Annotated in this window: 46 protein-coding genes (1 of these 46 only partly in view); 27 read left to right on the top strand and 19 right to left on the bottom strand. The window is 43.1% G+C overall.

What is annotated here, in order from left to right; genetic code table 11:
* On the top strand, positions 1–1,059 hold the 3' portion of the coding sequence (gene focA, locus R7R24_RS02365) for a formate transporter FocA (RefSeq protein WP_005376371.1). The gene continues 393 nt to the left of window position 1, outside the view; 1,059 of the gene's 1,452 nt are visible here — the last part of the coding sequence; the start codon falls outside the window, past its left edge; it ends in the stop codon at positions 1,057–1,059.
* Positions 1,060–1,196: 137 nt separating this feature from the next.
* Here the strand turns inward: focA and R7R24_RS02360 are convergent, their stop codons facing one another.
* The 3 genes from R7R24_RS02360 to R7R24_RS02350 form a co-directional block, all read right to left on the bottom strand.
* Entirely contained in the window at positions 1,197–1,766 is a 570-nt protein-coding gene (locus R7R24_RS02360) for a YceI family protein (protein ID WP_017634178.1), read from the bottom strand.
* The gene (locus R7R24_RS02355; RefSeq protein ID WP_005390157.1) at positions 1,763–2,302 is read right to left on the bottom strand and encodes a cytochrome b; all 540 of its coding nucleotides are present in this window, start codon (positions 2,300–2,302) and stop codon (positions 1,763–1,765) included. Before R7R24_RS02355 ends, R7R24_RS02360 begins: the two co-directional genes overlap by 4 nt.
* Positions 2,303–2,476: 174 nt before the next feature.
* A complete protein-coding gene (locus tag R7R24_RS02350; RefSeq protein WP_005390155.1) occupies positions 2,477–2,719 on the bottom strand; it encodes a DUF2164 domain-containing protein in 243 nt (80 codons plus the stop codon).
* A 183-nt stretch (positions 2,720–2,902) separates the two neighbouring features.
* On the opposite strand from R7R24_RS02350, the gene R7R24_RS02345 reads away from it, so the two are divergent.
* Positions 2,903–3,535: a hypothetical protein gene (locus R7R24_RS02345; RefSeq protein WP_033906545.1), complete on the top strand. Its 633-nt coding sequence runs from the start codon at positions 2,903–2,905 to the stop codon at positions 3,533–3,535.
* Positions 3,536–3,722: 187 nt separating this feature from the next.
* Positions 3,723–4,511 carry an EAL domain-containing protein gene (locus tag R7R24_RS02340; protein ID WP_213883438.1) on the top strand — a complete coding sequence of 263 codons (789 nt, stop codon included), beginning with the start codon at positions 3,723–3,725 and terminating at the stop codon, positions 4,509–4,511.
* Positions 4,512–4,538: 27 nt separating this feature from the next.
* On the opposite strand, the gene R7R24_RS02335 is transcribed toward R7R24_RS02340, so the two are convergent.
* The 3 genes from R7R24_RS02335 to R7R24_RS02325 all read right to left on the bottom strand — a co-directional run bounded on the left by R7R24_RS02335 (position 4,539) and on the right by R7R24_RS02325 (position 6,723).
* Positions 4,539–5,798, bottom strand: a complete 1,260-nt coding sequence (locus R7R24_RS02335; protein WP_213883436.1) for a DEAD/DEAH box helicase — start codon at positions 5,796–5,798, stop codon at positions 4,539–4,541.
* 67 nt (positions 5,799–5,865) lie between these two features.
* Positions 5,866–6,468: an ACP phosphodiesterase gene (locus R7R24_RS02330; RefSeq protein ID WP_005376382.1), complete on the bottom strand. Its 603-nt coding sequence runs from the start codon at positions 6,466–6,468 to the stop codon at positions 5,866–5,868.
* Positions 6,469–6,549: 81 nt separating this feature from the next.
* Entirely contained in the window at positions 6,550–6,723 is a 174-nt protein-coding gene (locus tag R7R24_RS02325) for a hypothetical protein (protein ID WP_005376381.1), read from the bottom strand.
* Between the two features lie 314 nt (positions 6,724–7,037).
* On the opposite strand from R7R24_RS02325, the gene R7R24_RS02320 reads away from it, so the two are divergent.
* Entirely contained in the window at positions 7,038–8,468 is a 1,431-nt protein-coding gene (locus tag R7R24_RS02320; RefSeq protein ID WP_191116217.1) for a methyl-accepting chemotaxis protein, read from the top strand.
* A gap of 430 nt (positions 8,469–8,898) precedes the next feature.
* Here R7R24_RS02320 and R7R24_RS02315 read toward each other — a convergent pair whose 3' ends face one another.
* Both R7R24_RS02315 and R7R24_RS02310 read right to left on the bottom strand, forming a co-directional pair.
* Positions 8,899–9,567, bottom strand: coding sequence for an HAD-IA family hydrolase (locus R7R24_RS02315; protein ID WP_047103569.1), 669 nt, complete (start codon positions 9,565–9,567; stop codon positions 8,899–8,901).
* A gap of 195 nt (positions 9,568–9,762) precedes the next feature.
* The gene (locus tag R7R24_RS02310; protein ID WP_017634184.1) at positions 9,763–10,272 is read right to left on the bottom strand and encodes a hypothetical protein; all 510 of its coding nucleotides are present in this window, start codon (positions 10,270–10,272) and stop codon (positions 9,763–9,765) included.
* Positions 10,273–10,417: 145 nt separating this feature from the next.
* Between R7R24_RS02310 and R7R24_RS02305 the strand changes: the two genes are divergently transcribed.
* The 4 genes from R7R24_RS02305 (at position 10,418) to glgC (ending at position 16,167) form a co-directional block, all read left to right on the top strand.
* Entirely contained in the window at positions 10,418–10,888 is a 471-nt protein-coding gene (locus tag R7R24_RS02305; protein WP_005397614.1) for a CreA family protein, read from the top strand.
* Positions 10,889–11,121: 233 nt separating this feature from the next.
* Entirely contained in the window at positions 11,122–12,426 is a 1,305-nt protein-coding gene (locus R7R24_RS02300) for an inosine/guanosine kinase (RefSeq protein ID WP_005376376.1), read from the top strand.
* A 236-nt stretch (positions 12,427–12,662) separates the two neighbouring features.
* Positions 12,663–14,411, top strand: a complete 1,749-nt coding sequence (locus tag R7R24_RS02295) for a formate--tetrahydrofolate ligase (RefSeq protein ID WP_025767796.1) — start codon at positions 12,663–12,665, stop codon at positions 14,409–14,411.
* Between the two features lie 538 nt (positions 14,412–14,949).
* Positions 14,950–16,167 (top strand): glucose-1-phosphate adenylyltransferase, encoded by a 1,218-nt coding sequence (gene glgC, locus R7R24_RS02290; RefSeq protein ID WP_025767797.1) that lies wholly within the window; start codon positions 14,950–14,952, stop codon positions 16,165–16,167.
* Between the two features lie 97 nt (positions 16,168–16,264).
* Here glgC and R7R24_RS02285 read toward each other — a convergent pair whose 3' ends face one another.
* Positions 16,265–19,426 (bottom strand): chitinase C-terminal domain-containing protein, encoded by a 3,162-nt coding sequence (locus R7R24_RS02285; protein WP_025767798.1) that lies wholly within the window; start codon positions 19,424–19,426, stop codon positions 16,265–16,267.
* 277 nt (positions 19,427–19,703) lie between these two features.
* On the bottom strand, positions 19,704–20,585 hold the full coding sequence (locus R7R24_RS02280) for an AraC family transcriptional regulator (protein ID WP_005376392.1): 882 nt from the start codon (positions 20,583–20,585) through the stop codon (positions 19,704–19,706).
* A 206-nt stretch (positions 20,586–20,791) separates the two neighbouring features.
* Between R7R24_RS02280 and R7R24_RS02275 the strand changes: the two genes are divergently transcribed.
* The 7 genes from R7R24_RS02275 to R7R24_RS02245 all read left to right on the top strand — a co-directional run bounded on the left by R7R24_RS02275 (position 20,792) and on the right by R7R24_RS02245 (position 27,333).
* The gene (locus R7R24_RS02275) at positions 20,792–21,940 is read left to right on the top strand and encodes an iron-containing alcohol dehydrogenase (RefSeq protein ID WP_005376393.1); all 1,149 of its coding nucleotides are present in this window, start codon (positions 20,792–20,794) and stop codon (positions 21,938–21,940) included.
* A gap of 294 nt (positions 21,941–22,234) precedes the next feature.
* Complete coding sequence (locus R7R24_RS02270; RefSeq protein WP_005376394.1) at positions 22,235–22,891, top strand: lysoplasmalogenase; 657 nt, start codon at positions 22,235–22,237, stop codon at positions 22,889–22,891.
* A gap of 169 nt (positions 22,892–23,060) precedes the next feature.
* Positions 23,061–23,795 (top strand): amino acid ABC transporter ATP-binding protein, encoded by a 735-nt coding sequence (locus R7R24_RS02265; protein WP_005376395.1) that lies wholly within the window; start codon positions 23,061–23,063, stop codon positions 23,793–23,795.
* Positions 23,795–24,592, top strand: coding sequence for an amino acid ABC transporter permease (locus R7R24_RS02260; protein WP_005376396.1), 798 nt, complete (start codon positions 23,795–23,797; stop codon positions 24,590–24,592). The genes R7R24_RS02265 and R7R24_RS02260 overlap by 1 nt, the downstream gene beginning before the upstream one ends.
* Before the next feature lie 9 nt (positions 24,593–24,601).
* Entirely contained in the window at positions 24,602–25,420 is an 819-nt protein-coding gene (locus tag R7R24_RS02255; protein WP_005386070.1) for a transporter substrate-binding domain-containing protein, read from the top strand.
* 81 nt (positions 25,421–25,501) lie between these two features.
* On the top strand, positions 25,502–26,422 hold the full coding sequence (locus tag R7R24_RS02250; RefSeq protein WP_005376398.1) for an amino acid ABC transporter permease: 921 nt from the start codon (positions 25,502–25,504) through the stop codon (positions 26,420–26,422).
* 92 nt (positions 26,423–26,514) lie between these two features.
* Complete coding sequence (locus tag R7R24_RS02245) at positions 26,515–27,333, top strand: EAL domain-containing protein (protein ID WP_005376399.1); 819 nt, start codon at positions 26,515–26,517, stop codon at positions 27,331–27,333.
* A gap of 106 nt (positions 27,334–27,439) precedes the next feature.
* Here the strand turns inward: R7R24_RS02245 and R7R24_RS02240 are convergent, their stop codons facing one another.
* Positions 27,440–27,973, bottom strand: a complete 534-nt coding sequence (locus R7R24_RS02240) for an RNA-binding S4 domain-containing protein (RefSeq protein WP_005376400.1) — start codon at positions 27,971–27,973, stop codon at positions 27,440–27,442.
* Between the two features lie 226 nt (positions 27,974–28,199).
* Between R7R24_RS02240 and R7R24_RS02235 the strand changes: the two genes are divergently transcribed.
* Positions 28,200–29,153, top strand: coding sequence for an endonuclease/exonuclease/phosphatase family protein (locus R7R24_RS02235; protein ID WP_005376401.1), 954 nt, complete (start codon positions 28,200–28,202; stop codon positions 29,151–29,153).
* A gap of 17 nt (positions 29,154–29,170) precedes the next feature.
* Here R7R24_RS02235 and cra read toward each other — a convergent pair whose 3' ends face one another.
* Positions 29,171–30,151 carry a catabolite repressor/activator gene (cra, locus tag R7R24_RS02230; protein ID WP_053349129.1) on the bottom strand — a complete coding sequence of 327 codons (981 nt, stop codon included), beginning with the start codon at positions 30,149–30,151 and terminating at the stop codon, positions 29,171–29,173.
* A gap of 373 nt (positions 30,152–30,524) precedes the next feature.
* Between cra and fruB the strand changes: the two genes are divergently transcribed.
* The 3 genes from fruB to fruA are packed head-to-tail and all read left to right on the top strand — an operon-like array spanning position 30,525 to position 34,397.
* Complete coding sequence (gene fruB, locus R7R24_RS02225) at positions 30,525–31,658, top strand: fused PTS fructose transporter subunit IIA/HPr protein (RefSeq protein WP_054577869.1); 1,134 nt, start codon at positions 30,525–30,527, stop codon at positions 31,656–31,658.
* A gap of 9 nt (positions 31,659–31,667) precedes the next feature.
* The gene (gene pfkB / locus R7R24_RS02220) at positions 31,668–32,639 is read left to right on the top strand and encodes a 1-phosphofructokinase (RefSeq protein ID WP_017634191.1); all 972 of its coding nucleotides are present in this window, start codon (positions 31,668–31,670) and stop codon (positions 32,637–32,639) included.
* Between the two features lie 18 nt (positions 32,640–32,657).
* Positions 32,658–34,397, top strand: coding sequence for a PTS fructose transporter subunit IIBC (gene fruA / locus R7R24_RS02215; RefSeq protein ID WP_054577868.1), 1,740 nt, complete (start codon positions 32,658–32,660; stop codon positions 34,395–34,397).
* Positions 34,398–34,479: 82 nt separating this feature from the next.
* Here fruA and R7R24_RS02210 read toward each other — a convergent pair whose 3' ends face one another.
* The 4 genes from R7R24_RS02210 to R7R24_RS02195 all read right to left on the bottom strand — a co-directional run bounded on the left by R7R24_RS02210 (position 34,480) and on the right by R7R24_RS02195 (position 40,559).
* On the bottom strand, positions 34,480–35,190 hold the full coding sequence (locus tag R7R24_RS02210) for a hypothetical protein (protein ID WP_054577867.1): 711 nt from the start codon (positions 35,188–35,190) through the stop codon (positions 34,480–34,482).
* 175 nt (positions 35,191–35,365) lie between these two features.
* Positions 35,366–38,425: an efflux RND transporter permease subunit gene (locus R7R24_RS02205; protein WP_213883434.1), complete on the bottom strand. Its 3,060-nt coding sequence runs from the start codon at positions 38,423–38,425 to the stop codon at positions 35,366–35,368.
* Positions 38,425–39,486, bottom strand: coding sequence for an efflux RND transporter periplasmic adaptor subunit (locus R7R24_RS02200; protein WP_025767806.1), 1,062 nt, complete (start codon positions 39,484–39,486; stop codon positions 38,425–38,427). Before R7R24_RS02200 ends, R7R24_RS02205 begins: the two co-directional genes overlap by 1 nt.
* Positions 39,486–40,559: an efflux RND transporter periplasmic adaptor subunit gene (locus tag R7R24_RS02195; protein WP_017820965.1), complete on the bottom strand. Its 1,074-nt coding sequence runs from the start codon at positions 40,557–40,559 to the stop codon at positions 39,486–39,488. The genes R7R24_RS02200 and R7R24_RS02195 overlap by 1 nt, the downstream gene beginning before the upstream one ends.
* A gap of 160 nt (positions 40,560–40,719) precedes the next feature.
* On the opposite strand from R7R24_RS02195, the gene vdeR reads away from it, so the two are divergent.
* The gene (vdeR, locus tag R7R24_RS02190; protein ID WP_005376423.1) at positions 40,720–41,448 is read left to right on the top strand and encodes an efflux transporter transcriptional repressor VdeR; all 729 of its coding nucleotides are present in this window, start codon (positions 40,720–40,722) and stop codon (positions 41,446–41,448) included.
* Between the two features lie 71 nt (positions 41,449–41,519).
* Here vdeR and gcvT read toward each other — a convergent pair whose 3' ends face one another.
* Complete coding sequence (gene gcvT / locus R7R24_RS02185; RefSeq protein ID WP_054577865.1) at positions 41,520–42,638, bottom strand: glycine cleavage system aminomethyltransferase GcvT; 1,119 nt, start codon at positions 42,636–42,638, stop codon at positions 41,520–41,522.
* Between the two features lie 260 nt (positions 42,639–42,898).
* Positions 42,899–43,522, bottom strand: coding sequence for a helix-turn-helix domain-containing protein (locus tag R7R24_RS02180; protein WP_005376429.1), 624 nt, complete (start codon positions 43,520–43,522; stop codon positions 42,899–42,901).
* Between the two features lie 379 nt (positions 43,523–43,901).
* On the opposite strand from R7R24_RS02180, the gene R7R24_RS02175 reads away from it, so the two are divergent.
* The 7 genes from R7R24_RS02175 to R7R24_RS02145 all read left to right on the top strand — a co-directional run bounded on the left by R7R24_RS02175 (position 43,902) and on the right by R7R24_RS02145 (position 54,591).
* Positions 43,902–45,197, top strand: coding sequence for a serine hydroxymethyltransferase (locus R7R24_RS02175; RefSeq protein WP_054577864.1), 1,296 nt, complete (start codon positions 43,902–43,904; stop codon positions 45,195–45,197).
* A 53-nt stretch (positions 45,198–45,250) separates the two neighbouring features.
* Positions 45,251–45,631: a glycine cleavage system protein GcvH gene (gene gcvH / locus R7R24_RS02170; RefSeq protein ID WP_005376432.1), complete on the top strand. Its 381-nt coding sequence runs from the start codon at positions 45,251–45,253 to the stop codon at positions 45,629–45,631.
* A gap of 126 nt (positions 45,632–45,757) precedes the next feature.
* Complete coding sequence (gene gcvP, locus R7R24_RS02165) at positions 45,758–48,622, top strand: aminomethyl-transferring glycine dehydrogenase (RefSeq protein ID WP_053349136.1); 2,865 nt, start codon at positions 45,758–45,760, stop codon at positions 48,620–48,622.
* Positions 48,623–49,378: 756 nt separating this feature from the next.
* A complete protein-coding gene (locus R7R24_RS02160; RefSeq protein WP_054577863.1) occupies positions 49,379–50,488 on the top strand; it encodes a ComEC/Rec2 family competence protein in 1,110 nt (369 codons plus the stop codon).
* The gene (locus R7R24_RS02155) at positions 50,478–52,043 is read left to right on the top strand and encodes a Hachiman antiphage defense system protein HamA (RefSeq protein ID WP_054577862.1); all 1,566 of its coding nucleotides are present in this window, start codon (positions 50,478–50,480) and stop codon (positions 52,041–52,043) included. Before R7R24_RS02160 ends, R7R24_RS02155 begins: the two co-directional genes overlap by 11 nt.
* Positions 52,040–52,474 (top strand): hypothetical protein, encoded by a 435-nt coding sequence (locus R7R24_RS02150; protein ID WP_318119412.1) that lies wholly within the window; start codon positions 52,040–52,042, stop codon positions 52,472–52,474. The genes R7R24_RS02155 and R7R24_RS02150 overlap by 4 nt, the downstream gene beginning before the upstream one ends.
* Positions 52,471–54,591: a DEAD/DEAH box helicase gene (locus R7R24_RS02145; protein ID WP_318119411.1), complete on the top strand. Its 2,121-nt coding sequence runs from the start codon at positions 52,471–52,473 to the stop codon at positions 54,589–54,591. The genes R7R24_RS02150 and R7R24_RS02145 overlap by 4 nt, the downstream gene beginning before the upstream one ends.
* A 110-nt stretch (positions 54,592–54,701) precedes the next feature.
* On the opposite strand, the gene R7R24_RS02140 is transcribed toward R7R24_RS02145, so the two are convergent.
* On the bottom strand, positions 54,702–57,446 hold the full coding sequence (locus R7R24_RS02140) for a hypothetical protein (protein ID WP_318119410.1): 2,745 nt from the start codon (positions 57,444–57,446) through the stop codon (positions 54,702–54,704).
* Positions 57,447–57,671 lie beyond the last annotated feature (225 nt).

The raw sequence follows: 57,671 nt of genomic DNA, 5'->3' as shown, positions 1-57,671 counted from the left end.
GCGCTGGTTACTGCTGCTGGTCTTTATCAGATGGATGGCGGTCAATGGGGATTAAATGCGCTTAACATCGCACAACACAAACTTCACCACACTCTCATTCAAGCGTTTGCACTCGGTATTCTCTGTAACCTGTTGGTCTGCCTAGCGATTTGGCTGACATTTAGTTCTGCAAATGCAATGACAAAAGCAGCAATGACAATTTTGCCTGTGGCAATGTTTGTCAGCAGCGGTTTTGAGCACTGTGTTGCGAACATGTTTATGGTTCCACTTGGTATTGTTATCGCGAATTTTGCACCTGAATCTTTTTGGGCATCTGTCGGTGTGCCCGCGTCACAATACACAGACCTAAACATTAGCCACTTTATTACCGCTAACTTAATTCCTGTCACGCTTGGCAACATCGTCGGCGGAGCGGTATTAGTTGGCCTTTCAAACTGGTGTATTTTTCGCCGACCAGAACTAAAAGCAGCGAATATTTCTTCTATCACTACAACTACAACACTGTCGTCAGTTAAGGATTTCACCATGAAAAATGCCTCTTTTGTTAAAGACATTATGAACCCAAAACCAATCACCATTCGTGCAGAAACGCCAATTGCAGCCGCGCTGGATGTGTTACTTGATAACAACGTAACTAGCGCACCTGTTGTAGACGTACAAAATCGATTAGTTGGCTTCTTCTCTGCTCACGATGTGATGGTAGAACTATGGTGTGAGGACTACATTCCGGTGAAAGACCAAAAAGTCGTCGACATCATGAGCAGAGATGTGGTCGCAATTGACGCTGATGATCGCCTCGTTGATGTTGTGGAATTCCTATGTATCGATAAAGAGCAGTTGTACCCAGCGAGCAGTATGGGTATCGCCACTCGCTTGACGTCTTTGTCTCTCGAAGAACGCGCTAAAAGTATCAAAGTAAGTAAGCCACAAGTGCTTCCTGTGCTTGAAAATGGGCAGATGGTCGGGGTGGTTACTCGTACTGAAGTATTAAAAGCACTACGCCCGATTTTTGGTGAGCGTTTAAACCTAGTGGAAAAAAGCGAGTTAGAAACAGCGTAATTCGCTAAACATTTACAACGTTTATTGGCTTTCAATCGCTATCACTGACGGGTTTATCGATGTTAGTGATGTGATTAAGATAATAAAAAAGCGCTCTTCAAGTGAAGAGCGCTTTTAGTGTATCTAAAAGGAACTAATTACTTCTTAATACCTTCGATATGAAGTTCCATATCGACGTAGCTTGAAGCACCCATTACTGGGATGTCAAAGTCAGCAAGCTCTAGGCGAGTGTTGCCAACAAAGCCAGCGCGCTCGCCGCCCCATGGGTCACTGCCAGCACCAACGAATTCAGCCTCAATAGTAATAGGCTTAGTAACACCGTGTAGCGTTAGATCACCAGTTACATCTAGTTTGCCATTACCTTTATCAACCACTTTTGTGCTCGTAAAGGTTGCTTCACTGTATTTACCAGCATCGATGAAGTCACCACTACGAATGTGTTTGTCACGTTCAGCATGGTTTGAATCTAGGCTGGTTGTATCAACAACAACATTTACTTTTGAGTCAGCAATGTTGTTTTCATCAAAAGAAAAGTCACCAGAAAATGTATTGAAACGACCTTTGATGAAACTGTAACCCAAGTGGCTAACTTTAAAGTTGATTGAAGCGTGAGCACCTTTGGTATCGATGACATAATCTGCAGCTTGCGCACCAAATGGCAGTGCCATAGCGATAGCTAATCCTGTAGCGAAAAGTGACTTTTTCATTTTGAAGCTCCTAACATTTTTCTTAATGTGTTGTCTTTATCGATAAAGTGGTGTTTTAGTGCAGCAATAGCATGTAAACCTGCAATCAGGATGACTGCCCAAGCTGCATAGAAGTGAATCTCACCTGCAATATCTGATTGGCCTGGGAATAACTCTCCCGCTCCTGGCACGGTGAACCAATTAAACACTTCGATGCCGCGTCCATCAGACGTTGAAATGAGGTAACCTGAAACAAAGATGGTGACCAATAGTAGGTACATGACACCATGCGCTGCTTTAGCAGCAAGCACTTCGTAACGTTTGCCTTCTACCTTTGGTGACGCCGTCACATGTTTCCATACGATGCGTGCCAAAGTTAAAATAGCGAGTAAAATACCGACAGAGCGATGGTAATGCGGCGCAGTTCGATACCATTCGCTGTAATAGCTAAGGTCGACCATCCACAAACCCACTGCAAATAGACCAATAATGCACAGCGCTGATAACCAATGCATCACGCGTGCAGTAAGGTTGTAATTCTTTACCAGTGTATCCATCTCAAGTTCCTAGATATATTCCTAAGTTAATGCTGAGCAAGAAACACTACATTAACCTATTTACGTCATATGAAACAGATTATTTACCATCATTTACATCCAGCCAATGGTACCGTATCTATCAAGTTGTTCGAATTTTTTGAAGGAACTTTAAATCGTTTGTAAAACTGAAACTTACAGCTTAACTTCTTGTTCTATCTCATACAGCTCTTCGGAAACTTCTAACATTCTGCGTTCAACCAGTAACTTAGCATCTTCAACACCCTTGTTATAGTAAATTGGCCCTAGTTTTTCTGTAATAAAATCAATTAGAAACTCACTATCGAACTGGCCAATTTCAACATCTAGCTCGTCTTGCATGTAATCTTGAATAGCGGTGGCCAGCGCCTCTTTTTGTGCGCGTTCTAGCTTTATCATTTTTTCCCTTTCAAATTTTTGTTCAACTTCTGCTTCTTTCGTGTTGTTCTATGAAAGATTAGACACGGTCATTTGTGAGAAATTTGGTGTTTAGATCAAGAAGTTGCCGAAGTAAATTAGTCTATTCTCAAAAGACTATGCTAACCTTTTGCAGTTCGTTTTGTAATTATTAAGGGATATTCTTTGCTACTCGACCTAGTTATTCAAAGTGTTAATGATTTTCAAGACGACTGTCTTAAGCTGTGTGAAAAGCATTACCCTGCGGTGCATAACCAAGGCATGAGTGAGCATCATCTTGGTCTCGCGTTTTCAAGAAGGATGGAACATACTTTTCGTCACTTTGGATACAACTGCGTGATAAAGCCAATCGAAGTGTTGGAGTCTCCAGACCTTCCCCATCACTATCGAATTTCATCCGACATCGGCACTGTCTGGGTTCTGAGTCACCATATGGTCAGTGCCGGAAAATCTTGCCGGGAAAACTTACTCTCATCAATTACGGAATGGCAGAGTGAATATGGCTATGCCTTACAGCCTAATGACCTACTCTTTTTGGTTTGCGATCATTGGATAAGTCGCAGCAAAACGAGCCGAGAATTGCTTCATTGGTGGATGGGTGAACTACCCGATCAGATCAACGAATACACAGAACAAGGAATCACACTGTACACCAGCGAGTCGCAACTCACGCAATCTTTGGACACTCGATTCGGTATTAGCCCTTGTTACATTAAGTTTGGGCATCCTTTACGGCGTTCGAACAAACAGCAGTTAGTCAGAAAATATTTGCAGTTGTATGCCGTACTGCAATGGTAGCATCAAATTGAAGTGCTGAGATTATCAATTATTTCATCAATTTGTTTGATATCACTCGACAAAACTACCCATCCATTACCATCGTTCTTGCTTGAGTTAATGAGCACACTTAGATTCATTGCCAATGAAATAGAAAAATTAGCGCGATAACGCTGATGTTGAGACATTGATTTAGGTTGTGGTAACAATGATGAACATCTCGCAACTACTTAGTTGCATCCGGAAAGAAGCCAACGGGCAGTATATTGCGAAATACGCGAACTTCACTCTCCGCAGTGTCTTTCAACCCATATATAAGAACGATATTTCCATCGTTGGCCTTGAAGCACTGGTAAGAATTAGCAATGCCAATGGCACCATGGTTAGGCCAGATCAGTTTTTCCAATCCAAAGCGACTCCCACTCAAGATTTGCTCAATGTTGAACGCTTAAGTCGCCTAATCCATATCAAAAATTTCTCTCAGTCTCGCTTTCACACAAAACAATTGTTTCTCAATGTATTACCGGTAGCTGCAGAGATACTAGTCAAAGACATCACTTATAACCGACTGCTAAAACAAACCATTTATGAATCGCATTTGATGAATGAACAAATCGTCATGGAGTTACTTGAATTGAAGGTGGAGGATGAACTCTCTTTGTCTCAAGCTGCTCGGGAGTTAAGTCTTGAAGGATTTAAATTAGCGATTGACGATTATGGCGTCAATGCATCGACAACTGAGCGAGTGAGAAGCGTTTGCCCAGATATAATCAAGATGGATCGCTCTTTATTGCTAAGGTATGAAAACGGTGATTTTAAAGCGCTTAACGATGCATTATCACTCGCAAAAGCGTTATGCTCTAAAACCGTAATCGAAGGAATTGAAACCGAGCATCAACTTCGCTTAATGAAAAAGCTCGGTTTCGATATGTATCAAGGGTACCTACTTGCTATCCCCCAAACGTTAGACGTCTATGAAGAGGCAAAAACAGCCTGATTATGTAAGAACAAAAATTTGCGCGGTTTAGCGAGAGCTACGTGATTTACCACGATTCTTATGAATCGCCAATTTTGCTTTTAGCTTACGCTTCTCTGATGAACGACTACGACGACGCCCACCCCCATTTTGTTCAGGCTCAATTTCTTCTACAAGACTTGGTTCGAAACCTGCCAGCCATTCTTGGGGTAAGCGTTGATCAAGCAGGTTCTCGATAGCTTGCAACAAGTACTCCTCATCTCTACTCATCAGAGAAACCGCCAAACCTGACTTTCCTGCTCTTCCAGTGCGGCCAATTCGATGGACATAATCTTCTGCTTTGAATGGCATATCAAAGTTCACGACTTGTTCTAGCTCTTGAATGTCTAACCCTCGTGCTGCCACATCGGTTGCAATCAAAGCACGTACCTTACCTTGTTTAAATTCATCCAAAGCTCTTTGGCGGGCACCTTGTGATTTATCGCCGTTGATAGAAACCGCTTTGATGCCATCTAACTTGAGCTCTTTCGCTAACTCATCACTGCCTTGCTTCGTTTTTGTAAATACAAGCACTTGCTGCCAATTCCGCGAGCCAATTAAGTACGCTAGCAATTCACGTTTCCGTTTTTTATCCACTGGATAAACCATTTGTGTTATCGTTTCAGCAGTCGTATTTGCTGGTGAAACTTCGACTTCAACTGGCGATTCCATGAGTTTATACGCAATAGTTTTGATTCGCTTCTCAAATGTCGCAGAGAACAATAGGATCTGTTTCTCAGCAGGCAAACGTCGGAAGATGCGCTGCAAGTCAGGCCAAAATCCCATATCTAACATACGGTCGGCTTCGTCTAACACGAGCATACCGGTTTTAGAGATGTTTACGTTACCATTAAACAGGTGATCCAAAAGGCGGCCTGGCGTGGCAATCAAAATATCAGCGCCCTCTTCTAACTTTCTCTTTTGTACGCCAATGCTTGTACCACCATAAACACACACAATGCGAAGTTCTGTTTCTGCCGAGTACTGATTCAAATTATCAAATACCTGCTGTGCAAGCTCGCGTGTTGGAACCAAAATCAATGCTTGAGGTGTGCCGTTAAGTTTCTTTTGCTGAACGGTTTGTATGATAGGTAAACCAAACGCAGCCGTTTTTCCCGTACCAGTTTGTGCAGCAGCAAGTAAGTTTTTTCCTGCAAGGACGTGTGGAATTGACTTTTCTTGCACTGGTGTTGGCGTCACGATATTTAGATTGCCTAGCGTCTCGATTAGCTTTTGTTCGGTGCCTAAATCAGCAAAATTAACAGACATGTGTAACCTCATTATTTTTGGAGCGCAGAGTTTACCAGAGCCCCTAAAGCCATACTACTTTTCTGTCTCATTGAGTTGAGTCATTAAGCTGTTGCTGAAAATCATACGACTGGCGCAAAACATCTCGATAAAGTGACGAGAACTTCTCTTCTAATTCGGTGTAATCACTTTCAATCACTTTAAATGTTGTGGTTAAGTCTGCCATCCTAGGACTTCTTTGCGACATCCGATGTAGTGCAAATTCTATATTGTCTAGATCTTGATAGGATTGAAGCCATCGGCCATGCCACATTCTGCTGTGGAGCACCAAAAAACGTGGCGGCAAATGTTCATGAACCTCTCGGTTTACTCTCTCGTATGCCGTTTGGACAAAGTGTTCGAGAGGCTCGGAATGAAAGTCGTTCCAGTGTTTTGCGAGGCAATGATCCCAAAACATATCCAAAGCGATAGGTGCAAAACGTCGCGCAACACCAGTGAAATGAGGCTTACATTCGTTGACGATTGGATGATGATCAGTAATACGGTCAACAAATCTATGTAATCTGATGCCGTTTGAGATATCGCGCTCATACAGCTTGCTTGGATCTCCTTTTACGAAGTCTCCAAGCAAGTTTCCCAATAAATGGCTGTTACTGTGATCTGCGATATGCAGGTGGGCTAGAAAGTTCATTCGACGCCAGTTTTGGCCTCTAGGGCTTGGTGTGACATGAACCTAGTATAACGTCAATTACGACGAGATGAGAGTGTTCCGCTATTCGGCTTCGTTGTCTGAGCCAACGTATTCCGACAAGATAATGCCAATTTCAAGCGCATCTAGCAGCTCTAGGCTCTCATCGTTTTGGTATTGGTCGCTCATTGTGACCTCCTTTATTTTAAGCTCTCTTGCTTTTACTTGCTGACGGCCTGACTCTTGCCATATCCACATCAGCAACTCCTTTTTATAGTCTTTATATGACACATTCATGACAGCGAGAAGTAAAGATTTAAAAACCTATGAGCATAATCAAAAGTAAACGATTGCAATTAGGTTTCATATCCGCTTAACACTTTAGAGAAATGACTCTTTTATCAACATTCATGTCAATTTAAAGATATAACATACTGTTATAGGCGTCCTTAGATCTCATTTCTTAAACTAAATTTAGTATTCGTTACATATTTTGCTGATTAACTTCGCATATTTTGTTTCGATATAGCAATAGATTTGGTCAATATCTTTTATCTCTAATGGAGCTTTAAATGAGAGAAGTTGAGTTTAGAACGATAGACAGGCTGTTTATCAAGATGTCTATCAACGACAAAATGTGGGTTATATTCCTACTGTTTTTAGTAGCCCTCACTTCAGTGGCTGGAAGCCGCTACTTCAATGAAATACAACAATTTGAGCAGCAAGCCATCTCGGCGAGCGAAGCGAAGCTTTCTGGTATCGTTGATGCTCAATCAAACCGCGCTACAGAAATTGACGGCGTATCGAAATCGAACCGCGTAAGCGAGAGTTCTTTTGTCGATGGGTCTGTGACCGCTTATGCCAAGTTGCATTCTGGAGAAGTGATTAAGCTGACTCAAAATGTGTCCACACAATACGAATCGTTAAAATCATCAGCTCTATCGTCACTATTACTCAGCTTCTTATGGGTTATTCCTTTTGCCCTATTCTCTTACTGGGTGGCAACGTTTATCGGAGGAGCTCTGTGGGTTTTATATACAACAACCGAAAAAATTGGTGACGGTGACTTAACCTCTCGTCTTGGTTTCCATCCAGGTCGAGATGAATTCGGTACCATCGGCTGTGCGCTAGACAAGTCTATGGATACCTTAAGTGAACTGGTTAATAATGTTAAAAATAATGCAACGATGTTGAGCGAGACATCTTCTGCATTCGAAAAAGATATGCAGTTGAGTGAAACCCAGATATCTCATCAATATCAAACGCTTGATTCAGTCGCGACGGCAATGGAAGAAATGACAGCCTCTGCAAAGGAGGTATCAAGTATTTCTCAACAAGCAACGACGCAGTCAGATCAAGATGCCCAGAAGATCGAACTAAGCAGAAGCCGTGTACAAAACGTGATTGGCGAGATAGAGACGTTATCTAGCTATATTGAACAAGCCTCTACGTCAGTAACCAATTTAAACGAGAATACGACGCAGATTAATGACGTGATCACAACGATTAACGCCATTTCAGAACAAACTAATCTGTTGGCACTAAACGCAGCAATCGAAGCAGCCCGTGCTGGTGAACAAGGTCGTGGATTTGCAGTGGTTGCCGATGAAGTACGTACATTAGCAAGCAGAACTCAACAGGCAACAGTAGAGATCCAAGCCATGATTGAGAAGCTTCAAATTGAGAGCCAGAACATTGCTTCAATCACCAACCGAACCGTTCAGCAAGCTCAAACCAGCAGCCAGCTTATTGATGAAATCGGCCATGATGTTACCTCTATTGCCGAGTCAGCACGCTCATTAATGGACATGAGCATTCAGATTTCCACATCTGCTGAAGAACAAAGCGCAGTTGCTAACGATATTGCATCGGAACTTTCAGAAATTCGTAGTCAATCAAGCACAATCAGAGAAGTGGCGGAGCAATCTACCGCTGGCGTCGCTAATCTCACGCAGGCCTCCGTTTCTCTTGGTGAGATATTACAACGCTACCGCACCGCATAACATTGTGGAACTTATGATCAACAAGGGCTCCTTAAGGAGCCCTTTTCTTTAAACCGTGTTCAACTATTACCTTCGGTATTTTCTACGACATCCAAGTGGATATTTGAAGTGAATCTCAAGTTCTCGCTGTACCGGATGAAATAATGTTCTTAAACAAAGCGTTCCGCTATGCTTGATCTTGCCAATTCCAATTTGCTGCTGGAAAACAATATGAATAATTACAAAGACACAAAAGACATAGAGAACCTGAATTGCCCACTCTGCCAAGGAGATGAATATCTCATTTCATCGGATGGCGAGAAATTCACATGCGCTGCTTGCGGATTTCATACAAAAAACTTCTCATCTATCCAATGTCTACATCAAACGCCTTACCTACAGTCTAAACTTAAGCACATCCACAGCTTAAGTCCGGTTTGCCATTAATAGGTCAAACAGAGCAGCCACACAGCTGCTCTTTTAATTCATCTAAATGATGGATGCGAATTACACGCTCGTCATCAACACGATTGATAGCTTCACCATTAAATAACTGCACCGTTTTGATACCGGCGTTTAGTCCCGCCTCAACTCCTTTAGGCGTGTCATCAATATAAAGACAGTCACTTGGTAAAAAGCCCATGCTCATAGCACTGTACATGATTAAATCGGGCTCAGGCTTCCAACTATTCGCATCGAATGCCGAGAACACTTTCCCTCGGAAAGCATCGAGTAAACCGGTTAACTCCAAAGCGTATTCAATTTTATCTTTAGGTCCATTAGACGCCACACAATATTCGATATTATGCGAATCCAAAAACTGAATTAATCGTTTTGCGCCATCCATTGGCTGTAAGTGACGCACAAAAAGAGACTGGACTTCTTCTCGGTATTGCGGCTCTAAAACATCAATTGGAACTTTGATATCTTTCAATTCTTTAGTATCTAAAAGGATGTCAGCGAGCTTTCCTCCTTTAAAGTGAGAAACGCACTCTTCCATCGTTAACTCAGCCCCATGTTGGTTAAATACATTGACGAGCGCTTGGCAACACAGTCTTTCGCTGTCGACCAACGTACCATCACAGTCAAATATCACGCACTTAATATTGGTAATTGCCATAGCCATCTCCAGACGTCTTAAAGGCTCAAGCCCAAGCTGATTTTAAGAATGTTTGGATTAATCTTATTTGAGTTTGGGATTGTTGAAACGACGAGCTTGGCATTTCATGGAAATAGAAGGGAGCAATTACAGTTTTTCTAAGCAAGATCACCCAACGTCATCTTGCTTTACTTTTTATGCACATTGATGTGTAAGTTAGTCTTCGATAACCACTGAGTCTAACAGTTTTTGCTCGGTGCTTAGTCTTTTAGCCAGATCAGCCACAAACGAGCTTTTGTATTTTGATTCAGAAACAGCAACATCAGAGATGAGTGTATTTCCTTCGAGATGGCTAACAATAGCAGCACCAATTGGGACTCCTGATTTAAAACCAACATATAATTCAAAATCTGGCGTGAGGATAATCTGTGTCAGATATTCAATGATCATATCTTTATCATGCTGCTGTTCCCAGCGCTGAGATTGCAAGATAGAGAACATAATGGTCAGTCGATGAAAATCGACCAGAAAAATGTCGTCGGGGTTAAATTCAGAGTCACTTTCCAGTAGTGTGTCTTTGTCGACTACTTGATACGTTGCTTTTTCTAGCGTTTTGAAATAGACATCGCGCCCTTTCAAACTCTCTGGTGTCGGAAATTCAACTTCGACCAGATCATACAGCCATGTATTTTTACGCTCGATACTGGCTAACTGTTGTTCATTCATCTTGATACCTTCGTTTAGAGCAGTACATTAGCATGAAGCCCGCAACAAACCTAGCGCACATAGACCTTTCCGTGGCTAAATTTTGTTTTAGGTGCAAACCTCTGATAGATTTCATCAATATCTTTCCTAGTTAAGGACAAAAATAATGAAAAAGATGCTGTTAAGTGCATTGCTTGCTACTACTCTAGTTGGTTGTTCAGATAACGATGTTGCTGACGTGGGGCTCGGTTGGTTTACTTTGAAAGACATCAAAGTCGGTGAGTTGAAAGACGAGGTGGTAACAGGTGTCACATGTCACATCGCCTCTATCGAAGCGGATTTCAGCTTAGCAGATCCAAGTGATAGCTCAATATCATGTCGTCAGACTGGCGAAATCACACCGGAAATGATTGCAAAAATAGATAAGAGTAAGTCCGGTGAAATTGTATTTAAGAAGTCAAAAAGCATTTTCTTCAAAACAATGAAGGTTCGCCGTATTTATGATGCCGATAACCAAACCTTACTCTACTTGTCTTATACAACAAAAGAGACCGATGGTAGTTTTAAACATAGCCTTTCGACAGTCCCACTTTGGGGTACCAAGGCTTACGTTGAGCCAACTGAAGTGAAAAAGTAACGCGGGTAAATTTAGTTAGCGCGGAGCAGGCTCTTTCCGGGCGCTGCTGAGCAACAAGTTTAAAAAACAACCCATTGCAATACGACAAGCGTCATAAATTGCAGCTGCTTTGGTTGCTATTTACTCAGCTCGCTGATTTTTTCAGCGAGCAGACTTCTTTGTAATAAATCGCCACGATTTTCATTTTTTTGTGATACAATCCCGCCTCTTTTTTTTCTCACTCAAGAACAAGCATGAAGTTTCCTGGTCAGCGTAAATCTAAACACTACTTCCCAACTCACGCTCGAGATCCATTAGTAAACCAAATCCGACAGGCACCTAAGCTATATCGCCCAACTATTGTTGGTGTCGGTCAAACCATTGTAGATATCGAAGCACGTGTAGATGACGCGTTTTTAGAGAAATACAACCTGAGTAAAGGACATTCGCTCGTTCTTGAAGAAAGCAAAGCAGATGCTCTTTACGAAGAACTGGTTGAGCAAGGCCTGATCACACACCAATACCCAGGTGACACGATTGGCAATACTCTTCACAACTACTCAGTTTTAGCCGATAGCAAATCCGTTTTGCTCGGTGTGATGTCTAAGAACATTCAAGTCGGTTCTTTTGCTTACCGCTACCTTTGCCGTACGTCTTCACGCATGAACCTTAACCATTTACAAACGGTAGATGGCCCTATTGGTCGCTGCTACACCCTAATTTCTCAAGACGGTGAGCGTACATTTGCTATCAACGAAGGTCATATGAATCAACTACTTCCGGAAAGCATTCCTGAAGAGATCTTTGAGAAAGCATCAGCCCTGGTTGTTTCTTCTTACCTAATGCGTGGTAAAGAAGAAGATCCAATGCCTAAAGCGGTACAAAGAGCGATCGACTTTGCTAAGAAGCACGATGTCCCTGTTGTACTTACGTTAGGGACGAAGTACGTTATCGAAGGCAACGCACAGTGGTGGCAAGAATACATTCGCGAAAACATTTCTGTTGTCGCTATGAATGAAGAAGAAGGTGCGGCGCTAACAGGTGAAACAGAGCCGCTAGCTGCTGCTGATAAAGCACTTGAATGGGTTGATCTCGTACTGTGTACGGCAGGACCAAATGGTCTGTACATGGCTGGTTACACCGACGAGAAAGTAAAACGAGAAACCACACACGACATCCTTGAAAGCTCCCTCGAAGCCTTTAACCAGTACGAGTTTAGTCGTGCGATGCGTAAAGAAGACTGTCAAAACCCAATGAAGGTCTACTCTCACATCGGCCCTTACCTTGGTGGACCACTAGAGATTAAGAACACTAACGGTGCAGGTGATGCAGCCCTTTCAGCCTTACTGCATGACATGGCAGCAAACTCTTTCCACCAAAAAGAAGTGCCTAACTCAGAAAAGCACGAAGTACGATGCTTAACCTACTCCTCGCTTTCTCAGATCTGTAAATACGCAAACCGAGTAAGCTATGAAGTGTTGACGCAGCACTCTCCTCGCCTATCGCGAGCGCTTCCTGAACGAGAAGATAGCTTAGAAGAGACTTATTGGGATCGTTAAAACGACAGCTTTAAAGCTAAAAATATATCAAGGTCACCATTTGGTGGCCTTTTTGTTTTTGTCTAGCACTGTAACGAGTAGATTTTGTTAGTATGTCGCACAATACGAAGCAGTAAACTCTTTACAAGCCTAACCGAAACAGTACCATCACCAAGCAGACCTTTGCCTCACAATAATACTCGTTATAACTCAGGTAGTTTTTCAACGCTACCTGAGTACCACTTTGGGGATTATCCATGCAGTCAGATATCGAAATTTGCCGAAAAACACCACTTTCTTCTATTGATGTTATCGCGGAAAAAGTAGGACTATCACCCGAAGAGTATGACACTCACGGGAAGCACAAAGCCAAAGTCCACCCAAAATGTTTGGAACGACTCAAAGCAAATGATGACGGTAAACTTGTACTCGTCACTGCGATCACGCCGACTCCTCTTGGCGAAGGAAAAACCGTTACGACGATAGGCCTGGCGCAAGGTTTAGCAAAGCTTAATCAATCTGTTATTGCATGTATAAGGCAACCTTCGATGGGACCCGTCTTCGGTATTAAAGGTGGCGCAGCGGGCGGCGGTTATTCTCAAGTAGCTCCAATGGAAGAGTTAAACTTACACCTTACTGGTGACATTCACGCAGTGACAGCGGCGCACAACCTTGCTTCAGCCGCTCTTGACGCTCGCTTGTTCCATGAGCAACGCGAGGGTTATGATGCCTTTGAATCACGCACCGGGTTAAGAGCACTTAAAATCGACACGGCAAGTATTACTTGGAAACGAGTGATGGACCATAATGATCGTGCACTACGTAAAGTCAAAATTGGCCTCAATGATGCAGGAAAAACCATCAATGGTTTCGAGCGTGACGAAGGGTTCGATATTTCAGCTGCTTCCGAGTTAATGGCTATAATTGCACTAGCCAAAGATTTAAAAGATTTACGTCAACGTATCGGGAAAATTGTCGTAGCGTACGATTTGAACGGAACCCCCGTCACTACGGAAGATCTACAAGTTGCAGGAGCAATGGCAGTAACACTAAAAGAGGCGATTGCACCAACACTGATGCAAACTCTAGAAGGTGTTCCTACGTTGATCCATGCAGGTCCATTTGCAAACATCGCCCATGGAAATTCATCCATTATCGCGGACGATATTGCGCTAAAACTGTCAGGTTACACGGTAACTGAAGCCGGTTTTGGTTCGGATATGGGATTTGAGAAAGCGTGTAACATTAAAGCTGCTGCCGCCAACAAAGCCCCGGACTGTGTAGTGATCGTAGCAACATTACGCGGCCTCAAAGCGAATTCCGGACACTACGATTTACGGCCAGGTATGGCTATTCCAGATTCCATTTTTAATCCGGACCAAGCAGCATTGGAGGCTGGGTTTGAAAATTTAAAATGGCACATAAATAACGTTCATAAATACGGTTTACCTGCTGTCGTTGCCATTAACCAGTTTCCACAAGATTGTGTGAAAGAGCTTAAAGCTCTTGAAGAGCTGATTCACCAATTTAATCCCGAAGTTAAAGTAGCCATCAGCACCGCTTTTTCGCAAGGCGGACAAGGCGCAACGGAACTAGCTCAACATGTTATTGATGCGTGTACCACGCCTGTAGAGTTTTGTCCGTTATACAACAAAGAGCAATCATTACTCGAAAAGCTCATGGCAGTATGTGAAGCGGGCTATGGAGCAACCAATATAGAAATGACTCCTATCGCGACTGAACAGCTCAAACATTTTGAGCAATTAGGCTTTAACAACTTAGCGGTTTGCATCGCGAAGACACCACTATCTATAACCACGGACTCCGCAGTCAAAGGCGCACCAACTGGTTTTACCGTCCCAATCCGCGAGCTGCGCTTGTGTGCGGGCGCAGGATTCATTTATGCATTATCTGGAACCGTGATGACGATGCCAGGCTTACCTGATAAACCCGCATTTATGAATTTAGATCTTGATGATGAAGGAAATATCGTCGGTCTCTCTTAGTGCAGTGATAACGTATCGCTATCAGTGATAGTGAACATATTCATTGAGTGAGTGGTCTACTTACCTATCCACTCACTCTCAACAACTGTGAAAAGAGTTGTCTCAGGCCTTCTACTCTTGAATTGTTGATACAAAGCTCTCTTGCCTTACATCAACGCGCCTGTTTTAGACCTTTAGAGTTAAGACGCTAACCCTAAGCCTTGTTTAGCCATAGTTATTAAGCTAGAAAACCCTATTTATCTTCTTGTTTTGTAGCCACTTTACATTGTAAATCCATACTTGTTGACCTCTCCTTTCTACAATTTTGCGCCAATTTGATGCACGGGCTATTTAGCGCCTCACTAATATGGTGCAGTTGTCTTACAGTGAAATTTTAACCTCCTTGATTTTTAAGGAGATATTCTATGGCTCGATTCTTGTAGTAGACTTTTCACTAATAAGCACATTAGCACATGCTTTTCAAAACCTCTGCGTTGCATACCACCTCCTTCAGGTTAGCACCGTTTTGATGCATGTCAGAAAAGGGAAAGGGAATACTATGGAAGACGCACTCGCCGTAATTTTAGCAGGAGGGATGGGGTCTAGACTCAGCCCACTCACCGATGACAGAACCAAGCCAGCCGTACCTTTTGGCGGAAAATATAGAATTATAGATTTCACACTAACCAATTGTTTACATTCGGGTTTACGCAAGATCCTTGTTTTAACCCAATATAAATCTCATTCACTTCAAAAACACTTACGAGACGGCTGGTCGATATTCAATCCAGAGCTAGGCGAGTACATTACTGCTGTTCCACCACAAATGCGCAAAGGTGGTGCATGGTATGAAGGAACCGCCGATGCGATTTATCACAACATGTGGTTGCTATCGCGAAATGATGCAAAGTATGTGGTTGTGTTATCCGGCGATCATATCTATCGAATGGACTACGCCGCAATGCTTGAAGAGCATAAAGAGAAAGGTGCTAAGCTCACCGTTGCCTGTATGGATGTTCCCGTAGAGGATGCTTCAGCATTCGGTGTAATGGGCACCACAGAAAACGGGCTCGTTACTTCGTTTATAGAGAAACCTGAAACCCCACCTACTCTTCCTGGAAGCGCGACCAGAAGCCTTGTTTCTATGGGAATATATATCTTTGATATGGATGTTTTGAAAGAAGCGCTTGAAGAAGACTCAAAACTCGATTCATCAAGCCATGACTTCGGAAAAGACATCATACCTAAGCTAATTGATACCGAATCCGTTTACGCTTATCAATTCTGTGGCAGTAAAGGGCGCGTCGATAAAGATTGCTATTGGCGCGACGTGGGTACCATTGATTCCTTCTATGAAGCGAATATGGATCTACTAGAACCTGTGCCGCCAATGAACCTTTATCAGTCTAATTGGGCGATTCGTACTTACGAGCCGCAGTTTCCACCAGCTCGTACTGTATCGTCGGCCACGGGTAATGAAGGCATTTTTATTAACTCCATCATTGCTACCGGTGTCATCAATTCCGGAGGCTCGGTACAGCACTCCATTATTTCCTCTAATGTACGCATTCAAGATAGTGCAACGGTAGTCGATTCCATCATTTTTGATGACGTAGAAGTCGGTGAAGGAAGTCAGTTGGTCAACTGCATAGTTGATAAACATGTTCGTATTCCGCCACATACTCAAATTGGCATCAACAAACTTGAAGATGCGAAGCGATTTAAAATCTCAGACAAAGGTATTGTCGTCATACCTGAAAGTTACCAATTCGATTAAACGACAAACTATCACAACAAAAAAGCGCACGATAATCATCGTGCGCTTTTGTTTAAGTGCCTGTAAACATTAGGCTATAACAAATAATCCATAATAATTAGATGTTACATACCGTTGACCAGCTACCATCTGTACCCGGTTCAGCCGCTGTCCACCAGTTCGCTTGGTAAACCACACCGTTGTGGATGATCTTATCACCTTGGTTAGCGTGGCTTGGATTACCTGCCCAATCCGTTTGTGGCAGAGCTGGGTATGTCACTAAACCTGTCGTATCACACGTACCTGGTTCAGTGGTACCACCACCCGTGCCCGCATTGAGATCACCAATTGGTAGATCTGGCTGTTCAAACTTAAACGCAAACTCTTTACCACCAGAAATCACTGAGTAGTTAGCCGGACCAGAGATTGGTAGATAGTAAACCATATCAAGCTCGTAAGTGCCGCCCGCTGGCAAGTCTTTCCATGCTGGTAGAGAGAACGACACACGGTGCATTACGCCATCTAAGCCACCAATGTTGTTTGCTCGAGTATGTCCAGAAGCAATCACTTTCAAACCACCACCTGATTGGTCTTTCGCATTGTCCGGCGCAGATACTGGGATATCGAATTGGAATTCAGTACCGCCAGGGATCGCTTGACCAGTGTTGTTCGTAAACGTGATTTTCGGGTTAATTGGGTAGTTTTGGTCGCCAACTTTGAAGCCGCCAACACTAACAGTAATGTCTACTGCTTCAGTTGGTGTTGGACCAGTCGCTACTTTGTTACCGTAAGGCGTCGCAGACTTAAACTTGTCGTAGATAGCTTTGGTCATAGTGTTACCCATGTGGTATTCACCATTACCCGCCGCACAAGCTTGTTCAGTTGCATCTACTGCCGTACGATTACCATTTGCATCCAGTACGTAACAGTTGTAGTCACCGGCTAGTTCCCAGAACATGATACCGCCGATCTCTTTATCGATAACGTAATCGGCTTTCACCTCGATAGAAGCTTTATCTTCCGTAGATAGGAATACGCTCTTCTCTGCGTTCCACAACCAAGGTGCCACAGCAACGCTATCGTAATGACGAGTATAAGTACCAACAAACTTATCTGAAGGATCGTTGACAGGGTCAAGACCGTAAGCAGCTGCGTAAGAGCCCCAAATACCGTTTTCTAGGTTCTTAGCATGCCACATTGGGTTAGAACCAGCGCCCATTTCGTTTCCTTTAGGGTCGGTATCATGCCACATGTTGTCGATACCAATAGCGCCGTGACCACAGTTGTTCTTCTCACCTTCACCTGTGCCCGGTTGGCACTCTGCTTGGTTTGGTAGTGCCGCTCGGCCCCAAAGGCCATTGTCGCCACCAGTAACACCTTGCCAACCACGGGTGTAGTAAGGAACACCAATGTTGATACGACCTGCTGGCATAGAGCCACGGAAGTAATGGTAAGCCCAGTCTGTGTTCAAGTAACCGATACCACCGTATGCAGCAGTGCCGTATACGTTCCACTGCGCTAGCTCAGAGTCTTTACCTGTATCGAATAAAGCCGCGTTATGACCAACGTGATCATTCCAAGCCCCATGCAAGTCGTAAGACATGATGTTTACGTAGTCTAGATACTTAGTTACATCGAAGGTTTCCATCCCACGTAGCAAGTAACCTGAAGATGGTGCTGCGATAGTCAGCATATAATGAATACCATCTTGCGCGGATGCCGCATCAAGTTTCTCACGCAATACTTTCATCAGCTCTTGGTAAGACGCCCATAAATACTGACGACGTGGTTCCATGAAGTCTTTGTCGTAAGGGTTACCAGCACCAGCCATTGACGTCGGGTATTCATAGTCAATATCTAGGCCATCGAACTTGTACTGACGCATCATTTCAACGGCAGAAGTTGCAAACTTCTCAATACCAGCATGATTAATAGAACCGTCCGCATTCGTCGTCATGGTGTAGAAGCCACCATCAGCTACACGATCGCCGTTCGTATCGAAGTGACCGCCCGTTTCAGCCCAACCACCAATCGAGATTAGCGTTTTAACATCATGTTTTTGCTTGTAAGTTGCTAGTGCACCAAAATGACCTTTAAAACCAAGAGCAGGATCTACCTCAACGCCTGGCCAAGTTTTACCTGTAGCAGGGTTGTTAGGATCATTTACGTCGCCAACGTTTACTTTGCCGTCAGAACCAATGCTCACAAACGCGTAGTTAATGTGAGTAAGTTGTTCCCAAGGAATGTCTTTAACAAGGTAAGTCGATTGTGGGTCGTCACCTGATCGCCAACTGGTGAAGTAGCCGATTACACGACGTGGGTGATCAGCCCCCATTTTCTCACGGCCTTCTTCGTCATAAATAGAACAGTAAGGAACATCTACACCCGTTGTTTGATAAAGACCATCAGGACGACAATTAGATGTCACTGCGCCGCCGTTTACTGTTAACGTCGCAATTGCAGAATCTGCTGTTGCTCCAGCATCATCGGTTGCTCTCGCATAAACACTTAATGAGCCAGCTTGTGAAGGGGTTACATCCAGCGTGTATGGCGCTGTTGTAGCAGTGCCAGCAAGCACACCTGCAACATAAAAATCAACTTTAGCAACGGTACCATCCGCATCCGTAGCATTTGCAGTCAGTGTTACGGAACCACCCAGGTCAATAGAGCTCGCAGAAAGCGCGACATCCACTGTCGGCGCTTCGTTACCAGGTTGCGCTGATGCCACAGTTAACGTCACAACACTTGCCGTACTAACGGCACCTGCATCGTCATAGGCCTTGGTAGAGAACTCGTGCTGTCCTTCAGTTGCTGTCCACGATGCAGCATACGGCGCAGACGTTGCCTGACCAACTAATACACCATCAACAAAGAACTCTACTTTGCTAACAGTCCCATCAGTATCTGCCGCATCTGCAGCTAGGTTAACAACATCACCCGCAGTCACAGAAGCCGACGCAGAAGGCGATGTCAGAGTAACCGTCGGGACTTCATTCTGAGGTGGTTCAACCGGTCCAGTGCCATCACAAGCGCCAAGTGTTTCCCACTCGCCCCACTCACCAGATTGCGCTGGATTGTTGTTTTGCGTCCAGTAACGCGCTTTATAAGCATTACCTTCATGCTGAACTTGGTCGCCACCGTTATAAACTTTTGATGATTGCCAAGTTTCTAGAGGGGCACAGTCAACTGCTGCGTAGCTATTGAAGGCCATAAGACAAGAAGCGGTGAGTGTGCTTAGTGTGAACACGTTTTTCACTGCGTTGCCGTTTTTAAGGTGCATAATCGCTCTTCCTTAAGTTATTGTTAAAACAATACTAAATGCGCTAAACGAAGCGCATCTATACTTTTATTTCGACGTAAAATAACTTAAGTACAAGTTGGTGATTTCACACTATCTATTTACGAGTTTTCCACACCGCCTCGCAACAATCCACTAAATGATTGCAACAACGTACCTATTATTTGGCACCAGTAACTAATTTTATAACTCAAATAAATATGTCACTCGCAAATTAATAAAAAAGGTAAAAAAAGTCGCCATTTTGAAATAAAGATCACTAAGCCTTTGTTGACCTTGGCGTTTCATTAAAATGCCGCTTGTACTCGCGACTAAACTGTGATGGGCTCGTGTACCCGACCATTCTCGCTGCATCATTAACACGTCTCCCCTCTAACTGGATCAATTCGCGCGCTTTGTTAAGTCGAACTTTCTTAATATATTGCAACGGAGATTCAAGCGTGACATTGCGAAATGCTTGATGGAAAGCAGACACACTCATGTTGGCTTCTTCAGCCAATGCTTGTACGTTCAACTGTTCATGATACGCTTGATGTACACGATTTAGTGCTTTAGCTACCCTCGCGTAAGAACCTTCTTGATGTGCTAGGTCAAATAAAACATACCCCTCTTTGCTCACCAAAGTACGATACACAATTTCCTCAAGAAGCAACTCGCCAAGCATGATGACATCAAGCTCGTTACACATTGCTTTCATTAACCGTTTGCACGCATCCAACATACCTTCATTCATACGTACCGACTTAAGGCCGCAACGGGTAGCATCCAGACACTTATTACTGAATTTTTCAGCCTCTAATTTTTTAACGAGTTTATGAAGAAGCGTTGGCGAAATATCTATCGAAATGCCAAGTAAAGGCTCATTGTTTGTCGCAAACGCTTCGCACTCTAGTGGCATGGGAACCCCGACAACAAGGTAATCATCGGGCCCATATTGCACTGGTGTATCACCAATATGAATGTTCTTATGCCCTTGACCCAATACGATGATGCCGGACTGATAGACAAACGGCTGGCGATGATTCCCTTTGCTACTGCGATAAAACCATACGCCATCTATCGCTGTTTTCTTCATACCTTCTAGGTCATGCAGCCCCTGCTTTTCAACATATTGCTGCATGATATTTGCGAGAGTGTGCATTAGAGCGCTCCATCAATGACCAACGAGTTTGGTCTCTATTATCGTTTCGAGCACTATACTTCCTCTCGACTTTAACTTTCTAGCTCAAGAGCATTAATTTTGTAGAAATAGGCATATTATTTGCAGAAATCGACCTGTTAACCATCATTAATCAGGACTAATATGCATGTATTCAATCTCCTTCACTGGAAGCAAGAGGGCTAATAATGAACTTTTCTTATGTAAACCCAACCAAGATTTTCTTTGGTCAAAAACAAATCGCAGCAATCAAAGAAGCTATCCCATCCGACCAAAAAGTTTTAGTGGTATACGGTGGTGGCTCCATCAAAAAAAATGGCGTGTACGACCAAGTAGCAGAAGCTCTTGAGGGACATGAATGGCTAGAGTTTTCAGGTGTTGAACCAAACCCAACCAAAGAAACACTCGATAAAGCAGTCGCAATGGTAAAAGAGCATGGTGTTGATTTTATTCTAGCGGTAGGTGGTGGTTCAGTCATCGATGGTTCCAAATACGTAGCAGCGGCATCAATGTATGATGGTGATGGTTGGGATATCATGATTGGTAAGCACCAAGTCACTGAAGCGACGCCTCTAGCTGCAATTTTGACATTGCCAGCAACAGGCTCAGAGTCAAACATGGGCGCAGTTATCACTAAAAAAGAAACTCAAGACAAACTTCCGTTCATGTCTCCAGCAGTGCAGCCAAAATTTGCCGTGTTAGACCCAGATGTAATGAAAACACTGCCAGAACGCCAGCTTATCAACGGCATTGTTGACGCATGGGTGCACGTATGTGAGCAATACTTGACGCTTCCTACCGGTGCAATGGTTCAAGATGGTTACGCAGAAACACTGCTGAAAACTTTAAAAACACTCGGAGAACAGTTTGCGGAACGAGACGACGATATGTGGCGCGCAAACTTAATGTGGTCTGCTAACCAAGCATTGAATGGGTTAATTGGTAGTGGCGTTCCACAAGACTGGGCGACACATATGATCGGCCATGAATTAACCGCTCTATGGGGCGTTGATCATGCGCGTTCTCTTGCAATTGTCCAACCATCGTTACTTCGTAACCAAATGCAGTTTAAGCGCCCTAAGTTAGAACAAATGGGTCGCAACGTATTTGCTCTTGAAGCAGGTGAGGATTTAGCAGAGCGCACAATCGAAGCTATCGAAGCGTTTTATCATCAACTTGATGTCGCAACTAAGCTCGAAAACTATGGTGAGAGCCGTGAACAAGCTATCGATGCCATCATTGATCAACTAAACAAACACGGCATGACTGTTTTAGGTGAAAACCAGGCGATCACACTTGAACGTAGCCGAGAAATCTTAGAGTTAGCTGTCTCATAACTGCAACAATTCTTCACTGCCCTTCCTAGGGTTTAACGGTATTGTGACTTAACAGTCACAATACCGTTTTTTTATGCTATTTTGTAAGCCACATCACGTTCAAAACGAGGAGGCTTCTAAAAACAACGATTCCCTCCAGACAAAAAATCGGCCGTGTTGGTTAGTAAAGAGACAACTGTCCAGCTTTACACAAATAAAAATAATTGAGATCAAAGAACGAGTTAACTCGTTAATTAAGTTTTGATTTGTTGTAGTGATGTACTACATAATTTTGTCTGTTCGAGAAAACACTTTATGTGGCTAGTTGTTGTCGTATTAGCATTCATACATATCATCAGTATCCGTAAAGGCTCTAAATGGCTCTTTTACGTTTCTAAACCATTACCAGTGCTCTGTATGCTTGGTATTTTAATTCAGTCCCCGGCTTACCCAATGCCATATGCGCATTGGATTTTGATTGGCTTATCGCTCTCGTTGCTTGGTGACGTGTTATTAATGCTCCCTAGAGACAAGTTCATTACAGGATTAGTGCTCTTTTGCTCTGCCCATCTCTCCTATAGTTATGGTTTTGCCATCATGTCAGCGTGGCATTTTACACCTTGGCTCCCAATTGCCTTGTTCGGACTCGGTATATGCGTCTACTGGTTGTTCCGACCGGATCTCGGTAAAGAAAAACGGCCAGTTGCTAGTTATATATTGGTACTGATGACTATGTGCTGGGCTTCGATCGAGTATTATTTGAGTGGGAAAACACAATCCTCCTCTTTTGCAGTGCTCGGAAGCTTTATCTTTATTATCTCTGGCATCGTATTGGCTTTCGAACGCTTTGGAGGACGGTCAATATTTTCACGACAAGTTGTCATGGTGACCTACTATTCTGCACAGACACTAATGGTTATGTCTGTTGTTGCGATTGTTGTTCGTTATCCGTATCTCGTTGAACTGAGTTAGTCATACTCTAGACTCTAGACTGCACCAACATTAAAGAAACATGGATGTATCTTGTAAGCGATCTGAATAGAGTCTTAAAATCATCGCCTAAACATTAGCTTATTCTTAATGAAATTACGCGCACAACTTGCTATTGTAAAAGGATATTTTTCCGTTATAGCGTGCCCCTTTGAAAGAGAATACTCCCGTCGTTGAGTTTAGCGACGTAAATAAGTGGTATGGCGATTACCACGCTCTAAAAGACATCAACTTCTCCGTGCATTCTGGCGAGATCGTCGTGGTGTGTGGCCCTTCAGGTTCCGGAAAATCAACGCTCATTCGTTGCATCAACCATCTTGAATCGATTCAAGAAGGCCAGCTTCATGTGTTCGACCAGCCTTCTCACGCAAAATCTCTCAAGCCCGGTAAAATCGGCATGGTGTTCCAACACTTTCACCTTTTTCCTCACTTGACTGTACTGGAAAACCTCACCTTAGCGCCGATTCGCACACTCAAATTATCAAAACAAGAAGCTGAAAAACGCGCAAAACATTACCTAAAGCGAGTCAATATTGAAGAGCAAGCGAGTAAGTATCCTATCCAGCTTTCTGGCGGTCAGCAGCAACGCGTCGCGATTGCCCGCTCCTTGTGTATGGAACCGGATTTACTCCTGTTTGACGAGCCAACTTCAGCGCTTGATCCGGAAATGATCAACGAAGTGTTGGATGTCATGGTTGAGCTGGCTCAAAGCGGAATGACGATGATTTGCGTCACGCATGAAATGGGATTTGCCAAAAAAGTAGCGAACCGCGTGGTATTTATGGATGAAGGCCAAATCTTGGAAATGAACTCTCCAGTCGCCTTATTTGAGACACCACAGCATCCACGCACCCAAGCATTTTTGAACCAAATTTTAAGTTACTGATGATAGTTCGCGTAATCAAACCTGTCCTTCAAGCTTTACTGCAAATGACGCTCCTCTTCATAGCGATTGTGTGGGTGTTGGACTCTGGTGCCGACGCTATGGGCTATCAATGGCAATGGGAGCGCGTACCTGATTACATCGCTTTTTATGAAGATGGCGAATGGTGGCCGGCAGAACTTATTGATGGGCTATTGGTCACGCTTAACATCTCGGCTATTAGTCTATTTTTTACCTTAGTGTTGGGGTTGGTCACCGCGTTACTAAGGCTTAGCGATTCGAAAGTCGGCAATGTTATTGGTACCACTTATGTCGAAGTAATACGTAACACGCCGTTGTTGGTGCAAATCTATTTACTCTACTTCGTGTTTGGCCCCGTGATTGGTTTGGACCGATTCAGCACCGCCGTTTTGGCATTATCCCTTTTCCAAGGTGCCTACACCGCGGAAATATTCCGTGCAGGTTTAAACAGTATTCCTAAAGGGCAATTCGAAGCAGCACAAACTCTCGGACTATCACCGTTTTACACCTACAAAGACGTAATTTTGCCTCAGGTTTTACAGCGCACATTACCGCCATTAACCAATGAAGTGGTTTCTTTGATCAAAAACTCTTCCATTGTAAGCGTGATGGCGATTTTTGATCTAACAACACAGGCACGCAACATCGTCTCAGAGACGGCGATGCCGTTTGAAATTTGGTTTACCGTGGCAGCAATTTATCTTGCTCTCACTCTGTCACTTTCTGGGTTGTCTGCATGGCTAGAACACAAACTCGGAGCCAGTTGGCGCAAATTATAAGGAGATAACATGAAGTTATTCAAAGCGACCATTACTGCATTATTAGGGCTAGCCATCGCTATGCCTACAATCGCGAAAGAAGATGTCGCCACAACCAATGTAGATCAAATCAAAGAACGAGGCACTTTGCGCGTTGGTATGTCAACATTTGTACCTTGGGCAATGCGTAACAAGCAAGGTGAGTTAATCGGTTTTGAAATCGATGTTGCCAAACGCTTAGCACAAGATTCAGGTTTGAAAGTGGAATTCGTACCGACTGCGTGGGATGGCATTATTCCCGCACTACTGGCGAAAAAGTTCGACGTGATCATCGGTGGCATGTCGGTTACGCCTGAACGTTCCAAAAGCGTGTTGTTTACTGAGGCCTACTCGCACTCAGGCGTTCAAGTAGCAGCAAACAAAGAACTCGCCTCTGGTTTTAGCGAATTTTCGGATTTTGACTCACGACGCGTAAAAATTGCGGCTCGTCGCGGCGCATTCACCGTTCAAGTAGCCAGAGAAACCTTCCCGAAAGCGAAGATCCTGCAATTTGATGACGACGTGCAAGCGTTCCAAGAGGTGCTGAATGGTAACGCCCACGCGGTCATTGCTTCTAGCCCAAAACCAGAACATGAGACAGTGAAACACAGCGACAAACTATTCCTTCCATTCTCTGAGCGACTATCACAAGGCAACGAAGCCTTTGCAGTTCGCTTGGGGGAAGAAGATAAAAAGGCCTTTTTCAATAAATGGATTGAAGCAAGAACCCAAGATGGATGGTTAAAACAACGTTATGAATACTGGTTCTCGACATTAGATTGGCAAGATCAAGTCGCGCAAGGCCAGTAATCTAAATGGCTCGTGGACGCCGCGAGCCTATACTCTCCAATCATCCATTTTACTTTTCCATAACTTATCGGAGTCAAATTTTTGGGCGAACACACTACCACTCGCACAGCACCCGCGAAATCCAGCACAGGCTACCTTTTACCGCAATTAAACACACTAGACTGGGTACTACTTGTTATGTGCGGTATCGGTGGTGTTTGGCTGTACCATCGGTCCGCTGTTGGTGTGCATTATTTGTGGCAGTGGAAAGAGGCGCTTGAATTACTTTTCACGCCTAGAGCAGGTGGTGGTTTGCCCTACTTCTTCCAAGGTTTGATTTCGACGTTAAGGCTCAGTATTTGGGGCATCAGCTTCGCATTAGTGTTTGGCACTTTGTTAGGCTTAGCACGCTTCTCTCGTTCCGTTTGGTTGCGCACACCTGCCAATGCGTTTATCCAGTTAGTGAGAAACATCCCTCCGTTGGTGTTTGTTTTTATTTTCTACTTTTTCATTTCTAACCAATTGATCCCGTTACTCGGTTTGGAAGATCTTCTACGAAACTACAACGGCGAACCAAATGCACTACAGCGCTTTCTGTTTGGGCCTTCAAACCTTTGGGAAAACCTTGCCTCTGGCGTATTATGCGTCGGCTTACTCTCTTCTGCCTACATTGCAGAAGTTGTGCGCGGTGGTTTACAAAGTATCGACCAAGGTCAGTGGGAAGCGGCTGACTCATTGGGCTTGTCTCGATGGGTGAAATACCGATTTGTTATCGCGCCACAGGTGCTTAAATCAATAACACCTGCACTTGCCGGTCAAACAATCTCTTTGGTGAAAGACACCTCTATTGTTTCACTGATTTCGATACAAGAAATGACGTTTGTTGGGACAGAGATGGCAAATTCATCAGGGTATATATTTGAAATCTGGTTGATTGTCGGCCTTGCTTACTTCTTAATCTGTTTTGGTCTGTCACTTATTTTCCGCCATATTGAAGCAAAATCGGAAGCCATTTCAAATTAACTCAACCGCATATGTAATTAGGCACATTTGATTCTTCAAATCAGAATTGCACCCTGTTACATTGGCAAGATGCTAAATTTTCGGCGTTTTTCATGGAGTTAAAGAATCAATCCGACTACGAGCGATACATAAAACAAGATAATCTTGGTGAATATTACGTAGTTCTCAATCAATTCACTTTTCACAGTGTTTATCAGCCAATTTTTGATAGACGCCAACGTATTATTGGTATGGAAGCCTTACTGCGTATTCGTGGCATTGATGGTTCCCTAATTCGTCCTGACGTGTTTCTGGCCAATAATGCTCTTGATCCCTACTTTCGCTTATGTGTAGAGTTTTTATCCAGAGCAATGCACATTCGAAATTTTGCACGCTATTTCGCAGGGACACCGATCAAACTGTTTCTTAACGTCATGCCTCAAACGCTACTCACGCTAACCAAAGACATGGGCTTTAAAGATAACGGCCTGCTTTACAAACGCCTTTCCGAACTTGGTATGAGCCCATCAGACGTAGTTTTTGAAGTAGTCGAAGAGTCATGCGGAAATACGGATTTATTAATCAAAGCCGTACAGTTAATGAAAGCGAATGGTTTTATCTTTGCTATCGATGATTTTGGCGCCCAACATTCTGATATCGCACGTGTTCAGCAGCTCTGCCCTGACATCATCAAAATCGATCGTTCCTATTTGCTAGACTACTGCGCCGGAGAAACCTTTTCCATACATAGCGCCGTTGATCTAGCGGATCATATGGGAGCAAAAGTCATTATAGAAGGGGTTGAAGAAGACGTGCAACTACAAGCTATGTATCAACTTAATTTGGATTATTACCAAGGCTTTTACTTAGGAAAGCCTTGTGCCATTCATCACTGGACAGATAGCCTAAACATCGAGACGACAGTGCATTAACACTACCCACTTACAGCACAGTGAAACCAAAAAAGCGCCGATATAATATGCTCGGCGCTTTTTAGTTTTACTCAGATGTCACTTATTTAGTTAAGCGTTCATTTCCCTAGAAAAAATCAATAGAATTACGTCCGCTCTTCGGATCACGAGTGGCTTGCGGTTTGTCTTCTTTTTTGCCTTTCTTAGCAGACTGAGACAACGCTTCTTTCTGCGCTTTACGCTCTTTATGTGCCGCTTTACGGCCTGTTGATTTAGGACCAGAGGCTTTGGGTGACTTACTTTGACGAGACTTATCTTTACGAGAAGACTGTGCTTCTTTTTTCGCTTTCTTTTCTGCTTTTTGCTCTGCCGTTTCAGGTTCGGTTACTGGCGCATCGCAAACCACAACATAATATTCCTGGTTAAACTCAAAAAAGTCACCATCATACATCTTGCGGCGCTTACGTGTTTCTAGTTCACCATTCACCGCGACATAGCCTTCCTCGATGATATGTTTTGCTTCGCCGCCACCGCTGACCAAGTTTGCGATTTTAAAAAGCTTGTATAGTTCGATTGGATGCGCATCAACATCGATGCCAATCGCTTCGATCTCAATCTCTTCGCCTTCTAAATACTCTTCGTGGTCGTAATCTTGGGTCATGTTACTTACTCTTACTATTTGATGCCCTGAAGTTTAAACGCAATGCTTAAAAATAGAAACCTCTGCCGATGTTCAATCACCGATTCGCCTTGGCATTTGAGCACCTCTTAACCCATTTAACTTGTCGCTCGTTAGCTTGTATACCGATGCGTAGCTCAAACGAAGCTGCAATTACGCAACCTGAAGGTATATACTCTCTAAGTTATTGTTGAAAAGAGTGAATACTTTGTCTCAACCAAGTAGAATTACCTTTGTCACTGCGAACTTGTTTAATTTTGTCGCACCGCCTAACGCCTACTATGATTTCGAGAACATATACTCGTTAGAGCAATGGCGAGACAAACTTTCGTGGACGCAACGTCAAGTTGAAAAACTGGAAGGCGACGTGATTGGCTTACAAGAAGTGTTCAGTATCGAGAAGACCCAGGCATTCTTTTCAACCATCGGCTACCCCTACTTTGCGACCGTTGACACCCCACATGTTGAGGATGAGTACATTTACTCAAGCCCTGTTGTGGCAATCGCCTCTCGGTTTCCAATAGAAAAAGTACAAGCGGTAGAGTTTGACTTAGCAACGCTTGAGCCTTTTGGAGTAAGTGTTGCTCCAGAGTTCAGTCGCAAACCTATCTATGCCCAAGTAATACATCCTGTACTTGGTCATATCGCCGTTTACGTAACGCACCTGAAATCTCAACGCCCGGCCGACTCAGAACAACCAGAAACGTCTAGCACGATTATTGGGCGCTGGTTATCCACCCAGCAAAGAGGCTGGGAAGCAGCGATGTTAAGAGACGCGATGCAAAAGAGGTATCGAAAAGAACCAATGCCGACAGTGTTAATGGGCGATATGAATCAACCTATCACTCCTATCAGCGTTAACAGCGCATTGGTATCCAATACTGGTGACAGCGTCACTGAATTACAACTCAAAGATGGTTGGTTATTGCAAAGTGCCCCCCTGAAGGATGAACGCCCAGCCACGCACTATCATTTTTCCACTGGGAATGTACTCGACTATATCTTGCTCTCACAAGAGTTTGACACCTTATCAGATATATCGGTTGCCGAGGTTGTTGACTATCAGGTGTCTAACCAACATCTGATCAACCCGATTTATGACAGAGATAAAAACGCCAGCGACCACGCATTTGTGGCGCTGACGGCTGAAGTAAAGCTTTGAGCAACCTATTTAGTTACTTAGTGACGTTTCACAATTTTACGCGGGATAAGTTCTACGCCAGGCTTGTAACGCTTAGCGGAAGCATTGAGTGCTAACTCCATTGCGCTGTCCGCGATCAACTCAAACTGTTGAGGCAAAGAGTTGATTTTCACAGGCAAGAAGTCCAGCAGTCGATTATCACCAAATGTCGCTAAACGCACCTTTCCCATCAGTTCTGGTTTTTCTAGCATTACATCCAACACACCTTCTAACAGTGTGTATGACGTTGTAACAATGGCATCTGGCAATGCGTTCTCTGTTAACCATCTCTCTAAGACTTTCTTGCCTTCTTCCCGGGAGAAGTGTTGTCCATAACCCACTGTTGCCGTTTTACCACCTTGTTGAGAAGCAGATAGAAAACCAAGCTCACGCTCTTTTGAGATTTGAAGATCTTGCAATGCACCGATTAAGCCAATGGACTTTATATCCTCTGACAGTACTGACTGAGTGAGTTCAAGTGCGGCATCAAAATCTTCGCTGATGACACAACAAAAGTGCTCATCATCCATTGGACGGTCTAGCGCGATAACTGGCGTACCAGAATTTTGCAACTTAAGATAATACTCGTTTGCAGTGGGCATACCACTTGCCACAAACAACGCATCAATACGACGACTGACTAATGCTTCCGCCACCTTTTGCTCTGTATCAGGATCATCATCAGAGCAGCCAATCAAAATTTGGTACCCCGCTTTCCGAGAGTTCTGCTCTATCAACTTTGCAAGACGCGCATAACTGGTGTTCTCTAAGTCTGGGATGATAAGCCCAAATGAGCGTGAATTACCTGCCCGCAAGGAAGACGCCGCATGATCTGGCTTATAATTGTACTCATCTACAACGGCCATCACCTTTTTCTGAGTCTTCTCGCTGATGCGGTATTTCTGCGCTTTTCCGTTAATCACATAGCTAGCAGTTGTCTTAGAAACACCCGCTAATTTGGCTATTTCATCCAGTGTCATATTCTAAACCTTATTCTGTGCGCGCGATCATATTAATACATCAACGATCTTTCGATAAGTTGAATTATAAGCTGAACCGATTCAGTATAAAAGCTGAAAGGATTCAGCAAAACTTAAAAATTGACGTAAATCACCTGAATACACAACAAACCAATTTGTAGGCTAGGCTATAGGACAGCGGCAAAGGCTCGTTTGTTAACGTCAGTTTTTAAAACAGTTTTTCTGAGTCTTTTAAAAAATTTACCAACAAGCTGAATCGATTTAGCTTGAAAGATAAAAGGTTTGAGGAGTGATAAGCGCTCAGAAGAAGCGGCGTTCAACTTCTCACACAGAATACATTTTTAAATTGATACCTTAAGGCTGGAGAAGCACCATGCTTAAGCTAAATAAGAACGACATTACCCTCTCGCAATCAGCGACAGATAAGTTTGAAGCAATAAAGAGTATTGCTCATAGCCTGACTGATAAAGGCCTAGTTGAACGCGGTTACGTTGAAGGCATGCTAAACCGTGAAAACCAAAACTCTACGTTTTTGGGGAACGGTATTGCCATACCGCACGGTACAACCGACACTCGTGCAATGGTGAAAACAACGGGTGTTGCTGTGCACCACTTCCCACAAGGTGTCGACTGGGGTGATGGCAATACTGTGTTCGTCGCTATCGGTATCGCAGCTAAATCTGATGAGCACCTTGGCATTCTTAAACAGCTCACCAAAGTGCTAGGCGCAGATGGCGTAGAAGAACGTCTGCGTAATGCAAAAAATGAAGACGAAATCATCGCCCTACTGCACGGTGATGTTCAGCTTGAAGCAGACTTTGACGCTTCTTTAATTCAACTGATGTTCCCTGCGAGCGACATGCTACAGATGAGTGCTGTTGCTGGTGGTCTGTTGAAAAATACGGGATGTGCTGATAACGAATTCGTTGCAGATCTCGTTACCAAACAACCAACTCACTTAGGTAATGGCCTGTGGTTAATTGGCAGTGACAAACATGTCACTCGCACAGGTGTGTCATTTGTCTCGACGGCAAACGACTGCGAATATGAAGGTCAAAAAGTGCGTGCACTTGTCGCGTTCGCGGCATGTAACAATGCTCACCAACCTATCCTAAAAACGCTTTCTAATATTGTGTTTAACAATGAACACGGCAAGCTTTTAGATGCATCAATAGAACAGATTCTTGCTTTGTTCAAAGGTGAAGAAGTCACAGCTGCATCTTCAGAAGAAGGCAATACCGCTGTATTTAAAATCAAAAACTCTCACGGCCTACATGCTCGTCCGGGGGCAATGTTAGTCGCAGAAGCGAAAAAGTTTGAATCCACTATACGTGTTTCCAACCTAGACGGAGATGGAAAAGCAGTAAACGCGAAGAGCCTAATGAAAGTCATCGCGCTGGGCGTTAAGCACGGTCACCAACTTCAATTTACAGCAGAAGGCCCTGATGCGCCGCAAGCCTTGGAGTCTATCGGAAATGCAATCGCTTCTGGCCTTGGTGAAGGTTAAGGATCCGATATGACAAACAAAACAAATAAGGTTGTCACTATTACGCTCAACCCAGCATTGGATTTAACAGGTTCAGTAAATGAACTAAACGTTGGTTCCGTGAGCTTAGTACAGCAAAGCAATCTCCACGCTGCTGGTAAAGGTGTCAACGTAGCAAAAGTATTGAGCGATTTAGGCGCAGACGTCACGGTTACCGGCTTTCTCGGTAAAGATAACCCTGAGCTATTTCATCAGCTTTTCAATGACATCAACGTTAAGAATGAATTTGTGGAAGTAAAGGGTGCCACTCGTATCAACGTTAAGCTGGTTGAGGCCAATGGCAACGTCAGTGATATCAACTTCCCTGGCGTTCAAGTAGCGGCCGACGAAATTACTCGCTTTGAGGAGACACTATTTCGTCTAGCGGAGACGCATGATTACTTTGTACTTGCAGGTAGCTTACCTGGAGGCGTAACCGCCGAACAATGCGCTGCATGGATAGAAGCACTGCATCAACAAGGCAAAAAGGTGTTGTTCGACAGTAGCAAAGCCGCATTGAAGTCAGGTATTGAGGCTCACCCATGGTTGATTAAGCCCAACGATGAAGAACTTGGTGATTTTGTTGGCGAACATCTAGCAACACCTGAACAATGCCAAGCTGCAGCGCAAACACTGAGCGACAAAGGCATAGAAAACATCGTGGTTTCTATGGGACCTGACGGTGTTATGTGGCTCAACCAAGGCGAATGGCTTAGTGCAAAACCGCCTCGAATGCATGTCGTGAGCACCGTTGGCGCAGGCGATACGCTGGTCGCTGGCTTGTGTTGGGGCCACATGCAACTGATGCCTAAAAACGATTTATTGCGCTTCGCTACGGCACTTTCTGCTTTGGCAGTTAGTCAAGTTGGCGTAGGGCTAACCAGTCAGGAAGAACTGGAAAATATCAAGCGACAAACTGAAGTTAGCGCGCTTTACCCTATTACAAACTTAGAACAAAACTAAGGAACAGAAGGTTATCGTATGAATATTGCCATTATTACTGCCTGTCCGAGCGGTGTAGCAAATAGCATCCTTGCGGCAGGATTACTAGAACAAGCCGCCGCAAAATTAAACTGGAATGCCAAAATAGAATGTCAATCAAGTGTGGTGGAACCAACACTATTGACGGAAGCTGACGTTGAACAAGCCGAAGTCATTGTCATTGCGGCAAATACTAGCGTCGACACTTCCCGTTTTGTAGGAAAAAAGATTTACCAAGCGGAAATTAGCGAAGTAGCAAAAGACGCAACTGCGTTTCTCCAGCAAGCGGTTGAAAACGCCACCTTACTTGAAAAAGCAACCACACTTGCAGCCCCTATCACTGCAGATACAACATCAGCAGCGAAGAAAATTGTTGCAATCACCGCTTGCCCTACTGGCGTTGCGCATACCTTTATGGCGGCAGAAGCTTTAGAAGAAGAAGGCAAGCGTCGTGGTCATCAAATCAAGGTGGAAACTCGTGGTTCAGTTGGCGCTAAAAACCAACTGACTGAGCAAGAAATTGCAGACGCCGATCTGGTGATCATTGCTGCGGATATTGAAGTGCCACTTGATCGCTTTAACGGAAAAAAGATGTACCGCACGAAAACAGGCCCAGCTCTGAAAAAAACAGCCGAAGAGATGGACAAAGCATTCGAGCAAGCCACGATTTACCAACATTCAGGTTCTGCAAATTCTGCTTCGGCAGCAGACGAGAAGAAAGGCGCTTACAAACACTTGATGACAGGGGTATCGCACATGCTGCCTGTGGTTGTCGCTGGTGGTTTGATCATCGCCCTATCGTTCGTGTTTGGTATTGAAGCATTTAAAGAAGAAGGCACACTAGCAGCAGCCTTGATGAACATTGGTGGTGGCTCTGCATTCGCATTGATGATTCCTGTACTTGCTGGCTATATTGCGTTTTCAATCGCTGACCGTCCTGGTCTGGCTCCTGGTCTTGTTGGTGGTATGCTAGCAAGTTCAACGGGTGCTGGTTTCCTAGGTGGTATCGCAGCTGGCTTCATTGCCGGTTACGCAGCGAAACTCCTCGCAGATAAGGTGAAACTGCCACAATCGATGGAGGCGCTTAAACCGATTCTGATCATTCCATTTGTAGCAACATTGTTCACTGGTCTTGTCATGATCTACATCGTAGGCGGCCCAGTTTCAGGCATCATGAACGGCCTGACTGACTTCCTAAACAACATGGGATCTGACAGTGCAGTACTACTGGGTATTATCCTTGGCGCAATGATGTGTTTCGACCTAGGAGGCCCGGTAAACAAAGCCGCTTACGCATTTGGTGTTGGCCTTTTGGCTTCACAAACTTACGCACCAATGGCGGCAATCATGGCCGCAGGTATGGTTCCTGCGCTAGGTATGGGTTTAGCGACCTTCATTGCGAAGAACAAATTTGAACAAAATGAACGTGAGGCTGGTAAAGCATCATTTGTCTTGGGCCTGTGTTTCATCTCTGAAGGCGCAATTCCATTTGCTGCGAAAGATCCAATGCGCGTGATTCCATCTTGTATGGCAGGTGGCGCGCTTACTGGTGCCCTATCGATGCTATTCGGTGCGAAATTAATGGCACCACACGGCGGTCTATTCGTGCTGCTAATTCCTAACGCAATTTCACCAGTATTAATGTATTTAGTGGCTATTGCAGCGGGTACAGCGGTAACTGGCTTTACTTACGCATTCTTAAAAAGCAAAGCAGAAGCGAAGCAAGAAGTCGCAGCTTAATTAGAGCGACTCCGGTTAACAATGCCACCCTCGAATTTGGCATTTAGCACCTCCCTTTAATTCCGGTTAAGGGAGGTGTTTTTTATTCCGCAGCCGGAACGGCTACAATGTCTACTTCCCCACTGCTCATATCCACCGTTGCTTGATAAGCGCTATGCGGGTCACCGTAGTGCTTGAAGGTAAAGTGGTAAACGTTAGCTGGCGTCCACAAGGTTTTTGACTCTGCGGGCAGAATGTCATAGCCGTCTTGCTGATAAAGCTCTGTCGCCATTACATTTGCGATTGCCGCCTGCTGGTTAGCGTCTCGATCCACCTTTTGCTCTAGTGACGGGTTACTTGGATAAGACTCACCGTTGTAACTCATGAGTCGATATGAGCCATTACTCCAAACGATAAAGTCCTGCCAACCATTACTGTAACTGTCGGCTAGTACAATAGGCGTGCGAGTTACCGACATTCGATTAATAACGTTTCCCTCATTATCAAACATATATGCAGAGCAGCCACCACTACCACAGAAATAGCGATCTTGAAGCAACACTATGTGTTCTGCCTTGCCGTCGCTGTTTAGGTCGGCGCTACCCGATAGATAACGTAGATTGTCTTGCTCGAGCGACAGCCCTTCAGGGGCTAAAACCTTACTATCAATCCAACTGGAAATGACTTCGGCACTAACACTGTTAATTTTAGGGGCAGGTTGTTTGGTTTCTGTCGGCATGCTATCCGTCGCGGTGCAGCCAACCAAGGTGAAAGAACCAACGAAGAAGAGTCCGTTTAATATGCGCTTATTCATGTAATCTCAATCTTTGATGTGTCGTTACATCAGTATACGCATGATTTGCATTGTAATCGTAAGAAAATCATTAAAATCAAGCAAATGAATGGTTTGGTATATATTAGTAAGATCAAAAAAGCCCCGAAGAAAACCTTCAGGGCTAGGCAGGAAGCTGGCAAATAGCCAGGAGTCCCTATGCAGTGGTCGGTTTTACCCTAAACAGAATTGCAAACATCACTGGCACCACTATCAGTGTCAGTACAGTAGCAAAACCAAGACCTGCCATAATCGTTATTGCCATCGAGCCAAAGAAGGCGTCGAAGACCAGTGGAATCATCCCCAAGATAGTTGTTAGCGCAGCCATACTTACCGGACGAACGCGGCTTATCGCACTATCAACAATCGCGAGGTAAGGATCTTTACCTGACTCCAACTCAAGGTTAATTTGGTCAAGCAACACAATACCGTTTTTCAAAATCATGCCACTTAGGCTTAACAAACCAAGGAATGCTGTAAAACTGAACGGCATGTTCGTGGTAAGCAAACCAAAAGCAACGCCAATGATCGCTAACGGAACGGTGAACCAAATGACCAACGGCTTTTTGATTGAGTTAAACAATAAAATAGTAATGATGAACATCAACAAGTAACCCATCGGCAATGAACCGAATAGGCCTTCTTGTGCATCTTTGGATGATTCGTACTCACCACCCCATGTGATTTCGTATCCTTCTGGAACATGCAATGCCATCACTTTAGGCTGTACACGAGCAAATAAGCTTGCTGCCGTGTCGTCACTCAACACATCATGGTCCGCGAGAACGGTTAACGTACGCTTACGGTCACGACGCTGAATTAGCGGCTCACTCCAATCCAGTTGAACGCCATCAATCACTTGATCAACCGGAATATACGTTTGCAACGAAGGACTCCAAATGGTCACGTTTTGTAGTGATTCAAAATCTACGCGTTCTTCTTCAGGAAGACGTGTCATAATTGGCAACGTATGTGTACCATCACGCAAGTAACCTAAGGTGCTACCACCAAACGCCATTTGCAGTGTGCTTGAAAGATCTTCTTTCGAAATACCTAAGCGACGAGCTTTAGACTCATTGAAAGCGGGTACAAGTTCCTTGGTGCGCTCTCGCCAATCGTGACGAATGTTTCGGGCACCAGGATCGGTATGAAGGATGTCTTCAACTTGCACCGCCAAGTCACGTAAAACTTGTGGATCAGGGCCAGTAATACGCGCTTCGATCTTAGACGCTGGTGATGGACCAAATTCCATCAATTTAAACTGGAACGTAGGCGCATCAAATGTTTTCGCCAGATTCTCATCTAACTTATGCAGTAAACCAAACATTTTCTCACGATCAGTCGCGCGAACTTGGAACTGAGCGTACGCTTCGTAACTTTTTTCTGGTTGATAGGTTAAAGCAAAACGCTGTAGGCCCTGCCCAATCGAAGCAGAAACAAAGTCAATATCATCTTGCTGACGAATGTAGCTTTCGACCTCTTCAGCTTTTTTGATCGTTTCACGGATGTCAGTACCCTCTGGCATCCACATATCCACGTAGAACATCGGCGTATTCGATGGTGGGAAGAACTGCTGTTTTACATTACCAAATGCCACGACAGCACCCACTAATAGCGCCACCATGCCAGCAACGGTAAGCCAGCGGAATCGCAATGCAAATTTCAGCGATGCCCCAAATACGACAAACAACCAGCCTTTATAAGGATCATCTTCGCTAGTACCTTGCTCTTTGTTTTCCTCTTTCAACAAAAGATCGGCAAGGAAAGGCGTCAGTGTAATAGCGGTAATCCAGCTTAAAAATAGTGAGAAACACAGCACCCAGAATAGAGAGCCCATGAACTCACCTGTCGCATCTTGCGACAAGCCGATAGGTGCAAAAGCCGTAATTGCAATAACAGTCGCGCCCAGCAAAGGCCATTGTGTTTGCTTTACAATATCGACAGCCGCTTGAACTTTGGTACGCCCTTTCTTTAGGCCAACCAATATGCCTTCCACGACAACAATCGCGTTATCAACCAGCATACCTAAGGCAATAATTAACGCGCCAAGAGAAATACGATGCAGTTCGATGTTGTTGTAATTCATCAAAATGAAGGTACCAAATACCGTCAATAACAACACAACTCCAATGATGACACCACTGCGTAAACCCATAGTAAACAGCAACACAATGATTACGATCGCCACTGCCTCCGCTAGACTAATTACAAACGCTTTAACAGATTCATCCACCTCATTGGCTTGGTTGTAAAAGTAGTTCATATCGATGCCAGCAGGCTTGATAGACTCAAGGCTCGCGAGCTCCGCATCCAAACGTTCACCAACCTCAACCACGTTCACACCCGATGCAAACGAGATACCGATATTAATCGCTTTTTGACCGTTAAAGAGTACGACGTTGCTTGGCTTCTCTTGAATACCGCGAGAAATCGTTGCTACGTCTTTTAGACGAATTAGATTTCCTGTGTCACGGCCATGAATGATCAGATTTTCTAGTGCTTCTACAGTGTTTAAGGTGCCGCTTGGGCGAATAACAAGGCTTTCGCCATTGACCATCACTTCACCTGCTGAAACCACATTGTTTTGCTGGTTCAACAAGCTCGAAACCACATTCATGTCTAAGTTCAGTGCAGCAAGGCGATCAAGTGAGATCTCAACGAATAGCATTTCTTGCTGATCGCCCGTGATGTCTACCTTACCAACACCATCAACAAGCTCGATTTCACGGGTCAGGTAATCCGCATAACGTTTCAGCTCTACATAGTCGTAATCGTCACCAGTGAGCATTAACATCACGCCATAAACGTCACCGAAATCATCAATGATCTGTAAAGACTGAACACCTTGAGGCAATGATGGTCGTAAATCATTAATTTTACGGCGCATTTCATCCCAAATTTGCGGCAGTTCATCAGGACCATAGTCCATTTCCATGCTCACCGTTATTTGAGACATACCATTAGAAGACGTAGAGGTAATTTTGTCGATATAAGGGAGTTTTCGAATCTCTTTTTCTAGAGGATACGTCAGCTCTTCTTCAACTTCTTTTGACGTCGCGCCAGGGTATGTTGAGATGATCATGGCATCTTTGATCGTAAATGCCGGGTCTTCTAATCGTCCAAGCTCCAAAAATGACGTTAAACCACCAACAGCAAGGATAATAATGAACAACCAGCTGATGACTTTGTTTTTTATTGAATACTCAGCAATGTTCATTATTGGTTATTCTCCACAACATCCACATGTTTACCTTCGCGTAATTTACGCAGATTTGAATTAATCAGAATATCGCCCTGGCTAACACCTGACGACACAATGGCTCCATTGCCATTCACTTGAGAAATCATGACAGGCACTCGTGTGACAATGTCACCTTCTTTTTTCCACACAAAGAACTCATTCCCTTCACTGCCTGCTTGAAGCGCCGTGACAGGAACACTGTAACCATCGATAGAGGTAATGCCCGCCTTCACCATATCGACCAAAACGCTTACGCTGGTTCCCGGCAATATCTCTGTTTTTGGCTGTGGCATCGTCAAGTACATTTCGTAGGTTTGAGTTTCAGCGTTGGGTTCACTTGTGTGCTCTAAATAGTCCAAAGCAAATCTGCCATCGATGCCGGAGAAGGTTGCTCTAGGCTTGTAGCTCATGCTGTCTGAGTTTGGGTCTACCATCGCTAAAACATTGTCGGAAAGCTCAATACGCACGTAAACCAAATCGTTTTGGTATAGGTTTAACACGGGTTCACCAATTGCCACACGCTCAAAACGTTCTTTGAAAACATCGGATACTTTACCGGCGAACGGGGCGAATAAACGGGTGTAATTCAATTGATTGGTCGCGTTATAGAAAGTAGCCTCAGCTAGCTCTTTATTGGCGGTTAGCTCATCAAGTTCCGCTTTTGAAATCATTTGACGTGCATGCAAGTCTTCACCGCGTTTAAGCTGACGAATTGCGAGTGTGTATTGTGCTTCTGCGTCATTCACGGCTTGCTTCTCTTTGCTATCATCTAGCTTTGCGATCATTTGCCCCTGCTTCACAACGTCACCCGCTTTAACCAATACGTGCTGAACTTCCCCAGCGCGGCGAAATGCCATTGGCGTTTGCTCTGCAGGCACTACTATGCCTTTGAACGCGCGATGTTGACTTTGTACTGGTGCATCCACCGAGATAGTCGACACAAAAAGTGGCTGCTTGACGATAGCTTGGTTTTCATTTTTGCACCCTGTTAAAACTGCAAGTGCAATCGCAGAGATCGTAAGTAGAGAACGTTTCATTAAATGCCTCCCTCACGAACCCAAGCTTTCACCACTTGTCCTTCAACCAGTCTCTCAACACCAGCAATAACAACGTAATCATTGTTATCAAGCCCGGCTTTCACACCACCTGCTGCGTCAAGTGACACAGTGACTTTATTGACCTGCTGCGTGCTTCTGTCCATTACCCAAACTTCACCTTGCGTCCCATTTTTGTTGACCCAAGCAGACTGAGGTAACGTCATCGCGTCCGATACATGTTGTTTAGCAATGTGTACCTGCCCAGTCATACCTGTCAGCAAATTGCGATCTTCTGGTCGAGTGATGGTCACGATCGCCTCATAACTATTGGTATCGATGTTTGGCTGCGTCGAAATTTCTTTAAATTGCCCAGGGATACGTTTTCCTGGCTCGCTATCCATCGTCACCCACATATCGGAGTTTTGCAGTGACTCAAGTGATACAGATTCCGCATAACTTACTGGCAAGGTGAAAGATACATCCAACGTCGTGTTATCAATGAGATTCAAGATCTCCTGCTTCTCTGCTACTACTTGAAACGGGTTGACATAGGTATATGACACAATGCCATCAAACGGTGCGTGAATTTTGGTATAGCTCAAATCGGTTTTAGCTTGTTCGTAGTTCGCCAATGCCGCTTTATATTGAGTTTCTTTCTGATCGTACTCATCAGTACTAATGAGTTTTTTTCCGTAAAGGTTTTTCGCGCGGTCCCATTGTGTTTTCGCTAACGCGTACTGCGCTTGAGCGGCATCTAACGCAAGCTGAAGATCTTTAGGGTCTAACGTTGCGAGCACTTCACCTTTTTGGACTTTTTGACCCATGCGTACACGTAATTCATCAACCTCTCCACCAACCTGAAAAGAAAGCTGCGCGCGATGTGTTGCATCAATACGCGCTAAAAAGGCGTGCGAGTCTTCAAGTTCTAGGTCTTTCACCGCCAGTAATTTTACAGGTTTGATTAAAGGTTCAGACGGCTCAGAAATGGCTTTATTACACCCAGTTAGCATCCCAGAAAGACTTAATGTCACCACTGCGCCAACTAAAGTGCGCTTTAAATATTGTTTTCGCACCCGCTTTCTCCGTAGGTTTTATATATTACACAGCCGTGCAGTATAAGCAGAATTTGAAATTGATCAACATATTTTCCAGGTGGATAGCAAATTAATTAGTCAAAGCGTTCGGTTTCTGGTAAAAGTAAGCGCGTGATTAATATTCGGGAAAATTCGAACTATGAATGAAAGAAAGCAGGGGCGTAGAAGTGCTGAAGCAGCAGAACAAACTAAGTGTCTGATCCTTAAAGTGGCAGCAGACATGTTTTGTGAACTTGGTTACGAGCGTGTCTCGCTGCGCAATATCAGTGAAAAGGCTGGTGTTTCACATAGTTTGATCCGTCACCACTTCGGCAGCAAAGAGAAAATCTGGCAAGCGGTTAGCGATGCAATGGACGAGTTCATGCAGTGCTATATGGCTGAACTCATCAATGAAATGCCGGAGAACACACCTTCGAATAGAAAAATTTATCTGTTTATGGTTCGCATGCTAGCATTTGCTCTCGTCAATCCTCATCCAGTACAGATGATCGCCGATGCCATTCGACAAGGCGATGACGGTGCTCTGCTGCAGTATTTCTTAAAGTCAAAAGATGAGTTCGCTGCGATATTTACCGGAATTTTCGAGCAGTACAACAGCGAAAACCCTAATGCACAATTTGATCAGTGGGAATCAAAGTGGCAAATGTTGATCTTCGCACATGGTGCTGTCAGTCTCGCGCCAATGATGCAAGAAACATGGCCGGATATTGCAGATAATCGCGAAAAACTGCTGATCAAGCATTGGGAATTGTTTAATACCATTATGGCCTCTCAATTTGGGATCCCAAAAGAAGAGATGATTCATCCGGAAAAGCTTGAAGATATCGTTATTGATATGTGCTGTACTATTGATGAAGCAGTAAACTAAAAGTAAACAAGCGAAAAGAAGACATAAAAAATGCCGAGCTACAAAGCTCGGCATTTTTGTTTCAATTCGTTTTAACCACGGTAGTAGCGTTGTGGTACGAACGGCATTTTTTCAACTGTCATTGGTAGCATTTTACCACGCACTTCAGCGAACACTTCAGTACCAATCGTCGCCAAATCCGCACGAACATAACCCATTGAGACTGGCTTACCTGCATTCGGACCCGCCGTACCGCTGGTTACAACGCCAATTTTAACGCCGTCAGCATCAAACAGTTCAACACCTTCACGCACTGGCGCTTTGGTTTGACCTACTAGACCCACACGCTTACGCGCCACATCTTTAGTCTCAATCTGCTTAAGAATAATGTCTGCGCCAGGGAAACCACCTTCACGTTCACCACCAATACGACGAACTTTTTGGATACCCCATAGCAAGCTCGCTTCAACAGGTGTTGTTGTTGTGTCTAGGTCATGACCGTATAGACAAAGGCCACACTCAAGACGAAGCGAATCACGAGCACCAAGGCCAATCCATTCAACTTCATCTTCAGCAGTCAGTTTACGTGCTAGCTCTTCCGCTTTGTCAGCAGGAACCGAGATTTCGTAACCGTCTTCGCCTGTATAACCACTACGAGAAACAATGCACTCGGCGCCTAAAATATCGACTTTACGAATATCCATGAACAGCATTTCAGAAACTTCTGGTGCAAAACGCGCCAATACAGCCGCCGCTTTAGGGCCTTGGATTGCAAGTAGAGCTCGGTCTTCGATAATTTCTAGCTCAACACCAGATGGTAAATGCGCTTGTAGGTGTGCGATATCTTGCGCTTTACATGCTGCGTTCACAACCACAAACAGATGATCGCCTAGGTTAGCCACCATCAAGTCGTCCATGATGCCGCCCTCTTCATTAGTGAAAAAAGCGTAACGCTGTTTACCAGACTCAAGATCCACAATATCCACTGGAACTAATGTTTCTAGGAACGCAGCTGCACCGTCACCAATTAGGCGAAGCTGTCCCATGTGAGAAACGTCAAACAGACCTGCCGCATCACGAGTATGTAAGTGTTCCTTCTTTACGCCTAGAGGATACTGAACAGGCATATCGTAACCCGCGAACGGGACCATTTTGGCACCAACTTCAACGTGAAGTGCGTGTAGTGGTGTTTTCAGTAGTTCTTGAGTCATTTTCGTCTCCATTTAGATAGACCCGAGAATGCTATCGGCATTCGATGTGTTTCCAATAATAAACATGGCTCATTCTATTTTGCACGAACAAGACGTAGATCGACTTGCAAAAGTGTGACTCTTAACATTTTAATCACAAAAAATCGTACAAAAAAAGCGCTTTAATGAGCAAGTTCTCATCAAAAAAGCGCCTTTTCATCATAACGACCACCAACAGCAATCGTTTGCTTTCACTATAGGAAATTTACAAGTATTTATCACTATTTGGCTGTCACCCACAAAATGAGCGCATCTTCCTCGCTAACACTGGTCAACATATGTCCCATATTTGCATCGTAATAAACGCTGTCTCCCTCGCTTAAAACAACAGGTTCGTAAAACTCAGAATAGAACATGACCTCACCAGATAAGATAAGCAGAAATTCTTCGCCATCATGACGAACCCAGTCTTTATATTCATCAAAACTACGAGCTCGAATTTGGCTCTTAAACGGCATCATTTTCTTATTGGAAAGTTGTGTCGCGAGCAGTTCATGTTCATAAGTTTGTGTTGGGTGTGGTTTACCTTCATTCTTCTTGGTAACATCCCTACGCCCTGTCGCTACCTTTTTTCTAGGTGGCTCAAATAGTTGTGGCATGTCAATTTGTAAGCCAAGTGCCAATTTTTGCATCGCTTGAAACGTCGGGGAGATCTGCTCATTTTCTATTTTGCTCAGTGTAGATCGAGCAAGCCCGGTTCGCTGACTGGCCTCTTCTAATGTGATACCGAGTTTCGAGCGGATATCCTTAATACGCTGGCCCAGTTTTAACGGCTCGATATTTTGGTCATGTTGCTCTTTTGCCAACGTCATCGATGGGTATTCATCGTAAATACTTTCTGCCATAAATCCCTCTATAGATATCCATATTTTTTGTCTTACTCGCATTGTGCATGAAGCACATAGTGGATAGAAGTCCACCAAGTGAATTAAACCGTGCTCTTGTTAACAAATTTTGAAATCTTGTTTCCTATAGGAAATTTTTGGTTGATTGTTCCCGTCACAGGCGCTATGTTACCAACTTGTTAGATGTAGAGATGCATATTTCCGTAAGAGATTGGTAAAGGAAACACGCAATCCAACGGAGTTTTTGCCCAAATTTAGGGCCGGATGTTCACTCTGTTCTGCTACGCAGTTCAGCTGTTTTTGAGGACAAATGAACCACAACCGCAAATCATAACTCATCTATTGCGGGTTCATTTTCAGATTTGGAAGGTCAACTACCATGAATAAGAGTTACCCTAACCACAGCTTGGAAAACTTTTTCTCTACCAACCTCTCTGCGACAGATGATGCTGTCTTTGCTGGAATTCAAGCGGAATCCGCTCGCCAAAACGAACAAATCGAACTTATCGCTTCTGAGAACATTGTTTCTAAAGCGGTAATGCAAGCTCAAGGCACATGCCTAACAAACAAATACGCTGAAGGCTACCCAGGTCGTCGTTACTATGGTGGTTGTGAGCACGTAGATACAGTGGAAGCCATTGCTATCGAACGCGCAAAAAAACTTTTCAATTGTGAATACGCAAACGTTCAACCACACTCAGGCGCACAAGCAAACGGCGCAGTAAAACTAGCACTGCTTCAACCTGGTGACACCATTCTTGGTATGTCTTTAGACGCAGGTGGTCACCTGACGCACGGTGCACGCCCTGCACTTTCTGGTAAATGGTTTAATGCAGTTCAATACGGTGTTGATCGCGAAACACTGGAAATCAACTACGAAGATGTTCGTGAGCTAGCACTTGAGCACCAACCTAAAATGATCATCGCAGGTGGTAGCGCTATTCCACGTACTATCGACTTTGCAAAATTCCGTGAAATCGCAGACGAAGTAAATGCAATTCTTATGGTCGACATGGCGCACATCGCTGGTCTTATCGCAACAGGCGCACACCCTAGCCCACTGCCATACGCACACGTTGTTACGACTACAACACACAAAACATTGCGTGGCCCTCGCGGCGGTATGATTCTTACTAACCACGAAGACATCATTAAGAAAATCAACTCAGCCGTATTCCCTGGCCTACAAGGTGGCCCACTGATGCACGTTATCGCAGCCAAAGCGGTCGCATTTGGTGAAGCGCTTGGCCCTGAATTTAAAACTTATATTGATTCGGTGATCAATAACGCAAAAGTCCTAGCGGAAGTATTGCAAACTCGCGGTTGCGACATCGTAACTGGTGGCACAGACACGCACCTAATGCTGGTTGACCTTCGTCCGAAAGGGTTGAAAGGCAATAAAGCAGAAGAAGCTCTAGAGCGTGCTGGGATCACATGTAACAAAAATGGCATCCCATTCGATACAGAGAAGCCTATGATTACATCGGGCATCCGTTTAGGAACGCCTGCGGGTACAAGCCGCGGCTTTGGCGCTGAAGAATTCAAACTCATCGGTAATTGGATTGGTGACGTACTGGACGGTTTAGTGAACAACCCTGAAGGTGACGCAGAAGTTGAAAAACGCGTTCGCAAAGAAGTAAAAGAACTTTGCAGTCGCTTTCCTCTATACCAGTAAACGATTTTTTTAAAATCATAATAATTCCTGACAAGTTATTCGGAGATTAAGCAATGGACAAAACACTGAAGTTTGCAGATAGCCACGAGTGGGTACGTGACAACGGTGACGGCACAGTAACAATTGGTATTTCTGAGCATGCACAAGAAATGCTAGGTGACGTGGTATTCGTTGACCTACCAGACGTAGAAGACGAAGTTGAGGCAGGTGAAAGCTTCTCTCTCGTTGAATCTGTAAAAGCAGCGTCAGACATCTACGCACCAATCACTGGTGAAATCGTAGAAATCAATGAAGAACTAGAAGACAGCCCAGAGCTAATTAACGAAGAGCCGTACGAAGGTGGCTGGATCGTAAAAGTGAAGATGTCTGATGTATCTGAACTAGATAACCTGAAAGACGCAGACGAATACCTAAACTCTATCGAAGAAGAGTAATTAGGATGTGACGAAAGCTGTTCCCTAGCCTGTTTAGAGAACAGCTTTTTTTCTAGGTTCGGACGTATAATTTAATTTATCAGTAACGCAAATCCGTTACCCGAACCAAGGAGTAGGTAAAGGACAATGACTGAATTACTTCAAAGCCTCAGCACACAAAACGAGTTCGTTGCTCGCCACAATGGACCAAACAAATCTGACCAACAGAAAATGTTGGAAGCGATCAACGCAGTTAGCCTAGATTCGCTTATCGACGAAACCGTACCAGCACAAATTCGCCTAGAGCAACCAATGAGCTTGGCAGAAGCGAAAAGCGAAGCAGACATGCTGGCAGCAATGCGTAAGTTCGCCGATCAGAACCAAGTTAAACGTACATTCATTGGTCAGGGTTACTACAACACCTTCACGCCGAACGTGATTCTACGCAACGTGATGGAAAACCCGGGCTGGTACACTGCTTACACCCCTTACCAACCAGAGATCTCACAAGGTCGTTTAGAAGCACTTCTAAACTACCAACAAATGGTGATGGATCTTACTGGTATGGAAATCGCGAACGCGTCATTGCTCGATGAAGCAACGGCAGCAGCAGAAGCGATGACACTTTGTAAGCGTGCGGGTAAAAGCAAGAGCAACGTATTCTTCGTTGCTGACGACGTTCACCCACAAACCATCGAAGTGGTAAAAACTCGTGCGAAATTCATCGGCTTTGAAGTCTTGGTTGGTTCTTTAGAATCACTACCAGAGCAAGACGTGTTCGGCGCACTAGTTCAATACCCAAGTACAACAGGTGAAGTTCGTGACCTAACGGACATCATCGCTAAAGCGCAAGCAAACAAAACACTAGTGACTGTAGCAACGGACCTTCTTGCTTCTACCCTACTTAAACCTGCTGGTGAAATGGGCGCAGACGTAGCAATCGGTTCAGCACAACGTTTTGGCGTGCCGATGGGTTACGGCGGTCCACACGCTGCTTTCATGGCAACTCGTGATAAGCACAAGCGTACAATGCCTGGGCGTGTTATCGGTGTTTCTATCGATACCAACGGTAACCAAGCACTGCGTATGGCAATGCAAACGCGTGAACAGCACATCCGTCGTGAAAAAGCGACTTCAAACATCTGTACTGCTCAAGCACTGCTAGCGAACATGGCGTCTTTCTACGCGGTTTACCACGGCGCAGAAGGTCTACGCACGATTGCTCGTCGTACGCACCACATGACAGCCATCCTAGCCGCTGGCCTAACTAAAGGCGGCTTCGAGCTTGCTCACAACAGCTTCTTCGACACCATCACTATCAACACAGGTGCACAAACTGAAGACCTATACGCGAAAGCACTAACCGCAGACATCAACCTACGTAAGTTGGATACTCAGCTAGGTGTGAGCTTCGACGAAACCACAACCGTGGCAGATGTAGAAGCCCTATTCGCAGTATTCGGTGTGAAAGAAGAAGTCGCAGCACTATCAACTGAAATCGCAGGCAACGAGTTTGCAGCCATTCCAGAAGCATTGCGCCGCACAACAGAATATCTAACACACCCTGTGTTTAACACGCACCACAGCGAAACACAGATGATGCGTTACCTAAAACAGCTAGAGAACAAAGACTTCTCACTCACGCACGGCATGATCCCACTGGGCAGCTGTACGATGAAGCTGAACGCAGCAGCAGAGATGATTCCAGTAACTTGGCCTGAGTTTGGTTCGATCCACCCGTTCGCACCAGCAGAACAAGCAGCTGGTTACGCTGCACTCGCAAAAGACCTTAAAGAAAAGCTATGTGAAATCACTGGCTATGACGCATTCTCACTACAACCAAACTCTGGTGCATCGGGTGAGTACGCAGGTCTTATCGCGATTCAACGCTACCACGAAAGCCGTGGCGAAGGTCACCGCAACGTATGTTTGATCCCAAGCTCTGCGCACGGTACTAACCCTGCGACAGCATCTATGGTGTCAATGAAAGTGGTTGTGGTTAAGTGTGATGAAGAAGGCAACATCGACATCGACGACCTAGCAGCGAAAATCGAGAAACACAAAGACAACCTATCAAGCATTATGATCACTTACCCTTCTACGCACGGCGTTTACGAAGAGAAAGTGAAAGAAGTGTGTGAAATGGTTCATGCCGCTGGTGGTCAGGTTTACCTAGACGGCGCTAACATGAACGCGCAGGTTGGTCTAACATCACCAGGCTTCATCGGTTCAGACGTTTCTCACCTAAACCTACACAAAACCTTCTGCATCCCGCACGGTGGTGGCGGTCCGGGTATGGGTCCTATCGGTGTGAAATCTCACCTAGCTCCTTTCTTACCAGGGCATATTGAAGACGGTGTAGAAGGCGCAGATTTCGCAGTATCAGCAGCAGATATGGGTAGCGCTTCTATCCTGCCTATCTCTTGGGCTTACATCGCAATGATGGGCGAAGCTGGCCTAACAGATGCTACAAAAGTAGCAATTCTGAACGCAAACTACGTGATGGAAACACTTCGCCAACACTACCCTGTTCTTTACCGTGGCAAAAATGGCCGCGTAGCGCACGAATGTATTATCGACATTCGTCCGCTGAAAGAAGAAACAGGTATCAGCGAAGAAGACATCGCGAAGCGTCTAATGGACTACGGTTTCCACGCACCAACTATGTCGTTCCCTGTAGCGGGCACGCTAATGGTTGAGCCAACGGAATCGGAAGATCTAGAAGAGCTGGACCGCTTCTGTGATGCGATGATCGCTATCCGCGAAGAAATGGAGAAAGTGAAAAACGGTGAATGGCCACTGGATAACAACCCACTTGTTAACGCGCCACACACACAAGTTGATCTTTCAGCTGAAGATTGGGACCGCCCTTACTCTCGCGAGATTGGCTGCTTCCCGTCTAAAGCGACCAAATCTTGGAAGTACTGGCCAACGGTAAACCGCGTAGATAACGTATACGGCGACCGTAACCTAATCTGTTCATGCCCAAGCATCGATAACTACGAAGATTAATTTTTGTAGTTGTCACATCACAATAAAGTTTGTGACTAGATTAATTAAGTCTGTGACTGAAATTAAGTTTGTGACTTAAACTTTACAAAAGAAAAGCGAACCGGATGGTTCGCTTTTTCTTTTAGCTCGAATTGAAAATGAAAGACATCGATGAAACAGCGCAAACTCTTATGCGTTGGAATTAAAACTCATCTTTGGACAATTCAGAGTTACCATGTTTACTAAATTAGCAAAATGCGGATTGTTTGGGGTATAGCAAAACCTCTAATGTAGTGGTCAATTTCACCTATTCACTACACATCACAAATCTGGCAAGGATTATCGTTAGTTACACACGACCTTGTTTCAAGGGGAGCTAGAGTAGCCCAAAACGAAAGCACAGGCTTGAAGTTGGGGCTGCTTGATTATAGTCAGCAGGCATCTCACCAGAAAAATTGCGCCGTAATGGGACTAGACTCAAATGGTCAGATTTTTTGAAGTGCAGTGAAGTCTACTCGTGAGTTTAGGAGAGGTCTAAAGGACTACTTTCTAAGTTATATTGACGAGAATTAGAACTCTAGCAACGACAGCCATATTGTTGTTAGAGAATCAAATCGTGCAGGTACGACATATATGTAGATCAGAAGATTTAGCCTTAAACAAAGCGGGTTTGATGCTGGCATTCACAAGAATGCTTTGTTTTATATATAGTTAACTATGGTATATGCATTAAGTATGTTATTTTAAAGAAATCTATATCCATGGCAAAGCAATGTATTGAAAACGTCTAACCTCACTAAGAATCTGGAATGTAGCCTTTACTTCCTTCCCGCTGGCAATGGCGACTGCGTCCTTATCCAGTATCAAGATGATCAGGCGGTATACCACAATATCCTGATTGATGGTGGTAATCGTAACCATCTTGAATTTAAGAAACAGAAGAGAAAGCTATTAGAAATTCTCGATGAAGGTCGTAAAGGTCGACTAGATCTTGTAATTGTCACTCATAGTGATGATGACCATATCAAAGGTATACTAAAATTGGTCATGGACCAGCAGTTAGCGCAATATGTGGATAAGTTCTGGTTCAACTCAGAAAAAACTATTAGCGAGTTACTCTCTTCCCCTTTTCAACATACACAACGTTATCTTGTAGATGAGCAAACAACTGGTGTTGAGCGCTCTTCAAGAAATCAGGACCACGATCTCTATCATGAACTTGATAAAGACAATCGATGGGATCGTGAGGTTGTTTCTTATCCTAAAGAAGAAGTGATAGGTAACTTAAAGATAACCGTACTTTCCCCAACAATTGAAAAACTAAGAAAGCTAGATGAGCACTGGCCTAAAATGCCTTTGAGTGCCCAGAATGTGAAGAGATCATCAAAATGCTTATCAGACCACGATCAGAGTCTGAATCTGCTAATGAATAACTTAAATCATTTTGAAGAAGATACTTCCCCGGTAAATGGGGCCAGCATCGCTCTAATGTTAGAGTGGTGCTCGAAACGATTTCTTTTATTATCGGACTCACATCCGAGTGTCATAATCGATAGCCTTACTGATTACACCTCTACGGATACGGAAACGTTAGACTTTGACTTGGTTAAGGTATCTCACCATGGAAGTAGAAATAATACAAGTGATGAACTTTTATCGATGATCAATTGTGAAGACTTTGTCATTACAACGAATGGAAAGAAGCATTGTCATCCTCATAAGGATTGTTTGGCAAGAATAATAAAAACCTACACGCCCAATAAAACCAAAATCTACTTCAATCATGATAACGAAATATTAAGGGGTGTGTTCTATCCCGATGAGTTCATAAATGTCCATTTCCCTAAAGAAAAGGAAGAGGGAATAAGGTTAACATATGAGTCTTGATTTAAGTCGTCTCCTTTCAGTTAAAGTAATTAACTCTGATACGGGCTCAGGAAGTGGCGTTATATACAAGCGATCTGGTTTTGCTTATGTGATAACAGCGAAGCATTGTATTTGCCCGAATTCCACTCGTGTTTGCAAACAAAAAAATAGAGAATGTAGTAATTGTCTTCTAACAAATAGTTACGCTTTCAAGAAAACGAAAATATCAATTGAAACTCCTGATAAGACACCTTCAATATCACTCAAACCTAAAGATATCTTAGCACCTAAGAACAAGGACATCGCAATTGTTGTCGTTAAAGATCAGGATTTGGATCAGCTAGAAGATTTACCCGAGTTATCGATTGCTGACAATAGATATCTTTTAGACGAAGGTTTATATGTTTCTTATGGTTACCCATCAGCTACAAGTAGCATTGAATCAATTCCGGTGATATTTGATTTTTGCTCGGCAGTCGGAACGGAGTTGTATTTCAAGATCAGTTCTAACACTATCGCTAACCTAGAAAGTGCAAAGTATAATATGGATGCCGCTTCAGGAATGGGAGTTTTGTGTAATAAGACTTCTAAGTTAGCTGGTATATATGTAAAAACAGATGATTATAGTGGTTCATACTCTGAGTATATAGATGAAAGCATAAATACCTTATTGTCAGAGAAAGGATATAATGTCCTTGATATTAATAATGAACATGAAAAGCTGAAATCACTTATAACCAATGAGTTCTTGTCCTGTTTTGAAAAAATAGATCATAACTTAACTCTTGGCTTGGAAAGAAATTTAGACTTATATACTATAAAGTTTAATGGAAAATCTATTGACTACAACAATCTCATTGAAAGAATATATGAATGCCTCCACCTTTTCTGTATTCCAAGAAAAGTGATACATGATTTAAAATTGGCTAAGAAAGAGCGTCAGTTACATAAAAGTGCGGATAAGGAATTTATCGCTTTAAAAAGCGATAGTAAGGTTTTTGATCTAATGCTTCAAGGCTTTTTAGAGTCCGAGTATGGTATGCCTAAATTATTCACGTCAATGGTCGGAAATAAAGATACTAAAAGTATTCATGTCAATATCAATAATAGAAGCAAACATGAGTTGGTACATGGCGTAAGTCATTTTGGTGATCATATAAACGATGTGTTTATTGAAGCTGTCGATAAACTATATGACTGTGCATGTAAAACTGAAAGTCCTACGGAATTAATTAGCTCAAATATATTTGATAGTACTTTTAACGAGGAAGATAAACTGTTTCTTACTTCAATTTTGATGCCTAAAGAAGAAAAAAAGGCTGTAGAATCCATTGATAGCTATGCAGTTTTAATTGGGTTTAACGTGAACTTTTCTTGTGTCAATGGATTGGTAGGGCATGAAAGTTACAAGAAGCAAGTGATAGATTTAATTATAAAAACAGTATCTGATAATATTAGCTCGCTAGCTCAATCTCTTAGTAAAGTTGATGCTATAGATACAGAGATTAAGATTTTCTTTATTCCATTTGAAAATGTAAGCAGCTTTAAAGATGATGTTGTTGAGGGTTTACAATGAGTAGTAGGTTTGGCGACTTTTTAGCGGAGAGAGTGATATCCGACAATTACTTTAATAAGCTATTTTTAAAATTAGTGGAGTCTCATGCCAAGTCTACTATTGAAAACCAGTTTTATCTTTCATTGGACAGAAGCTTACTGAAAGATTTATTTAGATTTACACATATTATTTGCAATTCAAACCGCTCCAAAGATAGAACCTTAGCATATCATATTGTCGCATTACTTGAGCCATTCTGTAAGGATAATGCAGAGTACCGAGTTTTGTATAATACGGTTTTATATAAGTTAGGGCTTTTTGCACTAGAGATTGATGGCCAAAGCTTGAATGATGATAATTATATAGAACTGTCAGTTAAAAAGAAAATAAATAACATTAGTGGTACTAAGTATGTTTTGACAGATGCTCAAAATGAAATATTTAAAAAATGAGTCATTCAAATGTCTTTAGTTTTTCTGGTCCTACATCTTTAGGAAAATCATTCATAATTGATAGGATGGTCGAGAAATCTATAAGTAATAATCGTAACGTTGCGATCATTGTACCTAGTAGAGCGCTTATAAACCAAGTTACAAATGAGATAAGAAATTCGCTAAAAGAATTGCTTAATAAGAATGAATACTCTGTGCTAAATAATATATCCGGTGAAGAAAAAGAAGATAGGAATTATATTTTTATTTTAACACCTGAAAGGCTGCTTAATTTACATACTAAAGAGAACTCCCTTGAACTTGATGATCTATTTGTTGATGAAGCGCATAAATTAGCTTCAAGTGGAAGTGATTCGGAGCGCAGTTTAACAGAATATAACGCAATCGAGATGACGCTGGCAAAGTACAAAAATATAAAAGTGTATTTTTCGTCTCCTAATATATCAAACCCTAGCGTTTTTCTAGAGTTGTTTGGTAAAAACCCACTCTATTCTTATCATACTGATGAAGCGCCTGTTTCTCAGAATATTTTCTTGATAGATGTTAGAAGTAGCTCTTTAAGAGTCCTTGCCAATGGTGATTTTATTAATATCAACTCAGATCTAGTTGATTCGATTAGTAATAATGATGATTTTATAATCAATGTTGGAAAGAAAAAACATTCGAATATGATTTATTGCTCTCGTGGAGAAACCGCAGTAAATCATGCTAAAGAGTTTTTATCTAAGCTAGATGACATTGAAATATCTGATGAGGTAAACAATGCCATTAAGGCAATATCTGACCTTGTACACGAAGACTATTACCTTGTTAAGTGTCTAAAGAAAAGAGTAGCTTACCATCATGGTAAGTTACCTCATTCTGTTAGGGGGATTGTCGAAGAGTTATTTAGAAAGGGAGAGATTAATTATATTTTTTGTACGCCGACCCTAGCTGAAGGGGTAAATATGCCTACAAAGAATATATTCATAATTTGTGAAGATAAAATCAGATACACTAAAAATAAAGACTCAAATAGAGTTAAGAGCCTAAATTTTTGGAATTTGGCAGGAAGAGCAGGTCGTTATCGCTCTGAGCTTTCTGGAAATGTTTTTTGTTTATCATCAGATACTAAATCTTGGGATAATGATCTGTCGATATTCAAGGATAAGTCCGTTAACCTAGAAAGCACAATTAAAAAAAATATTAAGAGCCAAGCCAAACTAGTTAAACTTGAGCGGTTACTTTCTTCTGATAAGTTGAGTTCTCAAGATGTCGACTCCACTATTAGGTATTTAGCAAATATAATTTGTATCGATACGTTAAGATTTCCAAAAGAGCTTCACAAAAGTAACACTATAAATATTTTTATTAAGGCTAATCTTCATAGGATTGTTGAACTAGCTAAAGCTAAAGCAAATGATATTAAAAATGTTCCTTTGGAATTGCTTAACTCATACAAGTCGCTAGATTTTGCTACCCATAAAGATATCTACGAAATAGCTAGATTCCATAAAAATAGTGCAGTTTTACCACCATTTAATTATGAAAACTGTTCTTCAGTGTTAAATAAATTTCATAGCATCTACAACTGGGAGAAAACAGAAAGTATTAAGAAACCTCAAATATCCTATTACAATAAACTTATGTATGATTGGATTAGTGGAAGGTCAGTCAATCAAATGATTGTTGGATCAATTAGATATCACAAAGAAAATAATAAAAAATTATTTATACGAAAGGGTAACGAAGTAATAACCCCTACCTTTGACGGAAGTCTAGAGCATGTAAATATATTGATTGAAGATTTATTTACTGATCTTGAAGATGTCTTGAGGTTTAAGTTTGAAAGATATTTTAATCATTACTTCAAAGCGCTTGTTAGCGTTAATGGAGAAGGTGATTCTGGAACAAACTGGGCGACATTCTTAGAATATGGCTCTACGAATCCATTTGAAATAGAGTTACAAAATGCAGGGATATCAAGGTTTACTGCAATCAATATCTATAGAAATGAGAGCCTTAGAAAGTATGTATATAAGAGCAACGATGAGTTGGTTATAGACTACAAAAAGTTACTCAAAGCTTTTCCAGTCAACTCTTTCGAGTATCGAGAATTGAAGGCTATGTCACTTTAGTTTGGGAAAGGCAACCGATCATGGGTTGCCTTTTTGTTAGAGTTAGTGAGAGGTAACGAATCATTTCTTAGCATTTAACGCTTAGTAAGTTGTTAGCTAATAGTTTAATGTTATTGATTGGTAAGGCTAAGGATCTTCTCCTCTAATTGAGACGCGTACTTAGGGGAGTCTGTTTTTTTAACTCCAGCTTCAAGTAATTCGATATAGTCATCTAACCCTAGAGCTTTGTGAATATCACTCTTGACTTCTAAGAATGAGGCTTGAAAACTTTCTGGATAGTTCTGAAGCTTGTTAATTCCAACATCAATTCTTTCTAACGCTTTTGGGAAGTTTTCCTTTCCAAACAATGTTTTAGACAACCAAAAATATACAAATGGGTCATCATCACTATTGTTGAGAAGCTCTAAACAAATCTCCTCGGATTTATCATATTGCCCTAGCAAACAATGAGTTTCTGCGATCCTACGTGCATGGAAAGAACTCTGACGTCTAACCGACTCATAAAAATCAAGCGCCAAACGCAAATAAATTTCAGCTTTGGGATCACTCATTCTGAGGTGAATTTTTCCAGCCTCACGATAGAGGTCTCCTACTGAGTTTTTAGTGTAGTCATCAGAAATTAATGATAGTGGAGGTAAAGGCAAGCAGTCGAAAATATCTAAGAACTTATCTGGATGATTGAACGCCCAGTCCCCTGCAAAAAGACTAAATGCTCGATACGAGTGATCATAACCAAATGCCATCGATTCCTTAATAATTAGTGAAATGCGGTCAGAGTACTTTTCATTGAGCTCTTTTCTATGCTTTCGCATTGATGCACGAGAAACTAACTCAAAAGAGGCTAGTGCTACAGAGATTGAAGGACTACTTTCTGTTTGCCAAGCATCAAGAATTTCTTCTATTAATTGCTTTGCTTCTTCAGCTTTATCTGATCTTGAATAAATTCTTGCTAGCTGGAGCTTCACTTCATACATAGAAGCATACTCTTGGTTAAGAGTAACAAACTCGGTTTCAGCTTTTGATTCTTCGTCTAATCTAAGCAAGGACTTAGCATAGTGGTGCATAACAAGCTTGAGCAGTTCAATATCTTCTGTCACCAACTCCTTAAGCTTTAAAAAGATTGGTAATGATCTTTCCAATTCAGATTTCGCAAAATCTATGGACGTTTCTTTGTCCAACAAGTAAATGTTTTCTATCGACTCTATAAGAGCCAAAACTTGAGTTCGTTCTACTTTAGGCAAAAGACTAATTATGCTCTCAAGCTGATCTGATGGTGTTGCAATCTCACTCTTATTTAATGTAGAAGGTACGCTTGCAATCAAACTTGAGTACAGATAGATACTATCACTAGTAGACTGGTACAAACTGTAAATTAGCTCTTGGTGTCGATGTGATACTCGCAAAAATGCAGCCCACCTCTCTGCTTCGGCATTTTCTAGGTAATCCTTCAATAGGATTGAAATATTTGCCTGTTCCATATCAAGGTTTGCTAGGGCTTCAAATACGACATCGTGTACTTTCAAAAAGCCAAGATTAGATTTGGTAACAATAGTAGACTTAATTAGTTTTCTTACACCAATAGGTTTAATCGAAGCCTTAGCAAAATCTAAATCAATGATTTTAGTTTCGCATGCTTTCAAAAATGAAAGTTGAGTAGCTAAACTTCCTTGAAGGTGACCAAGTAATCTTTCTGTAAGCTTCTGGTTTTTGTCATCTTCATATTCCAAAATAGCGTCACAGTCACTGTCAATATCTTCCCACTCGTAGTCATCTGAACGTATATTTGCATTCATTAGCCCATAAATAAGAGGATAGCCACCGACAACATCGTAGAGCTTCTCAAATGTAGATTCAGGACACGGTGTTTCGGTGTCGTACTCTAAAATAGATTTAGCAACTTCAATAGATAGTAGTGGTAGCTGCCAATCACTTTCATCGACAATATTTCTTCGCGTAGCCAAAATAACCGATTTGTTAGAACAGATACCTTCGAGGTGTTGTTGGCTTACTGGTGCAAGTAAATTGTCAAGAATTAGAAGTATTTTCTTTGATTTAAGAAGTCCAAGAATATTGACCTGATGTCCATTGCGGTAAACATCATAGTGTCCTAGATCATCTAAGTTTTGTACTTCAGAAGCATCCAGCCATAATGCTAGATCGAACTCATCTTTAATAGAGTTTGCTGTAGCTATTGCTAGGTTCGTTTTTCCAGCCCCTCCAAAACCTGCGACAACACATGAATGTCCTGTTAGTAAGCGATGAGATAACTCAGACTCTATGTCGGCTCTCGGTTGGTAGGAATCTTCGACTTTTGGAAGGGTTAAGTTGAGAGCAGATTCATTTCGGATTGTTTGAATCGACGGTAAGAAATGCGCTAAGCGTTCGGTTACGGCTTCATCGAACAATAGCTCATTGACAATATACTCGGCAGTTTTACGGGCATCCCAAATTATCAGTTCTATTGAATCTGTTGCTTCAGCATTTGTTACTAATTCTGTTACACGCCGTTGCGATCTCGGCGGGCACTCACGATTACTTAATAAGAAGAGAGTTTTTAGTGACTCGGGATAGTGCTCTAGTGCATGAACTTTGTCGTTCTCTATTTTTCTGAAGTCAGTAAAATATCCGGCATCGGTACTATACTCAGCTACGATTTGGCCACAAGAAGAGAAGGTATCCACGACATGGCCTACAGGGGCTCCAGCTAAATTTGTCCCTCGATGATTTAGCTCATAGTCACTAAAGACTTGCTCAACGATAATGTATCCAAAACGTTCGAATGTCGCTCCCGTTAAGACTTCCGACATCTCTTTTGTTATGCGTGCGATATATGTATTTCTTAACTCTTGTTTCATCTTCACTCCTAAACATAACCATAGCATGTATGATATTGAAGCTTGGCCTATCCAACACTAAGAGAGAGCACTGGCAAATCTCATCGACTAAAGCAATAGGTATCATATTCATTATCCAATTGGGGTCAATAAATAGAAAGCAATATTGGGTAAGGAATTGATACCACGCAGGAATGGGGCAAGTCAGAGCCAAAAAATATCAGCTAGTTCGAAGATGGAGAGTTC

This window comes from Vibrio sp. 704, assembly GCF_033339295.1.
Note: the sequence above shows the minus strand (reverse complement) of the source record. Positions and strands in the feature narration are given on the sequence as shown.

Bases quoted from the DNA above. Each gene is read 5' to 3' on its own strand.
- R7R24_RS02360 (WP_017634178.1), bottom strand. From the start codon at position 1,766: ATGAAAAAGTCACTTTTCGCTACAGGATTAGCTATCGCTATGGCACTG.
- R7R24_RS02355 (WP_005390157.1), bottom strand. From the start codon at position 2,302: ATGGATACACTGGTAAAGAATTACAACCTTACTGCACGCGTGATGCAT.
- R7R24_RS02350 (WP_005390155.1), bottom strand. From the start codon at position 2,719: ATGATAAAGCTAGAACGCGCACAAAAAGAGGCGCTGGCCACCGCTATT.
- R7R24_RS02340 (WP_213883438.1), top strand. From the start codon at position 3,723: ATGATGAACATCTCGCAACTACTTAGTTGCATCCGGAAAGAAGCCAAC.
- R7R24_RS02335 (WP_213883436.1), bottom strand. From the start codon at position 5,798: ATGTCTGTTAATTTTGCTGATTTAGGCACCGAACAAAAGCTAATCGAG.
- R7R24_RS02330 (WP_005376382.1), bottom strand. From the start codon at position 6,468: ATGAACTTTCTAGCCCACCTGCATATCGCAGATCACAGTAACAGCCAT.
- R7R24_RS02325 (WP_005376381.1), bottom strand. From the start codon at position 6,723: ATGTGGATATGGCAAGAGTCAGGCCGTCAGCAAGTAAAAGCAAGAGAG.
- R7R24_RS02320 (WP_191116217.1), top strand. From the start codon at position 7,038: ATGAGAGAAGTTGAGTTTAGAACGATAGACAGGCTGTTTATCAAGATG.
- R7R24_RS02315 (WP_047103569.1), bottom strand. From the start codon at position 9,567: ATGGCAATTACCAATATTAAGTGCGTGATATTTGACTGTGATGGTACG.
- R7R24_RS02310 (WP_017634184.1), bottom strand. From the start codon at position 10,272: ATGAATGAACAACAGTTAGCCAGTATCGAGCGTAAAAATACATGGCTG.
- R7R24_RS02305 (WP_005397614.1), top strand. From the start codon at position 10,418: ATGAAAAAGATGCTGTTAAGTGCATTGCTTGCTACTACTCTAGTTGGT.
- R7R24_RS02300 (WP_005376376.1), top strand. From the start codon at position 11,122: ATGAAGTTTCCTGGTCAGCGTAAATCTAAACACTACTTCCCAACTCAC.
- R7R24_RS02295 (WP_025767796.1), top strand. From the start codon at position 12,663: ATGCAGTCAGATATCGAAATTTGCCGAAAAACACCACTTTCTTCTATT.
- glgC (WP_025767797.1), top strand. From the start codon at position 14,950: ATGGAAGACGCACTCGCCGTAATTTTAGCAGGAGGGATGGGGTCTAGA.
- R7R24_RS02285 (WP_025767798.1), bottom strand. From the start codon at position 19,426: ATGCACCTTAAAAACGGCAACGCAGTGAAAAACGTGTTCACACTAAGC.
- R7R24_RS02280 (WP_005376392.1), bottom strand. From the start codon at position 20,585: ATGCACACTCTCGCAAATATCATGCAGCAATATGTTGAAAAGCAGGGG.
- R7R24_RS02275 (WP_005376393.1), top strand. From the start codon at position 20,792: ATGAACTTTTCTTATGTAAACCCAACCAAGATTTTCTTTGGTCAAAAA.
- R7R24_RS02270 (WP_005376394.1), top strand. From the start codon at position 22,235: ATGTGGCTAGTTGTTGTCGTATTAGCATTCATACATATCATCAGTATC.
- R7R24_RS02260 (WP_005376396.1), top strand. From the start codon at position 23,795: ATGATAGTTCGCGTAATCAAACCTGTCCTTCAAGCTTTACTGCAAATG.
- R7R24_RS02255 (WP_005386070.1), top strand. From the start codon at position 24,602: ATGAAGTTATTCAAAGCGACCATTACTGCATTATTAGGGCTAGCCATC.
- R7R24_RS02245 (WP_005376399.1), top strand. From the start codon at position 26,515: ATGGAGTTAAAGAATCAATCCGACTACGAGCGATACATAAAACAAGAT.
- R7R24_RS02240 (WP_005376400.1), bottom strand. From the start codon at position 27,973: ATGACCCAAGATTACGACCACGAAGAGTATTTAGAAGGCGAAGAGATT.
- cra (WP_053349129.1), bottom strand. From the start codon at position 30,151: ATGACACTGGATGAAATAGCCAAATTAGCGGGTGTTTCTAAGACAACT.
- fruB (WP_054577869.1), top strand. From the start codon at position 30,525: ATGCTTAAGCTAAATAAGAACGACATTACCCTCTCGCAATCAGCGACA.
- pfkB (WP_017634191.1), top strand. From the start codon at position 31,668: ATGACAAACAAAACAAATAAGGTTGTCACTATTACGCTCAACCCAGCA.
- fruA (WP_054577868.1), top strand. From the start codon at position 32,658: ATGAATATTGCCATTATTACTGCCTGTCCGAGCGGTGTAGCAAATAGC.
- R7R24_RS02210 (WP_054577867.1), bottom strand. From the start codon at position 35,190: ATGAATAAGCGCATATTAAACGGACTCTTCTTCGTTGGTTCTTTCACC.
- R7R24_RS02205 (WP_213883434.1), bottom strand. From the start codon at position 38,425: ATGAACATTGCTGAGTATTCAATAAAAAACAAAGTCATCAGCTGGTTG.
- R7R24_RS02200 (WP_025767806.1), bottom strand. From the start codon at position 39,486: ATGAAACGTTCTCTACTTACGATCTCTGCGATTGCACTTGCAGTTTTA.
- vdeR (WP_005376423.1), top strand. From the start codon at position 40,720: ATGAATGAAAGAAAGCAGGGGCGTAGAAGTGCTGAAGCAGCAGAACAA.
- gcvT (WP_054577865.1), bottom strand. From the start codon at position 42,638: ATGACTCAAGAACTACTGAAAACACCACTACACGCACTTCACGTTGAA.
- R7R24_RS02180 (WP_005376429.1), bottom strand. From the start codon at position 43,522: ATGGCAGAAAGTATTTACGATGAATACCCATCGATGACGTTGGCAAAA.
- R7R24_RS02175 (WP_054577864.1), top strand. From the start codon at position 43,902: ATGAATAAGAGTTACCCTAACCACAGCTTGGAAAACTTTTTCTCTACC.
- gcvH (WP_005376432.1), top strand. From the start codon at position 45,251: ATGGACAAAACACTGAAGTTTGCAGATAGCCACGAGTGGGTACGTGAC.
- gcvP (WP_053349136.1), top strand. From the start codon at position 45,758: ATGACTGAATTACTTCAAAGCCTCAGCACACAAAACGAGTTCGTTGCT.
- R7R24_RS02155 (WP_054577862.1), top strand. From the start codon at position 50,478: ATGAGTCTTGATTTAAGTCGTCTCCTTTCAGTTAAAGTAATTAACTCT.
- R7R24_RS02150 (WP_318119412.1), top strand. From the start codon at position 52,040: ATGAGTAGTAGGTTTGGCGACTTTTTAGCGGAGAGAGTGATATCCGAC.
- R7R24_RS02145 (WP_318119411.1), top strand. From the start codon at position 52,471: ATGAGTCATTCAAATGTCTTTAGTTTTTCTGGTCCTACATCTTTAGGA.
- R7R24_RS02140 (WP_318119410.1), bottom strand. From the start codon at position 57,446: ATGAAACAAGAGTTAAGAAATACATATATCGCACGCATAACAAAAGAG.